Raw genomic sequence first — 56,988 nt, 5'->3', positions numbered from 1 at the left:
GAAGCTTCTTGACCTCGCGCGTGCCGACCTCGGCCATGCTGTCGGCGGTGTCCAGGAGGCTCACCGCTTCCTCGAGGCTGAGGTCCTTGGTGTCGAGCAGGTGCTTCATCCGATGAATCCCTTCTCCACGGCCGGGGCGTGACCGGGATCGAGCAGAACGCAGTCGGCGATGTCGCGGCCGTCGGCCAGGCCGTCGACGGCGTGAGGGTCGTCGGTTTCGCGGAGGAAAACCTTGACGGATTCCTCGTGCGACGTGGGAAGGTTCTTGCCGACGTGATCCGCGCGGATCGGCAGTTGACGGTGCCCCCGGTCCGTCAGGACCGCCAAGCGGACCACGGCGGGGCGACCGAAGTCGGCCAAGGCGTCGAGGGCGGCACGGATCGTGCGACCCGAATACAGGACGTCGTCGACCAACACGACGTTTTTGCCGTCGATGCCCGTGTCCGGAATGTGCGTCGGCTGCGGGGTGCGGGAGGTGCTTCGCCGCAGGTCGTCGCGATACATCGTGACGTCGAGCTGGCCGAGGCAGGCCTGGGCGTCGAAGTTATTTTCCGTCGCGGCGATCTTTTCCGCGAGTCGTTGGGCGAGGGGGTAGCCACGCCGGGGAATTCCCAACAGCACCAGATTCTTCGTGCCCTTATTGGACTCGACGATCTCGTGCGCAATTCGGGTCAGCGCCCGATTGACATCCGCGGTATCCAAGATCACGCGCGCGTTCGACGAAACCCGAGGCTTCGGTTCTGACGCGGAACGAGAGTGAATAGTCATCGCGATTGCCTCCTTCCCCGCCTCACAGGACGGAATTTAAAGGTCAGCAGGATGAATGCATCTCGGCCAAGTTATCACACCGAATGAACGACGCCGCCGGGGAGATCTCCCCGGCGGCGTCATGTCGTTCTTAATCGGTCATCAAGGTGGGCTTGACCTTTTGCAGGCGGCCCAGGACACCGTTGATGAACCTCGGTGAGTCATCGGTCGAATGGGTCCTGGCGAGTCCGGTTGCCTCGGCCACCGCCACGGCGTCCGGGATCTCGTCGTTGTAGAGCAGTTCCCACGCGCCCATGCGCAACACGGCTCGATCGACCGAGGGCATCCGGTCCATGGTCCATCCCTTGGAGTACGTCTCGATGTACTCCCGGATCTCTTCGTCCCGCTCGACGACCCCGAGCACGATGCGCTCGGAGTAGTCGGAGATCAGGGCCGAGGTATGCAGGCGACGGCGGCGGAGCACCTCGAGGGTGTCCTCGTGGCGCTCTTCCGCCTCAAACAGTACTTCCAGGGCGCGAACGCGCGCCTTTGTCCGCGAATTCACTCGTTGACGCGCCCCAGGTAATCGCCGGAGCGGGTGTCGACCTTGACCTTGGTTCCCTGCTCGACGAACAGCGGAACCTGAATGGTCGCGCCGGTTTCGAGGGTCGCCGGCTTGTTGCCACCGGTCGAGCGGTCCCCCTGGAGACCGGGCTCGGTGTAGGTGATCTCGAGGACCACCGACGGGGGCATTTCGATGTACAGCGGGGCGCCTTCGTGCATCGCGAGCGTCACGTTCTGGTTCTCCAGCATGAAGTTCGCGGCGTCTCCGACCACGGCCTCGGGGACATTGATCTGGTCGTAGGTCTTGTTGTCCATGAAGACGTAGTCGGCGCCGTCCTGGTACAGGTACTGGTACTCGGAACGATCCACGGTGGTCAGCTCGACCTTGGAACCCGCGTTGAACGTTTTGTCGACGACCTTGCCGGTGTTGACGTTGCGCAACTTGGTGCGGACGAAGGCGCCGCCCTTACCCGGCTTGACGTGCTGGAATTCGATGACACCCCAGAGATTTCCGTCGAGCTTGAGGATGGTCCCGTTCTTGATGTCGTTGGTCGTTGCCACGAACACTCCTTTGGCGGATCGTCGATCGGCACGCTCAGTCCGCGTGCACGGTTAATCGGTAGCTATTGTAACGCCCTTGTGGGGCGGGGGTTCAGGCGGCGATCTCCTGGTAGGTCGCAAACAGGATGGATTCGTCCGGTACTTCCATGATGCGCGGCGCCGCGACCTTATCCAGAACCACGAAACGCAGCAGATTTCCGCGAGCCTTCTTGTCGAGATGCATCGCGTCCAGGAGCTTCTTCCATTGGTCCGAGCGGTAGGTCGTGGGCAACCCCACGCTTTCCAGGATGGCACGCGTGCGGTCCACGACGGCGCCGTCCAGGTTCCCCGCGGCGGCGGACAGCTCCGCCGCGAAGACCATTCCCACGGAGACGGCCGCCCCGTGGCGCCACTGGTATCTCTCGTTGACCTCGATCGCGTGCGCCAGCGTGTGCCCGTAGTTCAGGAACTCGCGGCGGCCCGATTCCTTCAGGTCCGAGGAGACGATGTCGGCCTTGACCTTGACCGACCGTTCGATGAGCTCGCGAATCACCGCGGACTGCGAATCCCGGATCTTCTCGGGCTCCGCCTCGATCAGGTCGAGAATTGCCGGATCGGCGATGAACCCACACTTGATGACCTCGGCCAGCCCGGTGACCAGCTCGTTGACGGGAAGGGTCCGAAGAGTTCCCAGATCGCAGAGCACCGCGGCCGGCGGATGGAAGGACCCGACCAGGTTCTTTCCCTCGGCCGTGTTGATGCCGGTCTTGCCTCCCACGGCGGCGTCGACCATGCCGAGCAACGTCGTGGGGATGTGGATGACGCGCACGCCGCGCAACCAGGTCGCCGCGACGAATCCGGCGACGTCGGAGACCGCGCCGCCACCCACCGAGATGATCGCGTCCGACCGGGTGAAGTCGTTTTGTCCCAGAACCTGCCAGCAGAACGCCGCAACCTGAACGTGCTTTCCTTCTTCCGCGTCCGGGATCTCGGCGCTGAACGACTCGAAGCCCGCGGACTTGAGATCGTTCATGACCAGCTCCCCCGTGGACCGAAGCGCTCGGGGGTGCACCACCAGGATCCGACGCACGCGGGGGCCCAAGATCTCGGGCAGCTTCACCAGGAGATCGTGCCCAATATGGACGTCGTAGTTGTCCGCCGGCTGCTCTCCCGTCACGGAGATGCGTGTCGAGGCGGTCTGGTCCTGGGTCATGTATTCCTCCTGTCGGCGTCGCCCCACGGCAACGTCCTGCGGGTCAGCCGGCCTCCGCGGCCGCCGACCCCGAGTTCTGTGTCGAGTGTTGGATGGCGTCGTGGATTTCTCCGACGAGTTCCGCGACATCCCGAGGGCCGCTCGCGTCGACGACGACGTCGGCGAGGGCCTCATATGTGCTCCGGCGTTGCTCAAACATCTGATTCCACCGGGAGACGGGATCGGGTTGGAGCAACGGTCGGGTCGAATTTCCCACGATACGCGGGCGCACCGTCTCGGCGTCCACCCGAAGGTAGATCACGGTGTGGTCCGAGATGAGTTCGCGCACCCGAGCGGACATGGGTGCTCCCCCGCCCAGAGAGACCACCGATCCGGCATGCTCGGGATCGCTGAGGATGGCCTCGATGGAGGCGACCTCGAGGTCACGGAAATAGGCCTCGCCGTGTTCGGCGAAGATGGTGGGGATTTCCCCGTGCCGGGCGACGATGTACTCGTCGGCGTCCACGAAGGTATAGCCGTGCGTGGTGGACAACCCGCGTCCAAGCCAAGACTTTCCCGCGGCCATGGGCCCGATCAGCACGATCGCGCCGCCGGTGTGCTTGCTCATTGATCCCAGCCCTGCGAGTTGGACGTCCACCCCAGCTCCTCCGGGATGTTCTCCAGGTAGGACGTCACGTTGCGTCGGGTCTCGTGGATCGAGTCGCCACCGAATTTTTCGAGGTACGCATCGGCGAGGACCAGCGCCACCATGGCTTCGGCGACGACGCCCGCGGCTGGCACCGCGCACACGTCGGACCGCTGGTGATGCGCCGTGGTGACCTCCCCGGTCGAGGTGTCCACGGTCTTCAACGCGCGGGGCACCGTCGCGATGGGTTTCATCCCGGCCCGCACCCGGAGGGTATCCCCGATGCTCATGCCGCCTTCGATGCCTCCGGCGCGGTTGGTCTCCCGGAATACGCGGCCGTCCTCGTCCAAGGAAATCTCGTCATGGGCCTCGGTGCCGCGCCGGGCGGCGGTCAGGAATCCGTCTCCGACCTCGACGCCCTTAATGGCCTGGATACCCATCAGGGCCCCGGCCAGACGCGAATCGAGACGACGGTCCCAGTGAACGTACGATCCGAGCCCCGGGACGAGTCCGTAGGCGAGGACCTCGACGACGCCGCCGAGGGTTTCGCCGTCCTTATGGGCCTCGTCGACCTCGCGCACCATGGCCGCCGAGGTCTCCGGGTCGAAGCACCGCAACGGATCCGCATCGAGGGCGTCGACGTTGCGGGGCAAGGGCCGCGGCGCGTTCGTGGGCGCGGCGGCCGAACCGATCGCGGTCGTGTGGCTCACGAGCTGAGCCCCCAGGGCCTTGAGAATCTTGGCGGCCACGACGCCCAGGGCAACCCGCGTGGCGGTTTCGCGCGCGCTGGCCCGCTCCAAGACGGGCCGGGACTCCGAAAAGCCGAATTTCTGCATTCCGGTAAAGTCTGCGTGCCCCGGCCGCGGACGGGTCAAGGGCTCATTGCGGGCACGGCCTTCGAGCACCGAAGGATCCACGGGATCCGAGGCCATGACGTCGGTCCATTTCGGCCATTCGGAATTGGCAATTTCGATGGATACCGGGCCGCCCTGGGTCAGGCCGTGGCGGACGCCGCCGAGAATCCGGACGCGGTCCTCTTCGAACTTCATGCGGGCGCCCCGGCCGTAACCGAGCCGGCGTCGAGCCAAAGCGTCGCGAATATCCGCCGACTCCAGCTCGACGCCGGCCGGCACGCCCTCGATGATTCCGACCAGTGCCTCGCCGTGGGACTCCCCGGCAGTCAGCCAACGCAATGTCACGGTGTTACCTCAATCTTTAGTCTGAATTGCGAGTACGTCCCACCTCGGGTGGGTCGTCTCGCGCGTACGAGTGGGCTCAGCCCCGAGGCCGAAGGTCCCGGCCATCGTAGATCTTTCGGGGAGGAGACGTCCGGGGTGGTAGTCCGATGGCCTCGGACATCGCGGTCAGCACCTCGTCTTGACGAGGCAGATCCTCCGACAGATCACGTCCCGTGAACATTTTGATCTGGTCGATCGCCTGATACAACAACATTTCACGTCCCGAGACCGCAACCGCCCCGTGTCGTCCCAGAGATACCGCGAGCTCTGACGGCCACGGCTCGTAGGAGACGTCCAAGAGCGCGAGGCCACTCAGGTCGCCGTCGATGCGTTCGGCCTGGTCGTCGAAGGCATGGGCCGGCAGCGTCGAGACCACGACGTCGAATTCACCCATGCGAGTCGGGGACTCGTTCAGGGGCGACAGCTCGAGGCGGGTACCGAGCCGTTCGGCAATCTGGACCACCCGGCCCGCTCGCTCGGGGTCGCGGACAAAAGCGGTCACCTCCGACGCTCCGAGGATATGGAGGGCCGCCGCCGCGGCCGTGGCCGTCCCTCCCCCGCCGATGATCGCCGCACGGGGAGAAGCCGGCATGTCCGGATGCGCGAAGGACAGCGCGTTGACGATTCCCGAGACATCGGTGTTGTGCCCCACGACCTCGCGCCGATCGCCGGGACCCAGAGGCGCGAGGGTATTGATCACACCGACCAGGGACGCGAAGTCCGTCAGCCGGTCGGCGGCACCACGAGCCACCGACTTCAGCGGCATGGTCACGGAGAATCCGGACCAGCCGGGATCGGTCAGCGCTGGGCCAACCGCCTCGCGGAATTCCGCTTCCTGGATGTCCGCGGAGGTGTAGGCGATGTCTTCGTGCAGGACGCGATACGCCGCGCGATGCATGACCGGCGAGAGGCTGTGCCCCACCGGATGACCAAGCACCGCGGCCCAGGGCCCCGCGGGAGGGTCGATTAGGAGCATTTGCCCTCGTGCTCCGAGCACCACTGATCGTATTGGGCCACGTTTTTCTGATGCTCTTCGTAGGTCTTGGCGAATTTGGTTTCGCCGGTATCCAGATTCACGGTGACCCAGTAGTAGTAGTCGTTGTGCTCGGGCTTCGCGGCCGCCTTGATGGCGTCGGCCGCGGGCGAACCGATCGGTCCCACCGGCAACCCCTTATTCGCAAAGGTGTTGTACCCGTTCGACGCGTCCTGCTTCTGTTCGTCGGTGATCTGGTAGGTCTTCTTGCCCAGCCCATACGCGACGGTGGCATCAGACTGCAGGAACCCTTGGGTTTCTCCGTCGGGGTTATCGACGCGGTTGTCGATGGCACCGGCGACCGACTTGTAGTCCTGGGGCGTGGCCTCGAACTCGAGGATCGAGGCGACCGTGACCGTGTGGAAGATGTCGTCGTCACCGCTGACGCCGGCATCCTTGAGGTCCTTCTTGGTCTTGTCGACCATCTCCTGGATGACGTCCTTGGCCGACGCGTCGGATTTGAAACGGTATTCGCCCGGATGCAGGAAACCTTCCAGAGAGGTGAACTTGCTCGGTATGCCGAATTGTCCGGGGTCCTGGTCCAGGGCCTTGAATTTGTCGACGCTGATGCCGGTCCCCTTGGACAGGGCATCGAAGGCCTCATCCTTCCGAAGATTCTGGTTGATCGCCACGTAGTGCTTGGCGCTGCCCGATCCCGTCAACGATTTCATGGCCGATTCGGAGCTCATGTGCTCCTGGAGCTCGAAGGTGCCCGGCTGAATGTACTTGCCGTTGGCCTTTTCTTCCATCGTCGAGACGAACTTCTGCGAATTGGCGATGACGCCCTTCTGCTCGAGCTGCTGGCCGATCGTGGCGTTGGTGTCGCCCTGCCCGACCTCGACGCTCACGCTCTTACCGTTGCCGTCGCCGTGGTAATCCTTGGCCTCGAACAGGCCCATGCGCGGGCCCACGATCGCGAGCGTGGTCACGAGGCCAATCACGAAGATGATGGTCGCGGAGACCAACGCTTGACGACGCCGCGCCTCACGCCGGCGAGCCTGCGCGGGAGTCAGGTTTTCCTGCTCGATCCGCAGGCCTTGGATTCCGGCGCGCTTTTCGGCGTCTGTCGGGGAGAAAAGCCCGTGGAAGGACTCGTTGTCATCACCCGAAGACTCGCCACGGTTCGTTCGTGAAGAATCCTCGCTCACGAAGGTGCTCCATTCTGTTCGGTGTCATCGGGTAACGGCTCGCACTCGACGCCGCGTGGCTCCGGGTTAATACAATATCCCGCGACAGACCGATCCGCTTTCAGCGCGTCGAGCGACTGCTGAAGAATATTGACCGCGGCCATCTGGTCAACCATGGTTTTGAAGTCTCGCGACGAGACGCCGGCCTCGTGCAGGGACCGTTGCGCCGAGACCGTCGTGAGACGCTCGTCGACCAACCACACCGGAATTTCGGGCCTGCCCTCGTCGGCAAGCTCGGCGACGAGGCCTTCCGCGTATTCCTCCGCCATCCGGGTGGAAGGGCTCGAACCTCCGCGCATGGTGCGCGGGTGGCCGACAAATACCTCGGTCACCTCGTGAACGTCGATCAACTTGCGCAGGACGCGCCGATCGGAATTGGTGTTCACGTTTCTCTTCAGGGTCTTCAACGGTGTGGCCAAGATCCCATCGGGGTCGCTGAGGGCCAGGCCGACGCGGGCATTGCCCACGTCGACCCCCATTCGTACACCCCTCGTGAACACGATACGGACTACTTGCTCGCGGCGATGTGGTGCTTGACGGCCTCGAAGGCCTCGCCGATCTTCGAGGCGTCCTGGCCGCCGCCCTGCGCGAGGTCGTCCTTGCCGCCACCGCCGCCGCCGAGAACACCGGCGGCGGTGCGCACGAGGACACCGGCCTTGACGCCCAGGTCACGGGCGGCCTGGTTGGTCGCGACGACGACCACGGGGCGCTCGTTGTTGACCCCGGAGACGATCACGGTCGCGGCCTCTTCACCGAGGCGATGCCGCAGGTCCGTGGCCAGGTTCCGGACATCGTCTCCGGCGAGCTGGCCGGCATCGTGGGCAAGAACCCGGACGCCACCCAACAGCTCCGCCTTCTCGACGAGGCGCCCGGCCTCGGCCTGGAGCTTCTCCTTGCGGAGCTTCTCCAGTTCCTTCTCCGCCTGCTTGAGGCGCCCCAGGGTCGAGGACACCTTTTCGGGCAGGTCCGCCGAATTCTGGACCTTGAGCAGGTCCGTGAGTTGCTGAACCAGGGTTCGCTCCGCGGCCAGGTGGTTGAAGGAGTCCAACCCCACCAGGGCCTCGACGCGTCGGTTACCCGAGCCGACCGACTGCTCCGACAGCAGGGACAACGAACCGATCTCGGCCGAACTGGACACGTGGGTGCCGCCGCACAGCTCGCGGGAGAAGTCGCCGTTCATCTCGACCACACGCACGACGTCGCCGTACTTCTCGCCGAAGAGCCCGATGGCGCCCATGGCCTTGGCCTCGTCCAGCGGCATCTCGCGGGTCACGACCTCGTAGTTATCGCGGATCGCCGTATTGGACAGACCCTCGACCTCTTCCCGCGCGCCGTCGGAGAGCGCATCGGTCCAGGCGAAGTCGAACCGCAGGTAGCCCTCCTTGTTGAAGGAACCGCGCTGAACGGCCTCTGGACCCAGCACGCGTCGCAACGCGGCGTGCACGATGTGCGTGCCGGAGTGCGCCTTCTCGGCATCCTTGCGGCGCTGGACGTCGACCTGGGCCACGGCGTCCGCGCCCGCCACAACCTGGCCTTCGGTCACCTCACCCTTGTGGACGCTGAGGCCCCTGACGGGCTGCTGAACGTCGTGAATCCGGATCGAGAAGCCGTTTCCGGTGATCATGCCCGTGTCCGCGGCCTGTCCGCCGGCCTCCGCGTAGAACGGAGTCTCGTCCAGGACAATCTCCACGGTCTCCCCCTGCGAAGCGGCCGGAACGGAAACGCCGTTCTGAAGGATTGCCCGGATCGGGCTCTCCCCGCGCAGCTGCGTGTAACCGGTAAAGACCGAGCCGCGTTCGTCCACGAGCTCTCGGAATGCGCTGAGGTCGGTGTGGGACCCCTTCTTGGCCTTGGCGTCGGCCTGGGCGCGGTGACGCTGTTCTTCCATCAGCGAGCGGAAGGCTTGCTCGTCGACCGCGACCCCGGCCTCGGAGGCCATCTCGAGGGTCAGGTCGATGGGGAATCCGTACGTGTCGTGCAGGGCGAAAGCCTCTTCGCCCGTGACGGAAGCGCCGGAGGACTTGGCGTGAGTGACAGCCTCGTTGAGCCGGGTCGTCCCCGACTCAATCGTGTGAAGGAATGCTCGCTCTTCGGCGTAGGCGATCCGAGAGATGCGGTCGAAGTCGGTGCCGACTTCCGGGTAGGCCCCCTGCATCGCGTCCTTGGACACCGGCAGAAGGACCGGCAGGCAGGGCTCGGTGACTCCCAGCAGACGCATGGCCCGGATGGCGCGGCGCAGAAGACGACGCAGAATATAGCCGCGTCCCTCATTGGACGGGCTCACGCCGTCGGCGATGAGCATCAACGACGAGCGGATGTGGTCGGCGACCACGCGCAGGCGCACGTCGTCCTCGTAGCCCTCATCCGCCGAGGATTCCGAGCCGAAGTACTTTTTGCCGGACAGCTCTGCCGCGGCGTCGAGCACGGGGCGAACCTGATCCGTCTCGTAGAAGTTTTCGACGCCCTGCAACAGCATGGCCAGACGCTCCAGCCCCAGGCCGGTATCGATGTTCTTCTTAGGCAGCTCGCCGAGGATCTCGAAGTCGTCCTTGCCGATGCCCTCGCCACGCTGGAACTGCATGAACACGAGGTTCCAGATCTCGATGTAGCGGTCCTCGTCGGCGGCGGGGCCACCATCGCGGCCGTAGGCGGGGCCACGGTCGTAGAAGATTTCGGAATCCGGGCCGGCGGGACCGGGCTGGCCGGTGGACCAGTAGTTCTCCTTCATGTTCATGCGCTGAACACGTTCCTCGGGGAAGCCCACCTCCCTCGTCCAGATGTCGAAGGCTTCCTGATCGCCCTCGTAGACCGTGACCCACAGGCGCTCGGGGTCCAGTCCAAATCCACCCTCGGACTGGGGCGTGGTCAACAGCGTGTAGGCGAAAGGAATCGCCTGGTCCTTGAAGTAATCACCGAAAGAGAAGTTGCCGGCCATTTGGAAGAACGTGCCGTGGCGCGCCGTCTTTCCGACCTCGTCGATATCCAGCGTACGAATGCACTTCTGCACCGAGGTCGCGCGGTTATAGGGAGCCGTCTCACGGCCGAGGAAGTACGGGATGAACGGCACCATGCCCGCGATCGTGAACATCGCGCCGGGTTCGTTGGAGACCAGGGATGCGGACGGGACCACGGTGTGCCCACGTTCGGCAAAGAATTCGATCCAACGCTTCTTGATTTCCTGAGAGAGCATTTCGGCTATATGTCCTTCGTCCTGGGTGTCTTTCGTGACGACAAAAATGTGCTGAGGTCCGGCGAGTGGCCGGGGCTACTCCTGCGGGCGGTGCGCGTCCTGCCCCGTGAAGAATTCCGGGGGAAGATCCGCGTCGCGCTGAGACCGCGCCGACGCTCGCCCGTCGATGACCTCGGGCTGGGTTTGATCGGAGGCCGAGACCGCGTTGTGCGAGGGCCGCGGTGGGACCGAGGCGTCCTCGTGATCCCACGTGTCGAGCGATCCGGGGCGGATATCGGTCTTCTGCCGGGCGTACTGACGATTGAGCTGTTCTTCACGCTCGGTCATGCCCTGTTTGACGGTTGCGGCAAACTTGACCGCGCGGAGGGCGCCTCGACGCACCGGCGCCATGGCCGTGGAAGAGAAGAACTTCTCGACCGATCCGCGACCGTTCTCACGCTTGTCGACCTGCATCGGATCCCTCACGACTAGTTCCTGGGCGGCGTGGATGACGTCGCCCCCGCGTTTCGAGGCCAGATAGCCCGCGGCGGCACCGGCTACCAGGAGTCCTGCTTTGGACCAGAAACTCATCGATCGCCCCCTGCCGAGCCCGTGGTGTCACCCGGGGTGCCCCGACCGGCGTCGTCGTTGCGGTCGCCGGGGGCATCTTCCGAGCGGAAGGCCTTGCGGACGCCGTAGGAAAAGGCGGCCATCTTGATCAGAGGCTGGCCCACCGTCGATGCGACCAGGCTCGAGAGCGCGGAAACGTTGGCGGAGGCGTCCGAGACGTTATCGGTGATCCCTTCGACCTTGGCGAGCTGGGAATTAGTGGTGGTCACGGTGCGGGTGACCTCGTCGATCAGGGGGCCGGTGCCCTCGTTGATCTGACGCACCGCGATGCGCACCTCGTCGAAGACCTTGCCCAGTTTGATGATGGGCACCGCGAGCAGGGCCACCAAGATGGCGAACACCCCTGCGGCGATCAGGCCGGCAATTGCTCCGCCCGTCATATATGCACCCGTCTCCTTTGTTGTCCTCTGTGGCCGGCGACAGACACATAACGCATCACCGGAACGTGTGACAGTTTACGGCATCACCACCGTTAAGTACGTGATGGCCCGGGCTCATGCCCGGGCCATCACATCGAGGCCGAAAGAGTTACGCCATGCGGGCGTAGTACTCGACCACGAGCTGTTCCTCGCAGGTCACGGGGATTTCGCTGCGCTTGGGGGCGCGCTCCAGCTTGGCGTGGAGCTTGTCGATCTCGACATTCAAGTACCCCGGAGTGTCCGGCAGGACGTCCTGGTTGGCGCCAGTGGCGGCAACCTGGAACGGGTCCATCTTTTCCGAACGCGGGTGAACGTGAATGAGCTGACCGGGCTTCACCTGGAAGGACGGACGGTCGACGCGGACGCCATCCACCATGATGTGGCGGTGAACGACCATCTGACGGGCCTGGGAGATCGTGCGAGCGAAGCCCGAACGAAGCACCAGGGCGTCCAGACGCGACTCGAGCAGCTCGACCAGCTTTTCACCGGTCTGCCCCTCGACGCGCTTGGCCTCGGCGTAGGCGCGACGCATCTGAGCCTCGCGAATGTTGTACTGGGCCCGCAGACGCTGCTTCTCGCGCAGACGGACGGCGTAGTCCGAGTCGGCCTTCTTGCGGGCACGGCCGTGCTGGCCGGGGCCGTACGGACGACGCTCGAAGTACTTCTCGGCCTTCGGAGTCAGCGGGATTCCGAGGGCACGGGACTTGCGCACCAAGTTACGGGCGCGCTTGCTCTTAGTGGTAGCAGCCACAATTTACCTTTCATGCGGTTGACCGAATTCCGCGGAGGTCCTCGGTCATTGTTCTGGTGTAACTGGCCTCCAGAATTCCGCGCACGTTTCGCGCGGTGGAGAGCTCGGGTCAGCCGCAACCCTTGCTACAACTACCCCGGTGATCACCGTTCGGTGCGTTTTGGGGAGCTTGCCAGCCAACGATCCATCCTACCTCACGCCGTCTCCGCCAACCAGGGGCCACTCCGTTCGCGTACGTCACAACCGCGGGTGCGAGAACCGCAGATAGCCCCTGGCACATCACATGATTTCGAAATGCGGGTTAACCATCGGCTTGAGCACCCCTGAAAAACCGCTGGACATTTCGTAAACCATTTTCAATTGGCAACTCTTCAAGGATCCATTCGGCGCCGTGTAATGCAAAAGCATTGGGAGATGAACGGTGGCCCCTTGCCAGTCTTTTTTGGCGGACCATTTTGAATTTTCCCACTGAATGGTCACCGAGAAAATAAACCCGACTCGAGCGCCTCCGCCCTGGTCGGATCCCAGGGTGGCGACACCGCTGTACGCGGTGCCGTCGCGCAGGAACAGCTGCGCCGTGGGCAAGCCGCGGTGCGCCGTGCGGTTGTGCAACTTCCAGTTGACGAGACCGCGATTGAAACATGGCGACCGCGTCCCGAAGTTCATGGTCGTCGACGCCAGAAGCAATCTGCCGCCGGCGGACATGACCCGCTTGCCCCCGATGACCTCCCAGGCATCGGCGATCCTCCTATCGCACACGCCGGCGTTGAGATCCACGTCCGGCGGGCAAATGCTCGAGGCCGTGGCCGCGCGCACGGGTGCCGCGGCGACCATGGTCGGCAAGGACCAGGCCGCCCCCTTAGCCAGGGTTCGTCGAGAAAACTGAGTGTCCATTATTCCCCCAAGTCAGAACGGAGCGTGAGCAATGCTCCGTTAATTCACTACGTAACCACCGACAGATAACCCATGACAATGAAATGCCAATGGTCGGCGATCACACACATGGTATCCGATTTCTCCTCAAAATTTGAAGTGGACACGTGAGAAGTGTGGAACGAGATAGTGATCCATAAATGGCTCGTCAGTCGAGAATTCCTCGACACCGATCCACGTCGACGGTCCAGGGGCTCATCCGTCGGCGCGTCGCAGGATCCGCCGGATAATTCCCAGCCGTTGCCGCAAGCCCCGTTCTGCCCCGTACTGCGTGGGGCGGTAGTACTCGCGATGCGCGAGCTCCGCGGGGGCGTACTGTTGCGCCGCGACGGCGTTCTCGACGTCGTGGGGGTAGATGTACCCCTTGCCGTGCCCGTGTTCCGCGGCCCCAGGGTAGTGGGCATCGCGCACGTGAGCAGGGACGGCCCCGGCCTTCCCCGCCCGCACGTCCGCGATCGCCTGGTCGATCGCGGTGACCACGGCGTTGGACTTCGGGGCGGTGGCCAAGTGAATCACGGCCTGGGCGAGGTTGATGCGCGCTTCCGGCATGCCGATGAGCTGAACCGCGTGCGCGGCCGCCACGGCCGACTGTAGCGCCGTGGGATCGGCCATGCCGACATCTTCGCTCGCGTGCACCACGATCCGGCGCGCGATGAAACGAGGGTCCTCCCCCGCCTCGATCATCCGGGCCAGGTAGTGCAGCGCCGCGTCGACATCGGACCCGCGGATGGACTTGATGAAGGCCGAGATGATGTCGTAGTGCTGATCGCCCTGCCGGTCGTACCGCAGGGCGGCCCGGTCCAGCGCCTCCTCGGTGTGCTTCTCGGTGATGTCGATGGGACCCTCGGCGCCGTCCGACTCGCCATAGGCCACCGCGGCGGCGGCTTCCAGGGCGGTCAGGGCGCGCCGCGCATCGCCGCCGCACAGCTCGACCAGGTGCGTGCGGGCGGTCTCGCCTAGGGTCACCTTCCCCTGCAGACCGCGTTCGTCGGTCACCGCCCGGTCCAGCAGGCTACCGATGTCCGCCGCGTCCAAGCTGTGCAGGGTCACCAGGATCGACCGCGAGAGCAACGGGGAGATGACGGAAAAGGATGGATTTTCCGTCGTGGCCGCGACGAGCACGACCCACCGATTCTCGACGCCCGGCAGGAGGGCATCTTGCTGGGCCTTCGTAAAACGGTGGATTTCGTCCAGGAAAAGCACGGTGGTCACGCCACGCAGGTCGCGGTCGTTCAGCGCTTGGTCCATGACCGCGCGGACGTCTTTGACCCCCGCGGTCACCGCCGAGAGCTCCACAAATTTTCGGGAGGAACCGCGCGCGATGACGTGCGCGATGGTGGTCTTGCCGGTGCCGGGCGGGCCCCAAAGGATGACGGAGGAGGGGCCCGCCGGCCCGGCGTCCTCCCCGGCCAAGACCCGCAACGGCGAGCCCGGCTTCAGGGCGTGCTGCTGCCCGACGATCTCGTCCACGGTGCGCGGTCGCATGCGCACGGCCAGCGGGCTGGCCGGACCGCGCCGACCGGTGGCGGCACCGTCCGCACCGTCGTCGTCGGGTGCGTCGAAGAGAGATTGGGTCACCTGCTCAGCCTATCCGGCCCGGAACCGAGCCTCACAACAAATCCGCGGAGTCCAGGATCAGCGTCACCGGACCGTCGTTGACCAATTCGACACTCATGTCCGCGCCGAAGCGACCCGTTTCGACCGTGGCCCCCAACTCGCGGAGCCGGTCGACGTAGCGGTCATATACCGGTTCGGACACCTGAGACGGAGCGGCCCCGGCCCAGGATGGCCTGCGGCCCTTTTTGGCGTCGCCGTACAGCGTGAACTGGCTGACCGCCAGGATGGGCGCGCCGGCCTCCAGGCAGGATTTCTCGTCCTCCAGGATTCTCAGGTTGCAGGTTTTGTCGGCGAGCTTCTGAATCTCCGGATCGCCGTCCTGATGCGTCACGCCCACGAGGGCGAGCAATCCGGGCCGCTCGATGTGCCCGACGATCTCTCGGTCCACCGTAACGCTGGCTCGAAGGACTCTCTGTAAAACGATGCGCATCGGTCCATCGTAGCGGCCCCGCCCACGGCTCTTTAACCCTCGAAACCCCGGCCGGGGCCGGGGTTTCGAGGATCGGAAACGCGAGAGTCTACTTCTCCGGGCCCTTCGGCTCGGGCTTGGCGTCCACTCCGGTCTCCTTGCGTTGCTGATCCGTGATCGGCGCCGGGGCGGCGGTCAGCGGGTCGTAGCCGTTACCCGTCTTGGGGAAGGCGATGACCTCACGGATCGAGTCGGTGCCGGCGAGCAGGGCCATCATGCGATCCCACCCAAAGGCGATTCCGCCGTGAGGCGGCGCGCCGTACTTGAAGGCTTCCAGGAGGAACCCGAACTTCTCCTGGGCTTCTTCCTCGCTGATGCCCATGACGCCAAAGACTCGCTCCTGCACGTCCCGGCGGTGGATACGGATCGAGCCGCCGCCGATCTCGTTGCCGTTGCACACGATGTCGTAGGCATAGGCCAGCGCGGACCCGGGGTCCTCGTCGAAGGTGTCCATAAATTCGGGCTTCGGCGAGGTGAAGGCGTGGTGGACCGCGGTCCACGCCGAGTTCCCCAGGGCGACGTCGCCGGAGTCGACGGCGTCTTGAGCCGACTCAAACATCGGCGCATCAACGATCCAGACGAAGGCCCACTCGTCGTCCTTGATCAGCCCGGTGCGATGCCCGATTTCCACGCGGGCCGCACCCAGCAGCGCGCGAGAGGTTTTGGCCTCGCCCGCCGCGAAGAAGATGCAGTCGCCCGGCTGCGCGCCGACCTCGGCCGCGATGCCCTCGCGCTCCGCCTCGGTGATGTTCTTCGCCACGGGCCCCGTCAGGGTGCCGTCTTCCTGAACCAAGACGTAGGCGAGTCCCTTGGCGCCGCGTTGCTTGGCCCATTCCTGCCACGCGTCGAGCGTGCGGCGCGGCTGCGACGCGCCGCCGGGCATCACCACGGCACCGACGTACGGCGCCTTGAACACGCGGAAGGTCGTGTCCTTGAAGTAGTCGGTCAATTCGGTCAGCTCGAGGCCAAAACGGAGATCCGGCTTATCGGAGCCGTACTTCTCCATGGCCTCCCAGTAGGTCATGCGCCGGATCGGGCGCGGGACCTGGACGTCGATCAAGCCCCACAGGGTCTCGACCACTCGCTCACCGAGCTCGATGATGTCGTCCTGCTCCACGAAGGAGGCTTCGATGTCCAGCTGGGTGAACTCGGGCTGGCGATCCGCACGGAAATCTTCGTCCCGATAGCAGCGGGCGATCTGGAAGTACTTCTCGATGCCGCCGACCTGAAGGAGCTGCTTGAACAGCTGAGGCGACTGCGGCAGGGCGTACCAGGATCCCGGGGCCAGGCGCGCGGGAATCACGAAGTCACGGGCGCCCTCGGGGGTGGACCGCGTCATGGTGGGGGTTTCGACCTCAAGGAACTCGTCGCCGTGCAACAACTCGCGCACGGCTCGGCTGGCGTCGGAGCGAAGCCGCATGGCCGCGGCGGGCGCCGGACGGCGCAGGTCAAGATACCGGTGGCGCAACCGGGCTTCCTCGCCGACCTCGACGTGTTCGTCGATCTGGAAGGGCAACGGAGCGGACGTGTTGAGCACCTCGACGCCCTGGACCTCCACCTCGATCTGGCCCGTCACGAGGTTGGGGTTATCGTTGCCGTCGGGACGGCGCGTGACCTTGCCGGTGACCTGGAGGACGTACTCGTTGCGCAAGGCATCGAAGTCCGCCTCATCATGGAATACGCACTGGGTCACGCCCTGACGATCGCGCAGATCGACGAAGGCGACGCCGCCGTGGTCGCGACGGCGGGCAACCCACCCGGCCAGGGTGACGGTTTCTCCGATGTTCTCGGCGGTGAGCTCACCGAGGGTATGGGTGCGTAACACTCACGGTCCTTTCGACGTGGTCGGCGGGTTGTCCGCCGGGATGTGTGATGCCGAGTCTACCGATCGCGATGTTGACCGCGGACAGCGTGCGACTCGCTGGGCTGGTGGTTAGTTCGCGTCCTCGCGTGCGAGGACGCGCGGGGAGAGGTCCTCTTCTGGGGGCATCCACGAGGTGGGATCGGCGGGGACCTGCTCTCCCGAGCGAATATCCTTGACCTCGTGGACGAGGTCTCCGGCCTCGTCGGTCGAGAGGAACCACACAAAGGGAATCCCCCGCCGGTCGGCGTACTTAATCTGTTTGCCGAATTTGGCTGCGCTGGCGGAGACCTCGCAGGATACGCCACGGCGACGCAGCTGGTCCGCGACGTCCTGGGCCTGGGACCAGGCCTCGTCGTTGGTCAGGGCGATCAGCACCGCGGAGGGGACCTTACGGGTCACGCTGGCCAGGTTCTGGGAGAGCATCCTGGCCACGAGCCGGGTCACTCCAATGGAAAGGCCGACCCCCGGATAGGTCTTCTTGCCGCTGCTGGCGAGCGACTCGTACCGCCCGCCCGAGCAGATGGACCCGAGCTTCTCGTGGCCGACCAGGAACGTCTCGTAGACCGTCCCGGTGTAGTAGTCGAGCCCTCGGGCAATCGAGAGATCGACGATCACGGTGCCCGGCGCCCTCTTGGACGCCTCGGCCATGACCTCGGACAACTCCCGCAGACCTTGTTCCAAGAGTTCGTCTTCGACGCCGAAGGCCCGGACCTTGTCCACGAAATCCATGCTCTCGCTCTTGACCGACGCGAGTTCCAAGGCGGCCTGGGCCTGACGATCCGTGGCCCCGACCTCCTCGCGCAGGATGGTTGCAACCGCCTCGGGACCGATCTTTTCCAATTTATCGATGGCCCGCAGAACGCCGGCGGTGTCGCTCAGGCCGATGCCCCGGTAGAAGCCCTCCGAAAGCTTGCGGTTGTTGAGCCTCAGCTTGAAATCCGGGATGGGAAGCTGGGACAGCCCCTCGACGACGATCAGGGCAAGCTCGACGTCATAGCGGAACGGAAGAGTCTCCTCCCCGACCACGTCGATATCCGCCTGCGTGAATTCTCGCGCGCGGCCTTCCTGGGGGCGTTCTCCCCGCCACGACTTTTGAATCTGATACCTCATGAACGGGAAATTCAGGTATCCGGCGTTTTCCACGACGTAGCGCGCGAACGGCACGGTGAGGTCGAAGTGTAGCGCGAGCTTTTCCCCGGAGGAGGTACCAGGATCTTCCTGCAACCGCGAGACCGCGTAGACCTCTTTGTCGATCTCGCCCTTCTGGAGAAGCTGATCCACGGTTTCGACCGAACGGGTTTCTATCGAGGAAAATCCATGCAGCTCGAAGGTCCGGCGCAAAACGTCCAGTACGTGGTTTTCCACGACCCTTTCTTCGGGTAGCAATTCGGAAAAGCCTGACAGGGACGCTTTTCGGGCCATGAATCTCTCCTCGGTTTGCCGCACTGGACCTGCTGTGTCGAGCGCATATTCGCCCTTAAGACTAAACCTTGCGCGGCCCGCCGAGCGAACCGATGTCACGGTTCCGTGCCGGGCGGCAATCGTCTCCTCGCGAAACCCTGAGGCTCAGTGACCGATGTCCCATATATATTGGTACCCAGCGTCCGTCAGACAGTGGATGCCGTCGCACATCGAATTATCTAGGGCCAAGGCCCTCCCACGAAAAGAGTTTCAGCGGTGACCGATCAGAAGCCCGACGACCAGCCCACGCCGGCCAAGCTCCCCGGCGCCCCTGCCACGCCCAAGCCCGTGGCCCCTCCGGCCGCGTCCCGTTCCTTAGATGAGGCCAAACGGCACGGCACCGTTGCCGAGGACGGCCATGTGTACGTGACCTATCAGGGGGAACAGCTTCCGGTCGGCGCCTTTCCCGAGGCTTCGGCCGACGAGGCCCTGACGTACTTTGCGCGAAAGTTTACCGAGGTCGAGACCCAGGTCTCCCTCCTGGAGAATCGCATCGCCCAGGGAGCCGACGCCGATGCCGCCCGCAAGAACCTGGACCACGTCCGGGAGCAGCTCGCGGCCCGAACCATGGTCGGGGACATCGCGGATCTGGAACGCCGCGTCCACCAGTTGGAGGAGAAGATCGCCGACCGGGCGGAAGCCCAACAGGTCGAGGCCGAAGAGGCCAAGCGCCGCGCCGAGACCGAGCGAGAGGCCATCGTGAAAGCCGCCGAAGAGGTCGCCGCCCAGGACCCCTCACAAACCCACTGGAAGAATTCCAGCGCCAGGATGTCGGACCTCTTCGACACCTGGAAGGTCGCCCAAAAGCAGACCCGCCTTCCCAAACAGGTCGAAGACGCTCTCTGGAAACGGTTCCGCACGGCGCGCACCGTCTTCGATAAGAATCGACGGGCGTACTTCTCGCAGTTGGATCAGGACAACGCGAAGGCCAAAAAGGTCAAGGAAGGCCTCATCGCCGAGGCCGAAGCCCTGTCAGGCTCGACGGATTGGGGTGCCACCTCGGGTAAGTACCGGGACCTCATGGACCGCTGGAAGCAGGCCCCGAGGGCCTCGCGCAAGGAAGACGATGCCCTCTGGGCGCGTTTCCGCGCGGCCCAGGACGTCTTCTTCGACGCCCGTGCCGCCGCGAACGAGGAAACCGAGCAGGAGTTCCGAGAGAACCTGAAGGTCAAGGAGGCGCTCCTCGAGCGTGCCCGGGCGATTCTTCCGGTGACCAAGCCGGAAGAAGCCAAAGCGCGGCTCGCGCCGATTCTTGACGAATGGGACCAGGCCGGAATGGTTCCCCGAGGGGATCTCCGCCGCGTTGAAAACGAACTCAAGAAGGTCCAGCAGGCCATCGCCGACGCGGAACAGGCAGAGTGGGAGCGGTCCAACCCGGAGACCCAGGCCCGGGCCTCGTCCATGGAGATCCAGCTCCGGGAAGCCATCGCGGGTCTCGAGGCGGACCTCGAGAAGGCCGAGGCGGCCGGTGATCAGAAGGCAGCCGCCCAGGCCCGTGAGGCCCTGGAGGCACGTCGTCAGTGGTTGAGCCAGGTTTCTTCGGCAACGGACTAACACCTGCCGTCGGTTCACGGTGAAGCGCGGATCCGGAAGATTCTCCACAATCTTCCGGATCCGCGCTTTTTTGATCGAGATTCGGGTATGCCCTTCTCATGACTATTCCTCACCGTGACACCGCGTCGACGCCTCACCTCGCCGAAACCCTCAAGGGGCCCGGTCGGTTGATCCTGGCCGGTCGGGACCTCACCCAGGCCGAGGCACACGGGCTGGTCGCGCGGGGATTATTGGCCCACGTCCTGCGCGAGGTCTATTCGACGGTCCCGCCCAATCCGCAGGTGCGTGCCGCCGCCGTGGCGCACTATCTCAAGCCTCATAGCCAACGGGTCGCGATCATCCATCGGCTCACGGCCGCGTGGATCTACGGCTGTGCGGTCGCGCCGTTCTACGTCGAGTGCTCCGTGAATGGTCGTTCTGCCCACCGGTTCGGTGCCGACGAGATCCGCTATATTCGCCACCGATTCATGCGGTACTCGCCCTATGACGATCTGCGAATCGGCGACGTGCGCGTCACGACGCCATTGAGAACCTGCGTGGACCTCGCCGTTCACGACCCTGGCGCGCGAGGCGACGCCGCCCTGGCCACGATGCTGCGGGCGACCGACCTCGGGTGCCCGCCGCAGACGGTGTGCCTTGCCCTGAACGCGCTACCGCGACTGAAATTCCGGCAGCACGCCGTGCAACGCGTCCTGAGGCTCGGGCCTCCCCCGGATTCGGCCGCTACGCCGACGGCTGAGGCGTCGGCCGCGAACCGGTGATGCGGTAGACGTCGTAGACGCCGTCGATCCCGCGCACGGCATTGAGCACGTGGTCGAGATACCGCGGATCCCCCATCTCGAAGGAGAACCTCGAGATCGCCAACCGGGACACGTTCGTGTGGACGTTGGCCGAGAGGATATTCACGTGGCTCTCGGACAGGACCCGGGTCACGTCCGAGAGCAGGGACTTTCTGTCGAGCGCCTCGATCTGGATCTCCACCAGAAATACCGATGATTTGGTCGGGGCCCACCGAACGTCGATCCGCCGCGGGTCGTCCTTCGCGTGCCGCATGTTGGGGCAGTCCGACCGGTGCACCGAGATCCCGTGACCCCGCGTGACGATGCCGATGATGTCGTCCGGGGGCACCGGCGTGCAGCAACGGGCGAGTTTGGTATAGACGCCGTCGGCGCCCTTGACGATCACCCCGGAGTCCGCGAATTTGGGCCGGGCGTGGGTCGTGATCGAGGTTTCCTCTTCGAGGTCCTCTTCGGTGCCGACCTGTCCACCCAGCAGGTCGACAAGGCGATCGATCACCTCCTGGGCTTTGATCTGCCCTTCCCCCACGGCCTCGTAGAGAGCCGCCACGTCGTCCTTGTGGTGCTCCTCGGCGACCGACAGGAGCAGCTTGCTCGTGAGCAGTCGCTGCAGCGGAAGACTGTGCCGACGCATCGAGCGGGTGAGATTATCCTTGCCCTTTTCAATCGCCTCTTCGCGACGTTCCTTGGTCAGGTAGTGCCGAATCTTGGTTCGGGCGCGAGGGCTGGCGACGAATTTCAGCCAGTCCTCGCTGGGTCCGGCGTCCTCGGCCTTGGTGGTCAGGATCTCGATGCGATCACCGTGGTTGAGCTTCGAGGACAACGGAACCAGTTTTCCGTTGACCCGGGCGCCGATGGTGTGCTCGCCGATCTGCGTGTGGATCGAGTAGGCGAAATCCACCGGGGTCGAGCCGCTGGGAAGAGACAACACGTCCCCGGCCGGGGTGAAGACGAAGACTTCCTGCGCATTGACCTCGTAGCGCAGGGAGTCGAGGAATTCCGAGGAGTCCTTGGTCTCGGACTGCCAGGACATGAGCGATTGCAGCCACTTCATCGTGTCCGCGGAGTCTTCGGTGCGCCGACCGTTGGCCTGGGCCTCTCCCCTGGCGGCGGCCTTGTACTTCCAGTGCGCCGCGATGCCGTATTCGGCCTTCTGGTGCATCTCATGGGTGCGGATCTGCACCTCGACCGGACGGCCCGAGGGACCGATGACGGCCGTGTGCAGGGATTGGTACGTATTGAATTTCGGGACGGCGATGTAATCCTTGAAACGACCGGGCAGAGGCTTCCAGACCTCGTGGATCGCGCCCAATGCCGCGTAGCAATCGCGGACGGAGTCGACGAGGATCCGGATGGCCAGCAGGTCATAGATCTCGTCGAATTCTTTGTCTCGAAGAATCATCTTCTGATAAATCGAGTAATAGTGCTTGGGTCGTCCGGTGACCTCGCAGGTGATGTTCGACCTCGCCAGCTCGTCCCTGACCCCGGTGCGGATCTCTTGGAGTTGCCGCTCTCGCTCGGGCGTGCGATCGCCGACCATGCGCACGATCTCGTCGTAGATTCGCGGTTCGAGGGCCGCGAACGAGAGGTCCTCGAGCTCCCACTTGATGGTGTTGATCCCCAGACGATGGGCCAGGGGCGCAAAGATCTCCAAGGTCTCCTTGGCTTTGCGCGCGCTCGACTCCGGAGAGACAAATCGCCAGGTTCGGGCGTTATGCAGCCGGTCCGCGAGCTTGATCACGAGGACCCGGATGTCCTTGGCCATGGCGATGACCATCTTGCGGACGGTCTCCGCCTGGGCGTGCTCGCCGTAGGTCACCTTGTCGAGCTTGGTGACGCCGTCCACGAGGTCGGCGACCTCCTGGCCGAACTCTTCCGTGAGCTCCGCCAGGCTGTATTCGGTGTCTTCGACGGTGTCGTGCAGGAGCCCCGCGATGAGCGTCGCACCCGAGGCCCCCAGCTCGGCCAGAATCGTCGTCACCGCGACCGGGTGGGTGATGTACGGGTCCCCGCTCTTTCGCTTTTGGCCCGTGTGGTATTTATCCGCGACCGCGAAGGCGCGCTCGATGGCGGAAAAGTCCTCTTGCGGATTATTGGCCTTGACCGTCCTCAGCAAAGGGACAAGTACCGGTGAGACCGGTTTGGTGCGGTTCACGGCGGCGCTCGGATTCGACTCCGAACCGTGACCGTCCCCGTGGTCCGCCGACGCGGAGGCGCGCGGGAAGGCCCGGCGTTCCGGTGTCCTGGTGGACGCGGAAATGACTCTGTGGGTTCCGTGCCCGTCGTGCTGATCGGATCCTGCCAAAGTAAACTCCTACCCCTGTGATGGACCCAGTGTAGACCCAGGGCACGCGCGGTGAGACCACGGCACGGAAACCACCGGGTCGGCGCCCCGGCGTGCGGGACGGCGATCGTCCTTTCGGGACCTCAGCCCGTTCGATACCGCCGCCGACGCTCCGGTCTTCGTCAGACCACGGCCCCGCTGTCCGGCCCCTGGCGGCCGAACCGCCTCGAGCCGGTCTCCCGCGACTCGTCCCCACGAGCCGACGCCTCGGCGCCCGACCGACCGGCCGCGCTCGAGCCGGAACGCCCGGAACCGGATTCCTCCCGCTCCTGGCCCTTCTCGGGGCCGAACGCCTCCGGCAGGTCCTCCGGATCCGTTCCTTCGGTCCCGGTCTCGTGGCCGTCCCTGATCCGCCGGGCGTGTTCCTTGATCGGCTTCTCCCCTTGCCGCAGCGTCGCGTACAGCGGCGCTGACACGAAGAGGGTGCCGAGGGTGCCCATGATGATCCCGATGAACAACGCGAGGGAGAGATCCTGCAGGGTACCGGCGCCGAGCATGAAGGCCCCGATGAACAGGATCGAGCCGACCGGCAGGATCCCGACGACCGAGGTATTGATGGACCGAACCAAGGTCTGGTTGGTCGCCAAGTTGACCTCGTCCGCAAACGTCATCCTGGTATTGCGTTGATAGTCCTTGGTGTTTTCGCGGATCTTGTCGAAAACCACGACGGAGTCATACAACGAATAGGACAGGATCGTCAGGAAACCGATGATCGCCGACGGGGTCACCTCGAACCCCACGAGGGCGTACACCCCGGCGGTCGTGATCACGGTGAACAGGAGCCCCGCGATCGCGGACAGGGACATCTTGACGGTTCTGAAGTACAGCGCCATGCCGACGGTCGCGAGCACCACGAAAGCGATGAGGCCCCAGGTCGCCTGGCGCGTCACGCCCTGGCCCCAGGTCGGCCCCACGTAGGAAGAGGTCACGTCGTCGGAGCTCACCTTGTAGGCCTCCTGAAGGGCCTTCTTGACGGACAAGGTTTGGTCGTCGTTGAGCTGTTCCGTCTGGACGCGGATCGTGCCCGCGGCGATCTTGGTGACCTCGGTCTGCTTGGCACCCGCGTTCTGCGAGACGGCCTTCTCGCCGACCGCGATATCCGTGTTTTGCGTGTCGGAGACCGTGAATTCCGAGCCGCCCCGGAAGTCGATGCCCATTTTGAAGCCGCCAGTGAAGACCGGAATCAAGATGGCTATCACCACCAAGACCGCCGAAATGCCCAGCCAGAGCTTCTTCTTCGGGATGAAGGGGACGGAGGTCTTGCCGGTATAGAGGTTGCTACCGAGCTGTGCGAACTTAGGCATGATCGGATCCTTCGGGGTTCTCGCCGGTTGCGTCGTCGGTCGTGGTCTTCCGGTCGACGGAATCACCCTGCGCTTTCAGAGCCTCCGCACGACGCCGTTCGGCGATCGTCATCGGGCGAACCGCTTCTTCGCTTTCGGCGCCTCGACGCCGCCGCGAGGCCTTCGGGGCGTCTTCGGGATCCCTGAGCCGACCGGCACCGCGGTACAGCGGCACGTAGCCGAGGGCCTTGGCATCGAGGCCGGAATGCCGGTGGCCTTCACCGAAGAACCTGGTCCGCGACAGCAGAACCATCATCGGATGGGTAAACCAGAAGATCACCATGAGGTCCGCGATGGCCGTCAGGCCGAGGGTGAAGGCGAAGCCACGCACGTTGCCGACCGCCACGAAATACAGCACCACGGCGGCCAGGAGATTGACGCCCTTCGAGGCCCAGATGGTTCGACGCGCGCGAAGCCAGCCGTGGTCGATGGCCGATGGAACGCTTCGCCCGTCCCTGAGCCCATCCCTGATGCGTTCGAAGTAGACGATGAACGAGTCGGCGGTCTGGCCGATGGCCACGATCAGGCCGGCGACTCCGGCCAGGGACAAGCGATAATTCACGGCCCAGCCCAGGAGCGTGATCGCCTCGTAGGTGACCACGCCCGCGACCAACAGGGACGCGATCGTCACGAAACCGAGGAGTCGGTATTGGAAGAGGGAATAGATGCAGACCAGTAGCAGGCCGATGATGCCCGCGATGATGCCCATCTTCAGCTGGTCGGTGCCCAACGTTGCCGAGATCTGTTGCTCCGACTCGATGTGGAAGCTGATGGGCAGGGCGCCGTACTTGAGCTGTTCGGACAGGCCCTTGGCATCGTCCTCGGTGAAGTTGCCGGTGATTTGGGCCTTGCCATCGGAAATCACGGCCTGCGAACGAGGTGCCTGCAATACGCTGCCGTCGAGCATGATCGCGAAGGAGGCCTTGGGATCGTTTTGATTCTTGCCGTAGAAACCGTAGAGGCGCTCGGTGACGGTCTTGAAGACCTTCTTGGCGTGATCGTTGAAGGAGATATTCACGCCCCACTGGCCCGTGCTGACCCCGTTACCGGAGTCCACCTGGGAATAGCTGGCGTCGGAGATATCGGAGCCGTTCAGCTCGACGGGCCCCAACATGTATTTCTGCTGGCCGTCATCGGAACAGGCGACCACGGCCTTGTGGGGGTCCAGCTCGTCGTCCTTGCCCGGATGGGCCGCGCAGTCCCTGAGCTCGTATTGCTTTTGCAATTCCGGGGTGATCCACGCCGAGTCCGAGCCGTCCTTGGGCTCGCCCGAGGGCTTGGGCATCTTCGCGTAATCGGTGCGGCTCTCCTGGGGAACCGGCTTACCGTCGCTCTGCGCCAAAACGGAGCGGAAGGACATCTGGGCCGAGGCCTGGATCAGGTCACGCGTCTCTTGGCTGGGGACACCCGGCATCGAGACGACGACGTTGCGCCCTGACTGGGTGCTGACCTCGGCCTCGGAGACGCCCGTTCCGTCGACGCGCTGGCGGATGATGTCGACCGCCTGGTCGAGCTGGTCCTTGCTGATGTCCCCGCCGCCGTTGGTGGCCTTGGGCGAAAGGATCATCTCGGTTCCGCCGGACAGGTCGAGAGCCAATTTGGGGGTGGACTCACCACCGAGCTTTGCCGCCGACAGGCCGATGACCCCGCCGAGGACCACCACGATGGCGGTCAGCAGGATCAGGGCCTTTTTCGCACCCGACATTCTTGTATTCCGAGCCATGACGATTCCTGTGGATCACGACTCGAGGTGCCCGCCTGAGCGGGCACCTCGAGTTGGGTTGATGAGATTTCTAGCGGGAGGACCCATGGGGGAAGTCGTCGCCGCGATCATCGCGGAACCCCTCCGAGCCGTCCTGGCGGTATCCCGTGGGGCCGTCCTCGTCGACGACCTCACCGTTGATGCGCGGCGCGCGTCCCTCGGCGGAGGTGGAACCGGCGTCGTACCGGGGGTCCGTGGGGTTCTGAGCGGGGCGCTCCTGGGCGTCGGCCGCAGGTTCGGTCACGCCGTGTTCGGCGGCGGCGCGGGCTGCTTCCGGGGTGCCCGGGATCTGGCCGTTCTCGTCGAGAACCGTGGTCACGGCGCCCAAGTGGACGGTGATCTCGGTCTTGGGGGCGACCTCGATGACGGCGCGGTTGCTGGCGCGGTCCACCGAGACGATGGTGCCGAAGACACCGAACTGCGTCATGACACGGGTTCCGGGGACCATGGCCTCTTGGCGCTCGGCCATCTGTTGCCGCGCCTTCTTTTGACGGCGCATCGGAAGCACGAGGAAGACCACGACAACCACCAACATCAGTCCCAGAAGCAGGAAGTTCGAGCCTCCGCCGCCGCCTTCGGCGGCCTGGAGGCTCCCGGTGGAGTTGATGGTGGAAAGTAGCATGTGTTCCTCACGTCTTGAAGCTGGGCTGCCGGTCTTCCGGTCCGCTGTGGGACAGGATGGGCAGACCTTTCCAGTCTAGGGGAAGAGTCTGAATGCCGCGTGTTAGTTCGGGACGCTCACTCCGGCGCCTCGAGACCGAGGTGTTCCCACGCCGCGGGCAGCGCGACGCGCCCTCGGGGCGTGCGCCCCATGAGCCCTTCGCGGACGAGGTAGGGTTCGGCGACGGTCTCGACCGTCTCGGTCTCTTCTCCCACCGCGATCGCCAGCGTGGACAGACCCACCGGTCCCCCGCCGAATTTGTGAATCAGGGACTCCAGCACCGAGCGGTCCAATCTGTCGAGGCCGCGTGAATCCACCTCGTACATGTCCAAGGCCGCCGACGCCGCCCTAGCATCGATGTGGTCGATCTCGTTGACCAGCGCCCAGTCGCGAACGCGCCGGAGCAGGCGATTGGAGATACGCGGTGTTCCGCGGGACCGGGAGGCGATCTCGTGGAACCCTTCCGTGGTGATACTCAGGTCGAGCAGGCCGGCGGATCGGCGGAGCACGAGTTCCAGCTCGGCGACCTCATAGAACTCCAGATGGCCGGTGAATCCGAAGCGATCCCGCAGGGGGCCCGGGAGGAGCCCGGCGCGCGTCGTCGCCCCGACCAGCGTGAAGCTGGGCAGCTCCAACGGGATCGAGGTCGCGCCCGCGCCCTTGCCGACCACGATGTCCACGCGGAAATCCTCCATGGCCATGTACAGCATTTCCTCGGCCGGTCGCGACATCCGGTGGATCTCGTCGAGGAACAACACCTCGCCGGGAGTCAGGGAGGAAAGAATCGCCGCGAGATCTCCCGAATGCTGGATCGCCGGCCCCGAGCTGATGCGTAGCGGCGCGCCCATTTCCTCGGCGATGATCATCGCCAAGGTGGTTTTTCCCAGGCCGGGAGGGCCGGACAGCAACACGTGGTCGGCGCTTCGCCCCCGCAGACGCGATGCTTCCAGGACCAGGGACAGTTGCTGACGGACCCGCTTCTGCCCCACGAAATCGTCCAGGGCCTTGGGGCGCAACGCGGCTTCGATCGCTTTGTCCTCGGGCTCGACCTCCGCGTCCACGAGCCGGTCTTGCCCCTGTCGCTGCTGGCCCGGCAGGTGTTGGGCGTCGTTCTCGGGGAATTGCTGAGTCATCTTTTCCTCTCCGGCAGACTATTTGGCCCGGTGGCCCATGGCGTTCGCGCGGCCCAGCCCGGCCAGGACGTTGCGCAGGGCCTCGGCCACGGTCAGGGACGCGGCCTCGGGAGAAGAATCCACGAAGGCGTCGACGGCGCTCACGGCGTCCTTTTCGGTCCACCCGAGGCCGACCAACGCGTCCAGGACCTGCCCCCTCCACGTGGGCCCCTGAGAGGCCGTGCCGGAATCCGACGCCGGTTCCGATTCGGATTCCGGGTCGGGCAGCACGAGCTTTCCCGCCAGCTCCAGGACGATGCGTCGGGCGCCCTTGGGTCCGATGCCGGGCACCTTGCTGAAGGCTTTGTCGTCCCCGGCGGCGACCGCACGGGATACCTCGACCGGCGAATAGACGGACAGAACGGCCAGCGCGATGCGCGGCCCGATGCCCGAGACGGAGAGCATGGTCGTGAAGACTTCGCGCTCCTCATTGTCCCGGAATCCGAACAGCGTGAGGGAGTCTTCCTTCACGATCAGGGAGGTTTCGACTCGAGCGTGCTCGCCGAGCCGGAGCGTAGCCAGGGTTCCCGGCGTTGCGTGGAAGAGCATGCCGACACCGCCGACCTCGACGACGGCCTCGTGAAGACCCACGTGGGTCACGGTCCCAGACAAAGAAGAAATCATGGATCCACCCTATTCGAACACAGATACGAATGACACTTCATCACGCCCCTGTGGACGATTCGTGTCCTGGCGGAATCTCACCGACCGCGGCGTGACTTCTCTTCGGCGACCTTCCAGGCGCGTTGCGCAGGGGTCATGCCGCCGGAGGCTCGCGACCGCGGCACGGATCCCTGATGGGTTTGGACCCCGTTGCTCATGTTGAGGCCCGTCCCGATGATTCCTGAGCGCCACCCGTGGCAGATCGCCAGGGCGAGGGCGTCGGCGGCATCGGCGGGTTTGGGTACCGTCTTCAGGTCCAAGATACGGGTGACCATGCGGCCGACGGAACCCTTGTCGGCTCGCCCGCTCCCGGTCACCGCGGCCTTAACCTCCGAGGGGGTATGCCAGGCCACCGGAATCCCGGCGGCCGCGGCGGCGGCGATGACCACCCCGGACGCGTGAGCCGTTCCGATCACGGTGTTCACGGATTCTTGCGCGAAGACGCGCTCGATGGCCATGACATCGGGCGAGTAGGTCTCGATCCACCCTTGCATGGCCCGCTGGATGTGCAGGACCCGCGCGTCGAGGGGATCCGCGGCCTGCGTGCCCGCGACGCCCGCATCGACGTACCGGGCCTTGCGGTTTCCGGTCATGTCGACCACGCCGAAACCGCAACGGGTCAGACCGGGGTCAACGCCCAGAATGCGCAGGGGCCCGCTCGAGGCCGTCGAAGAGACGGCCCCGAGCGGGGCCGAAGAGGCGGGGGTCATGCGAAGGTCCCGTGCGTGCTAGTCGTCGGCTTCGAGCTCGGCCAAGACCTCGGGGGAAATATCCGCATTCGAGTAAACGCTCTGGACGTCGTCGAGGGCCTCCACGGCATCGGCCAAGCGCAGGAATTTCCGGGCGCCGTCGGCGTCCAGATCGACGGTCATGGTAGGACGCCACTGGGGGTCGTCGTTGTTGTACTCGAGTTCGGCCTCGTCCAGGGCCTTGCGAATCGCGTTAAGATCCGAGGCCTCCGAAATCACCTCGAAGACCTCGTCTTCTTCCTTGACCTCGTCCGCCCCGGCGTCGAGAACGGCCATGAGGAGATCGTCCTCGGTCAGGCCGTCCTTCTTGGCGACCTCGACCACGCCCTTACGCTCGAACATGAATGAGACGGATCCGGGATCGGCCATGGTGCCACCGCTGCGGGTCACGGCCGTGCGCACCTCGGCGGCCGCGCGGTTCTTATTGTCCGTCAAGCACTCGATGTAGAGCGCCGATCCCTGAGGCCCACGGGCTTCATAGAGGATTTCCGCGTAGTCGATGACCTCGCCGGTCAGCCCCGCGCCGCGCTTGACGGCCCGGTCGATGTTGTCGTTCGGCACCGAGTTCTTCTTGGCCTTGGAGATCGCCAGATCCAGGGCAGGGTTTCCGGAGATGTCGGCACCGCCCATGCGGGCAGCGACCTCGATGCCCTTAATGTACTTGGCGAAGGCCTTGGCGCGCTTGGCGTCGATCGCGGCCTTCTTGTGTTTGGTGGTGGCCCATTTGGAGTGACCCGACATGAATGTGCTCCTCGATATAGACGTTGACGTGACGCGGAACTGCCTCGTGATGACCGACGCTACCGAATCGGCGCACCGTCTTAACCGACGGCGCTGGGGCGATCGATGGGCCAGTCCGCGATGAACTCCGGGGTCCATTGTAACGGTGGGGCACCTTCACCCCCGCACCGAGCGGGTCCCCCGGGGTCCAGAAGACCGCTAACGAGGGCGGGATGCGGCGACCCCGCGGGCCCTGGTGGGCAGGGTGTCGTCGATATCTGCCGGTTGGAATTGCCCGTACTTTTTCTCGGCGGCGTGCCTGATCAGGTAATCGGAGATCACCGGGTTCTTCGGCAACAGGGACCCGTGCAGGTAGCTGCCGATGACGTGGTGCACGCGCGCGCCCTCGCCGTCATCGTCGAGATTATTTCCGTCACCCTTGGTCACGGTCCCGAGGCGTTGGACGTCGCCGTCCAGATACGTGAGCCCCGAGTGGTTCTCGTAACCGACGATCGTGCCAAACTCCTCGGACTCGAGCACGATGTTGCCGATCAGCCGTTGCTCTCCGCCGATGGTGTGCGCATTGAACAGACCGATGCCTTCCAGCGACTCGCCCCCAACGGTCCGGAATTCCTTCCCGAACAGTTGGTACAGGCCGCAGATCACCAGCATCGGGGTTCCGGCCTCGGCGTCCTCCCGCAGTTTCGGGGCGATGCGGTGCAAATCATCCTGGATCACGGTCTGCCCGGAGTCTTGGCCTCCGCCGCCGACCAGAATGTCGTACTCCTCCGGGAAGACGTCGCCCGGGTTGTAGTCGATGATCTCGACGTCGAATCCGTGCTGACGGGCGCGGCGGGAGAGCGAGAGCACGTTGCCCCAGTCGCCATAGATGTTCATGTCCCGCGGGTACAGCTGGAGAATGGTGAGCTTCTGAGTCGTCATCCGATGTCGTCCACCTTCGTGATCTTGGCGAGTTCGCGGCGCAGGGCCAGCATCGAGGTATAGGTGCAAAAGACGCGCATCGGCTGATCCCCGGACCCCCGGATGAACTCGTCGAGAGCGCTGCGGAGTTCGGTGTTCACGGCACCAACGGGCACGTCGTCGTGCTCGAGACGCAAGGCCATGTCGTAGGCGCGCGTGCCCGAGACGACGTCGACTCCCCCGTGGCGCAACGAGTCAAAGTCCACGTCCCAGAGCCAGGAGACGTCGCGGCCGTCGGCGTATTCGTCGTTGATGGTGATCATGGTCGCGTAATCTTGCCCGGTGGCCGAGGCCAGCGAGAGACGGAACCCCGCGGGGTTTTTAACCAGCAACAATTGCAGGCTGCGACCGCCGATCGTCACGGATTCCCCTCGACCGAAGGCCGGCGTGACCTCGCCGAGTTCCCGGAGAAGGGCGGGCTCGTCGACCTCGTCGCCCAGGATCTCCCTGGCCACGGCCACGGCGCCGGCCGCGTTGTAGATGTTGTACATCCCGTAGAGATTGATCGTCGCGGAGACCTCGCGGTCGCCGAGGAGGAGGTTCGTCGTGGTGCCCTCGAAGGACGAGAGGGTGACCGCCGCCTCGGGAAGGTCCTCGGCCTGCTTGGCCTGGCGTTTGTCGCGCATCTCGTCGTCGGAAGGGAACTTGGAACGCAACTGCGGCGAGAGGCCGTAGTAGGCGACCTGTGTGCCGGCCGACAGGTCCTGAGAGATACCGCGGATCCGAGGGTCTTCCCGGTTGAGGACGACGGTTCCCGTGGTGGCCTGGGCGACCTTGGTCAGCATCTTGCGGGTCGTGTCGATTTCGCCGAACCTGTCCAGCTGATCTCGCATGACGTTCAGCAACAAGGCGTACCTCGGTTGCACCAACTTCACGAAGTGCACCGCGTGCGCCTCGTCGAGTTCCAGAACCGCGATGTCGGCGTCGAGCTCTCCCTTGAGGTTCATCTCCGCCAACAGCGCCGCGGCCACCCCGCGCACGAAATTGGATCCGGTGCGGTTGGTAAACACCTTGAGGCCCTGAGCCTCCAGCAGCTGAACCGTCATCTTGGTGGTGGTGGTCTTGCCGTTGGTTCCGGAAACCACCACGACCCCGCGCGGGAGCTTCTTCAAGACGCGGGGCACGAAGTCCGGATCCAGCTTTTCCATCACCAGCCCGGGGAAGGCCGAGCCGCCGCCGCGTAGCGATGACGCATACCGAATACCCTGGCCGATCAGTCGCGTCGCAGGTCTGAAGATCACTGGTCTTGGCATGGGATCAATCCTAACCCGCATGCCCCGTGGATGTTTGCCATGATGATGGGATGAATCACCTGCACGAGGCGACAAGGGTCGAGTTGCCCGAAGAACCGTTCATCTGGCGCGACGTGTCCTGGCACGAGCGCCACCCTCTGATCCGGTACGAGACCATCCGCGACGGCCTGCCCACCGGAGAACGTCACACCGCGAGCCTCGGACCGGGTGACCTCTTTCCCTTCCTCCGGACGGGAGACGGGCCCGCGTCGGGAATGTGGTGCAACGGCTTCGCCCACGCGGAGTTCGACGAGGACGGTGCGGCGCGATTCCGACAGGTTCCGTGTCCCAAATCCAACCGCATCGCCAAGGGGCAACAGTGTCCACTGTGCCTGCATCTGGATCGATTCCTCCCGATTCACCGGGCCCACCGTGGGGCCCAGCTGACCGAGGCCGCCCGGGCCTATGTGGATCGTCCGCATTGGCTCTACGTGGCCACCTTCCCGGATGGATCCTCCAAGGTGGGCACGGCTCACGAGCGCTCCAAGACGTCTCGCCTCGATCAGCAGGCGGTGGCGTGCGCCCGCTACGTCGCGTTGGCCCGCGACGGCCGGACGGTTCGCGACCTGGAAGACGCCGTATCCCGCGCCCTGAAGCTGACCCAGGTCAAACGGGTCGCGGCGAAATTGGCCGGCTGGTTAAGCCCCCTGGCCGAGGAATCCATCGTGCGGAACCACGAACGGGTCGTCTCGCAGGTGCGAGACTTCCTGGACGAACTCGACGTCGAGGAATTCTCCGCGGTGGATGAACCCTGGCGACCGGGCGAATTCTCCGAGCCTTTCATGGCGCATGTGTCGAACGGGACGATGTGGGAGGCCGGCTCGCTCGGCGAGGATCGCGGCGGCGACCGCCGCATCGCCTCCGGTTCCGGGCCGTTCCTCCTGACCGGGCCGTCCAGGTCCGATCCGGGCGGCCCGCCCGCGGGTCCCGAGGTTCCGTCCCTGATGAATATGTCTTCTGTGAAGAACAGGGCGTGTCGCGTGCTCCCCGCCCCGAATTCCCGGGCGGAGGAGCAGATCCGACTCTTCTGAGAACGGACCCGACCGAATCCCCGGGCATATCCTGGACGACATGCCTTCAGACAACGCGTTCGCTTCCGCCCCCGCCGCCTCGAATCCCCTTCGCCGAGTCACCGCCTACACCGGTTCGGCCGCCGGGGTGGACCCCGTCTATTCCGAGGCAGTGCGACGACTGGGTGTCGCCCTGGCCGGCCGCGGTGTCGGCGTCGTCTACGGTGGCGGCAAGGTGGGGCTCATGGGCATTCTCGCCGATTCGGTCATGGCCGTCGGAGGGAAGGTCTCCGGCGTGATGCCCCGTGCCCTGGCCGATGCGGAGATCGCCCACGAGGGGCTCACGGACTTGGAGATCGTGCAGGACATGCACCAACGCAAGAATCGAATGGCCGAACTCGGGAACGCTTTCATCGCCCTCCCGGGAGGAGCCGGCACCCTGGAAGAGCTGTTCGAGACCTGGACGTGGCAGCATCTCGGCCTGCATGCCAAACCGGTTGCCCTATACAACGTCAAGGGCTTTTGGAACCCCCTCCTGGACCTCCTGGATCACATGGTCGAGGAGGGCTTCCTGCGTCAGGAACTGCGAGACTCGCTCATCGTCGAGTCCGAACCCGCTCCCCTGCTGGAAGCGTTGGCGCAGTGGCATCCCGCGACGCCCAAGTGGGACCGTCAGGGCTGACCGGTCGGCTTTCCACAGCAAGGCTCGCCGCAGCCCGTGGCCGCGCTCAGCTCGCGGGCCCGGCGTTCTCCGTCGGCCAGGAGCCGGCGACCAGACTACGGATCTGGTCCAGTGTCTGCGTGACGGCCTTGGTCCCGGCGACGATCGGCAGGAAGTTGGTGTCCCCGTTCCATCGGGGCACGACGTGCTCGTGGAGGTGGGCCGCGATGCCCGCGCCGCCGACCTTGCCCTGGTTCATCCCGATATTGAAGCCCGCGGCGTTGGAGGTCTGGCGGAGAACCCTCATCGCGGTTTGGACGCAGGCCGACATTTCCGCCGTCTCCTCCGGGTCGATCTCGTCGAATTGCGCGACGTGCCGGTACGGACAGACCAAAAGATGCCCCGGGTTATAGGGGTACAGGTTCAACACGACGAAGACCTTCTCGCCGCGGTGGACGATCAGGGATTCTTCATCGGTCCGCTCGGGCGCGGCGCAGAATGGACAGGATTTTTCCGTGTAGTCCTTCTGCCCTCCCGCGACGTACGCGCGACGATGCGGCGTCCACATGCGTTGGAACGCATCGGGGACGCCGGGAAGCACAAAGTCGTCGGTCGAATAGTCAGGATTGTCCGTCATGTCCCCAGCTTAGGCGGTTCGCGGGCCGGAGTGAGGTCTTCGCCGCACGCATCGCGCGCCCACGTCGTGTCGCCCTTCTGTCCCGGGGTATATGTTGGGTGACATGCGCGCTCTTTCCGAATCCGAGATCAGGAACAGCTTCGAGAACTGCAGTCACGGTGAAGCGCAACGCCTTCACCTGCCGGCGCACTGGGACCGGTCGGATTGGCAGTCCATGGCGTTTTTGGGGTGGATCGATCCGAAGTCTCCGCATCGCGGCTACGTGGTCGTGGACTCCCCTTCTGGCGCACGCGGCATCGTTCTTCACCGGGTCCAGCATCGGGGGCGACCGACCGCCCAGATGTGCCAGTTCTGCCTGACCCTGCACGGCGGAACGGGCGTGTCCATGTATTCCGCGGCCCGACCGGCCACCAAGAAGGAACGCTACTCGTCCCTGGGCACTTACCTCTGTTCGGACCTGGGATGCTCGGAGTACACCGTGGGCTCCAAACGCCCCGAGGGAATCCGCCAGATGGAAGAGACCATGACCATCGAGGATCGCAAGGAGCGGACCACCGACAACGTCCGGCGTTTCATCCAGCGCCTGAGCGATCGTCGGGGTCGGTAACGCTCAAACCCGCAGGAAACACGAAAGGCCGCGGAACCCGAGGGTTCCGCGGCCTTTCTCCTCGCGCGCGGTGAGTTACTCCGCGTCGGCGGTGACGGCCGTGGGGTCGAGGTTCACCCGTTCGGTCACGTGCTCGACGATCCGGGCCACGGCCTGATCGACGGGGACCCCGTTGTCCTGCGATCCATCGCGGAACCGGAAGGAAACGGCGCCGTTGTCGGCGTCTTCCCCGCCGGCGATCAGCACAAAGGGAGCCTTCTCCTTCGAGGCGTTGCGGATCTTCTTGGGGAAACGGTCCGTACCGTAATCGACCTCGACGCGGATTCCCTGCGCGGTGAGCTTTGCGGCGATCTCCCCCATGTAGTCGTTGAAGGCCTCGGCCACCGGAATCCCGATGACCTGGACCGGCGACAACCATGCCGGAAAGGCGCCGGCGTAGTGCTCGGTCAGCACGCCCATGAAGCGTTCGATCGAACCGAACTTGGCCGAGTGGATCATCACCGGTTCTTGTCGGCTACCATCGGCCGCTTGGTACTCGAGCCCGAAACGCGACGGCTGGTTGAAATCGTACTGGACCGTGGACATCTGCCACGTGCGCCCGATCGCGTCCTTGGCCTGGACCGAGATCTTGGGGCCGTAGAACGCGGCCCCGCCCGGATCGGGAACGAGCTCCAGCCCGGTCTCACGGGCCACGTTTTCCAGGATCTCGGTGGCCTCGTCCCACTGCTCATCCGTGCCGATGAATTTGTCCTTCTTGTCCCCCTCGGTCGCCCGCGTGGAGAGCTCAAGGTAGAAGTCGGTCAGGCCGAAGTCCGTCAGCAACGACAGCATGAAGTTCAGCAGGTGCCGCACCTCATCCGGTGCCTGTTCCTTGGTGACGTAGCTGTGCGAGTCGTCCTGGGTGATCATCCGGACGCGGGTCAGGCCTTGAAGCACGCCGGACTTCTCGTCGCGATACACGGTGCCGAATTCGAAGAAGCGCAGCGGCAATTCGCGATAGGACCGGCCGCGAGCGCGGAAGATCTCGTTGTGCATCGGGCAGTTCATGGCCTTCAGCCGGTAGTCGCCGTTGTCCAGCTCCATGGCCGGGAACATGCCTTCGGAATAGTACGGAAGGTGTCCCGAGGTGTAGAAGAGGTCTTCCTTCGCGATGTGAGGGGTTCCGACGTACTGGAAACCCTCGGCGATGTGGCGGTCTCGGACGTAGTTTTCCATCTCCCGTTTGATGACCCCGCCCTTGGGGTGGAAGACCGGCAGGCCCGGCCCGATGGTCTTGGGGAACGAGAAGAGATCGAGCTCTTCTCCGAGCCGGCGGTGATCGCGGCGCTCGGCTTCGGCGATGCGTTCCTTGTAGGCCACCAGCTCGTCTTTGGTCGGCCAGGCGGTTCCGTAGATGCGCTGAAGCATCGGGTTCTTCTCGGAGCCCCGCCAGTATGCTCCGCCGGAGCGCGTGAGGGCGTATCCGTTGGCGATGAGCTTGGTATTGGGCAGGTGGGGGCCGCGGCAGAGGTCCTTCCAGACCGTCTCCCCCTTGCGATCGACGTTGTCGTAGATCGTGATCTCGCCTTCGCCGACCTCGACGCCAGCTCCTTCGGCAGCGTCCGCCCCCGAGCCGGGTCCTTGGCTCAGGCCGAGGAGTTCCAGCTTGTAGGGCTCGGCGCTCATTTCCTCGAGGGCTTCCTCGTGGGTGACCGTGCGTCGCCGGAAGGTTTGGCCGGACTTGACGATCTTCATCATCGATTTTTCGAGCTTCTTGAGGTCTTCCGGGGTGAAGGTCTCCTCGACGTCGAAGTCGAAGTAGAAGCCGTCGGTGATGTAGGGCCCGATGCCGAGTTTCGCGTCGGGTCGCATGGCCTGTACGGCTTGGGCCATGACGTGCGCGGTCGAGTGGCGGAGGACCTCGAGGCCTTCCGGCTGGTCGATCGTGACGGGAATGACGACGTCGCCGTCGACGAGCTCGGTGGACAAGTCCTTGAGGGCGTCATTGATGCGGGCCACGACGATGGTGGGCTCGTCCTGGAAGAGGTCCGCGGCGGTGGTGCCCGTGGTCACCTGCTGGGGCTCGCCGTGGACGGTGATCTGCAGGGATTCGGCCGGATTCTCGGCCATGGACACTCACTCCTAGAGTCGTTTGGGCGCACGCCGATACCTGGGGCGTGCGGTTGAGAGTAGTCCCCGTTCTCCGGGGACGTGGCGATTCTACCTGTTCTACGCCTGCGTCGGCCGCCGGTATCCTCGTGCTCAGCTACGTCAGTGAGGAGTGCCATGAATTCGTCGTCCGCCACCAATGCCCACGATCCGCTGAAGTTTTACTTGGATAAGTCTCATCCGGAGGCGTGGAAGGCTATCGGTGCGTTGAGCGTTGCGTCCGCGAAGGCGGCCCGCCAGGCGGGTTTGGATCGCGAGATTGTCGAGTTGATTTGTCTCCGCGTCTCGCAAATCAACGGGTGCGCGTATTGCCTGAATGTTCACACGCAACGGGCGCTGCGGGCCGGCGTGAGCGATCAACGCCTCGCCCTCCTGCCGGCTTGGGAAGACAGCGATGTCTATTCGGAGGTGGAGAGGGCGGCGTTGTTCTTGGCGGAGGCGGTGACCCGGTTGCCGTCTTCGGAAGATCGGGACTTTGCGCAGCAGGTCAGCGCAGGGGTTTTGACGGACGACCAATTCGGGGCGGTCCAGTGGCTCGCGATTACGATGAATGCAACGAATCGCATTTCGATCATGTCCCATCACCCCGTTCCCCGAGCCGATTGGTGAGGTCGCCTTGAGCAATCTGGAATCCAGCCCCCGAGAGGCCGTCTGCGCCAGCGACCCGAAGTATGGTTCTTTCGCGGACGGCCTGAGAGACGGCGTGACGATGCATGAGTGCGGCAGCGGTGTCGTGGAGATTTTGGAGCCTCGCGCGGTGCCCCTCGGTGGGCCACGCGCGATGACGGTTCAACGCTCGCTCCCGCAACGCTCCCGTTCCCTCATCGGTGCCTGGTGCTTTGTGGATTCTTTCGGACCGGACGACGTCGCGGTGACCGGCGGGATGAAGGTTTCGCGGCATCCTCACACGGGCTTGGCCACGGTGTCGTGGCTCTTCGACGGGGCGATAGACCACGTGGATTCCGCGGGGAACTCCGCGGCCGTACTGCCCGGGGAGGTCAACCTCATGAATGCCGGGCGCGGCATCACGCACTCCGAGTTCTCCACCGCGGAGACCACCGACCTGCACGGCGTGCAGCTGTGGTATGCGTTCCCCGACGCGGCACGGTTCTCCGAGCCGGGGCTGGAGTCCTTCCACCCGGAGCCGGTCGAGGGCGACGGTTTTCGGGCCAGGGTCTTCTTGGGATCGCTCTTGGGTCGCACCTCCCCGGTATCGACGTTTATCCCTCTGACCGGCGCGGAGATTCGGCTCGAACCATACGCTCGGGTGCGGATCCCCGTGCCCGCCGATCACGAGCACGGGGTGTTGCAGGTCGTCGGCCCTCCCCTGGTCGACGGCGTGGAGATTCCGCACGGAGGCATCGGGTATGTGGCGGCCGGGAGGTCGTCCGTGGAGGTCTCGGCGGGTGCCTCGCCGGCGACGATCCTTTTTCTCGGCGGTGAGCCCCTTCGCGAGCAGATCGTGATGTGGTGGAACTTTGTGGGTCGCAGCCACGAGGAGATCGCCGAATGGCGGGCTCGGTACATGGCGGAGATGGGCTTCGACTCCGTGGAGGAGACCGATGCGGGCCCTCGTGTCGATCGCGAGGAGCGTCAGTTCGGTTCTTTCCCGCCGGACACGCCCGCTCCCATTCCGGCCCCGGCCCTTCCCCATGCGCGGTTGAAGCTCAGGGGGTGAGTCAACCCCCGACGCGCGGTGGGGCCTGGGCTTTCCGGTGAGGGAAGGCCCAGGCCCCGTGCGTCGGTCTCGCCGCCTGGCGTCCCGTGTGTATCAGTACGGCAGGTCGTACATGGCACTGTCCCCTGCCTCGGGCGTCCGGTTCGGGTCTCCGACCATCATGTAGAAGTTCATCTCGGTTCCTTCCCGGTCAGTGAAGCTCAAGGTGTACCGCCCGGAGGGCAACTGCGGCAGGACTCCACCCTGAAGCTGGAGTTCGCCGGCCTGGTTCTTTCCGAAGGTGGCCTCCGTAGGAACGGTAACGGGCTTTTGGGTCGCCGCATCCTTATACGTCACGTTGACTTCAGGATGGTCCCCCTCGGGAATCACATAGGTGCTCTCCGGATTGAATGTAATAGCGTCATTTCCCTCATTCTCGGTGTAGACACCGTGCGGCCCCGAGTTATTCATGGATTCTTCATCCGGTAAAGCGGCCATTGCGGTTTCCGCACTGTAAATGCTTCCCGCATGGATTTGAGGCAAGGTACTGGGCTTTCCGTCGCTCCCGAGGAAGCGGGGTTCGTCGGGGTTCTCTCCCGAGGCCCCCTTGAGGAGGGGCCCTTGGAACTGGACCATCTCTGATCCCTTGGCGGCCTTCAGGGTCGCGTTCTCACCCAGATCGGCCACTCCGTCGCGGACCTCCACGAAGTCCTTCTGTCCGGTGCTACCGTCGCCGACGTCAACCTGATAGGTTCCGTCCGGCGCAGCCACCGGCAGGTGGTTCTCGGGGTCGGGGACCCGCAACTGGAAGCTCGTTGCCCCCAGCCCCTGCTGGATCACGGGGGACCACGTCGGTCCGGTTCCGCGGCCCGAGGTGTATCCGAGAGGGGCCGTACCGTGCTGTTCCAACCATGCGGTGCGGTTCTCGCTGTTTGCGGTCGTGTCCTGTCCGGCCACTTGGGCCGACGGTGCGGGTTCCTGAGCGTTGGCGGGCAGAGCCCCTAGGCCGGCCACACTGCCGAGGCCTAGCGCGAGCGCCGCGAGACCTGCGGCGGCGGGTCGTGCGAATGATGTCCGGTTGGTCGTGTGGTTCTGCATGGGTTCTTTCCTCTTTCCGAGGCCGTTGCGGCCTCTTCCGTGATGAGTTCCCCTGGCGGCGCCTTTTCCGCAACCAGCTGTTTCCACCGTATCGACGCAGCCCACGGATCAGGTTAAGAATCCATCACGATCCTCAAATTTTCATATTCATTTTTCATATACTCCCAGAACGCCCGTTTAGCGACGGTCCTGCGCTTTTTATAGATACAAATGAGCCCATTGTTGAGGATTTTTCGATACGTCAATCATTTCGAGACACTATCGTGATGGTTTCGTTATGCAATCCTTCGGGTATGGCGACGGATTTCTTCGGGCACCGGGGTCTCACCCTCCACCATCTTGGTCAGGTCCCAGGCCCTCTCCGCGGTCAGCGATATCCCCCGCGGACCGGTTCGCCGGGTCTTTCCCTTGATCAGGAGCATGGCCGTGCCGAACAGATCGGGCCCGGAAAGAGCCTGGGCCTCGTCGAAGAATGCCGCGTCCACGCATCCCGTTCCGTCATCGACCGAGATGAAGACCACCCGTTTCCCGTTTTTCATCGGCGGGGTCATCGTCGAGACGCGGACCCCCACGACCCAGACTTCGGAAGAGTTCCGGCAGCGGATCAGATCAACCGCCCTCGTCAGCGGCCATCCCTCCAGTCGATGGCGGTACCCTGCCATCAGATGCGCGGAGACATCCAGGCTCAACAGATCCAGCTCGGTGCGCAGGGTCGCGGGGAGATCGCTCGTGTCCCGGTCCCGGTACGGTGTTTCGTGGCAGGCCCCCAGCGGAAGGGCGAGCTGAAGCGGAACGCCCGCCGCTTGGCCGACCTCCCCAGCGGCACCGCGCTCCTCCCGTCGTCCCGCGAGCGCCGCGGGTGCCTTCTGTATCAGCTCGACGCCGCGGAATACGGAGGCGTCGAGGGCTCCGACCTTCGCGAGGCGGTCGAGGGTAGGTCGATGGGGACGCGCGCGAGCGGTGAGGTCGGCCACCGAGGTGTAGGGGGCATGGGCGATCATGCGGTCGACTTCCGCCCGGTTGATTCCCGCAAGTTGCGTCAACGGTAGGCGGATCCCCCAGCGGGATCCGTTCGGCAGGGGTTCGACCCGGTAGCTTTTGTCCGATCGGTTGACGTCGATCGGGAGGAGCTCGATGCCCAAGCGGCGCGCCTCCCCCAGAAGGAGTCGCTGAGGGTACATGCCGGGGTCGTGTTCGAGGATTCCGGTCATGAAGTGCGCCGGGTAGTGGGTTTTGAGCCAGGCCGACTGGTATGTGGGAATGGCGAAGGCCGCCCCGTGGGCCTTACAGAATCCAAAGGATCCGAAGGACGCGAGCGCGGACCAGGTTTTGTCGATGACCTCTGGCGCGTACCCGTTACTTTTCGCGCGGTCGCGGAAATACGATTCAACCTCGTGTTCAGCGTGGCTGCCGAGTTTTCGGCGGAGTTCATCCGCTGAGGCCAGGCCGCAGCCCGTCATGGTGCTCAGGACGTTGAGGACCTGTTCGTGGAAGACCATGACCCCGCCGGTTTCCTCGAGGTATGGGACGAGGTCTTCTTCGATGTAGTGGGGGCTCGCGAAACCGTGTCGGGACTCGAGGTAGGGGCGCACCATGTCCGACTGCATGGGGCCGGGACGGAAGAGGGAGATGTCGATGATGAGGTCTCCGACGCTGCCCGGTTGCATTTTTCCGATCAGTTCCCGTTGGCCGGGGGATTCGATCTGGAAGCACCCCAGGGTCTGGGTCGATCGGATGAGGTCGAAGGTGGGCTCGTCGTGAGTGTCGATGGCGTCTAGGTCAGGGGCGCTGCCTTCGGTGCGCTCGATCTCCTGGAGGGTGTAGGCCATCGAGGACTGCATGCGGACGCCCAGGATGTCGAGTTTGAGCAGGCCCATGGGGTCCATGTCGTGTTTGTCGAATTGGCTCATGGGCAGGCCCATTCCTGATGCCTGTACCGGGGTGCGTCGCAGCAGGGAGGAATTGGAGAGGATCACGCCGCAGGGATGCATCGAGAGATGGCGGGGAAGCCGGTCGAGTCGTTCCGTGAGGTCGATCAGCAGGTTGACCGCGGGGTCTCGTTGGGTTTCGCGTTTGAGCTCCGCGAGTTCGGGTTTCACGTCGAGGAGTTCGCGCAGTTGCCCGGCCGGTATCCGCCAGATGGTTTTGGCGATGCGGTCGGTCTTGTCCGGGGAGAGCCCAATGGCGCGCGCCGCGTCACGCACGGCTCCCCGGGCGCGGTAGGCGTTGTGCATGGACATGAGGCTGACACGGTGATCCCCGTAGTGGTCGAAGACGGCGCGGTAAATCTCGTGCCGCCGGGCCGATTCCACGTCGATATCGATGTCGGGCAGGGTGGAGCGTTGGTCCGAGAGGAAACGTTCGAAGACCAGGCCGTATTCGAGGGGGTCCACCACGGAGATATTCAGGAGGTAGTTGACGAGGGAGGAGACCCCCGACCCTCGGGCCGCGTGACGGATGCCGAGGGACTCGATCAGCCGTGAGACGTGCGCGACCGTCAGGAAATACGAGCAGAACCCGAGGTTTTCAATGGTGCGGAGCTCGCGATCGAGTCGTTGCCGGGGCGTTTCCCGGTCGGTCGCGGCCAGTCCCGGGCCCTGGACCACTCGGTTCACGGAGGGGCCATAGATTCGATGGAGCGCGGCCTCGCAACGCCCCCTGAGTTCCTCCGAGGGGGAACTGGTCACGCCGGCAAGGTGGGCCTCGGGGACGGTGGGCGTTCCGTAGCCCATGTCTGTGGCGGGGTTCAGGGCACACCGGTGGGCCAGTTCGGAGGTGGCGGCGAGCAGGTCAGCCGCGGTGATGCCGGTGTCCGCCGCGCGGGCGATGTCTGTGGCAATTCGGCGCATCTCCCCCGGAGATTTGAGCCATCCTTGCCCGTTGGCCTGCTGGTTCCTCGCCCCGAGTTCGGTCAGTCCCCGGGCGGCGTCGAGGATATCCGCGGTCACGGCTTGGTCTTCGGTGGCGTATCGGGCGGCGTTGCTGACGACGGCCCGGATCCCGCATTCTCGGGCGAGGCCCAGCATGCGGGCGGCGTGGGCGGTGCTTCTGGGTGCGCCGGGGCGGGTCAGGTGACTCACGAGGTGCACGCGCAGGCGCGAGGCGCCCACGAGGCGTTTCCAGTCTTTCATCGCGGATCGGGCCGACCGATAGTGACGGGCCGCCGCGAGCCGTCCGACATCGGATTCCGGGCCCAGCAGGATGACGAAATGGCCTTCCCCCATCGCGACGGCGCGACCCAGATCGGCTGCCGTGAGATAGGGCCGGTCATCGAGGCCGCGCCCTTGGGGGTGCTCTTGCAGGGCATGGGCCCGCGTCACGAGGTGGCAGAGGTCCCCGTAGCCGGCGCCGGCGTCGTGCCCCTCCGCGAGGACGCCGATGCGCCCGGTGATCTTTTCCCGTGAGGGATTCGCGAGCGCGAAGTCCACCCCGACCACGGGCTCCAGCCCGTGGTCCAGGCAGGCTCCGACGTGTTTGACGGCGCCGTAGAGGCCGTCGCGATCGGTGATTCCCAGGTGTGTGGCCCCGTGGGAGGCGGCGGTCGCAGCGAACTCCGAGGGTTCGGAGACCCCGTAGTGCGAGCTGAAGGCGCTGTAGGCGACCAGGTGAGGGAAATTCACCCCTTAATCGAACACATGTTCGAATATTAAGTCAACCAACAGGGGCGTCTCTACTAGCTAGAGGCTGTTGATCCCCGGCCCGGTCCGCGACTCAGCTGGCGACCGGCCCCCACCAGGATTTTCCGGCGAAGTGCCCCTCCGTTTCCGCCTCGGGTCTGCAGGTATTGGCCATCTCCCCCACGCCCTCGATGCGCACCGTGACCTCGTGCCCGGGCTTCAGCCAGAAGCGTCGGGGCTTCTTGGACATGCCGACGCCCGCGGGGGTGCCGCACGCAATGACGTCACCCGGTTCGAGGGTCATGAAGGTGCTGAGGTAGGAGACGATCTGCGCCGGGGTGAAGATCATGTTCGAGGTGGTACCCGACTGCATGACCTCTCCGTCGACGAGGCATTCGATGGCGAGCCCCTCGACGGGGTCCACCTCGCTCCGCGCCACGATGTGCGGTCCAAGCGGGGTGCTGTAGTCCCAGTTTTTCCCCTGGAACCATTCGCTCGTGCGCCCCTGCCAGTCGCGCACCGAGATGTCGTTGAAAAGCGTGTATCCGGCGATGGCGGCAAGGGCCTGCTCCTCGCTGGCACGCCGCACCCGCTGCCCAATCACGACGCACAACTCCGCCTCGTAGTCGATCTTGGTCGACTCCTGGGGCATCGCGATCGGATCGTCGGGGCCCACCAGCGAATTGGCGAATTTCGTAAAGATCGTGGGATAGGTGGGGACTTCGGCGCCGACCTCTTCCGCGTGGTCGTGATAATTCAGGCCCACGCAGAGGATCTTCCCCGGCTCCAAGGGGAGGACGTCGGTCACCGACCGGGTGTGTGGGATTTCCTCGCGCCCGATGCTCGAGTAAAACTCCGCGCGCTCTTCCTCCGAACCCTCACGGAAGAGCGCGCTATCCACCACGCTTGCGGGCCCCACGTCCTTCAGGTAGTAGCGCTTCCCCGCCACCTCAACCCAGGTATACAGGCCGCTTTCCTGCTCAAACAGGCTCTCGACATACGAGCGTCCCAGCTTCATTCTTGGCACCCTTCATGTGACGGAAAACTCCGTACCTCAGGCTACAGGCTCCCCCTCACATTCCATCCACCGGTGGCGCGGTCTCTTTCCAACTGAAACGTCCTCAGCTCCCCGTCCGATACCGGCCCTCGGCGCCGCCAAACCTCGCCGGGGCGATCCACCACGACCTGCACCTGCCACACCTCCTGGTCCACCAGGTGCGGACACTGGTTTTTGGGCGCGCGATCCACCTCGGTCCACCACGCCCGCCGCTCATACCAGCGAACGGGGTCCGCCGCGACGCGGTACCGGTGGCCGTCGATCATGACCCTGACGGGCTGGCCGGAGGTTGTGGTCATCACCTGAGTGTTCGACATGGGGCTCTCCTCTATGATTCGAATATATATTCGAATCATAGAAAGAGCGACTGACAATTTAAGCGGGCTCCCCCTCCGTGAGACCCCGCCGCCCCACCGCCTCGATGACTTCTTCCTCCGAGGAGAAGCTCACGGCCTCGTCGCCCGCACGGCGGGACATCGCGCGCCGCATCGCTTCGACGACGACCACCACGACGACGTTGACGGCGAGCCCGATGATCCCCTCGCTGATGGCCCAGGGAAGGGTCCACCAGAACGTATAGCCGATGACGACGGCCAACCCCGCGAGCATCCCCGCCACAACAGACACGGACCCGACCTTCCGCCGGAGCAGAAGCGCCGCGGCGATCGCAGGGGCCAGCTGGTCCAAACCGGAGAAGGTCAGCAACAACAGATTTGCCAGCAGGTTCGGCATCGCGATGGACAGGAACAGGGCCAACGCGGTCGCGACAACCACGGTGACCTGCGTGACCGTGAACTGCGCCTTCGCCGATCGCGTGCGCACGAGATTTCGCGAGACCAAGGTGCTCACCGCGATCAGCAGCGAGGCCGCCGGGACCATCGCCGTTGAGATGCCCGCGACGGCCACGAGACCCATGACCCACTCCGGGAACATGCCGGAGGCCAGGGATAACAGGGCGCTGTCCGGGTCGGCATTGGCGCCGAGAACCACCAGCGCCACGTACCCCACGACCAGCGGCATCACGATCAGCGTGTTGTAGAACGGCAACCACAGATAGTTGCGGCGCAAAACGGTCGAGTTCCGGGCGGACATGATCGGCGGCCAGTTGTGCGGCATGGTCGCAAAGGCCACACCGATCGCGCTGATGGCCATGTTGGAGATGTACCACGGTATTCCGTAGGCCTCGGTGCCGTGCACCGAAAGCATCTCCGGCATCTTCTCCTGCACCACCTGGAAGACATGCGTGAAGCCGCCCGTGTAATGGATCGGCACGGCGATGCAGACCACGAACAGCATCACGATCATCAGGACGTCTTTGAAGTAGGCGGTCGTCGCGACTCCGCGCAGCCCGGACCACAGGACAAACGCCACGACCAGCACGAAAGCGATCACCATGGACCAGGCGCCCATCGAGTGGTTGCCGGTGACCAGCTCGACGATCAGGCCGAGGCCCGTGATCTGGAGCTGAAGGTACGGCAGGAGGAACAGGACCCCGGCGATCGCGACGACGATCCCGACCGTTCGCGACGAGTACGCATCCTCCAAGAAGTCGGCCTGGGTCAGGTGACCGCGAGCGCGGGCGATGCGCCAGATCCGGGGCGCGATGAAATATAAGGCCAGGTACCCGAGAGGGACGTAAGGCATCGAATAGAACGACGCCGCCCCGCCCGAGACCACGAGCCCTGCCGTCCCGAGGAAGGTGAAAGTTGTGAAGACCTCGCCGGCCTGGAGAAGCCAGGTGGTCGCGACGCCGAATTTATGCCCGCCCACGGTCCATTCGGCAAGGTCGAGGTCGGGTTTGCGGCGCCCCAAAAAGCCCAACAGGGCAATGACGACGATCCCGGCGAGGGCGACCCACGCAATCGTGCTCATGATCGGCCTCCCCGGTTCTCTCGGCGTTCCGCGGCCCGCACCGCGGCGGCGTCGAGACGGTCCTGCTCGGCCGAGTCGGTGCGGGTCCATTCCACGATGCCGAGCATCAGGCTGACCAGGAGGCTGCCGGGCAGACAGGTCCACCACATGATCGTGGGAAGCCCGAGGAAGAGGTGCGGACCGTTGAAGATCGGCAGCCACTGCAGCCCGAAGGCCGCGACGAGGGGCACCAGGCACACGGTCCACCACAGGGCCCGCCTCGCCGCGGAGGGCCTGCGCGCCGGGCGACGACGCGTCGGGGTGGGTTCGTGGGTGCTCATGCGTTCTCGCCTCCCGCGTTGATCAGGCGGGCGCGTTGTGTGGGGTCCGTGGCCATGTCGATCGCGGTCCAGCACATCGCCAGGCCGCCGTCGAGGACCGCACGATCCGCGCTGGGGCTGACGCAGTACTTCGCGAACTCGGGCTGGTGGCAGGTCGCCCCGTGGGCGTCGACGATAATGCTCGGGTGAATCGCCGGGATCCGCAGGGACACGTTGGCCATGTCGGTCGACCCGGCCTGGCGCGCACGCTCGGTCATGGGGGTTTCGGTAAATCGGCGCCCCAAGGCCTCGGCGTTGCGTCGGTAGGCCTCAACCATCGGCTCGTCGTTGCGGAACTCCGAGAAAGCCGGCCATTCGTCCTTGACCTGAAGCTCGCATCCGGTCGCCACGGCACCGGCCTCGAAGCACCGGATCAGCCGTTCCTTCACCCCGCTGGGGCCTTCGAGGTCGGCGATCGTGTTCGCGCGCGCATCGTAGAGAAGCGTGGCTCGGTGAGGAACGACATTGGGCGCATCCCCGGCGGAGGTCACGATCCCGTGCACCAGTTCCCCGGGCCTCAAGTGCTGACGGAGCAGGCCGATCGACACCTGGGCGATGGTCGCGGCGTCCCCGGCGTTGATGCCCTCATGGGGCGCCATGGCCGAATGCGCCGGGTGTCCGGTGTACTCGACCTCGAGGTCGACGACGGAACGGGTCAGGTGGTCGGCGTATTCCTGGTCTCCGGGGTGGACCATCATGGCCAAGTGGGTTCCGTCGAAGACCCCGGCGTTCAGCATGAAAATCTTGCCTCCGCCGTATTCCTCGGCCGGGGTACCGAAGACCTTGACGGTCACCCCGAGCTCGTCGGCGACCGACGCCAGGGCCAGGCCCGCCAGGACTCCCGCAGAGGCGATGATGTTGTGGCCGCATGCGTGGCCGACGCCGGGCAACGCGTCCAGCTCCGCGCACACGCCGACCACGAGATCCCCGTGACCGTACGTGGCGACGAAGGCCGTCGGCATCTCGGCCACTCCGCTCTGAACCGTGAACCCCTGAGATTCGAGAAGTTCCCTCGCCTTGCGCGAAGTTTCGACCTCTTCGAAAGCGGTCTCCGGTTCGGCATGAATGCTGTGGCTCAGCCGCAGGACCGCATCGGCGATCTCGTCGGCGGCGGTGCGCGACCGCTTCTTGAATTCATCGCCTGTCACGACGGCGGGTGTCTGCGGCACGGTGCCCTCCTGGGTAGTGAGCTATAACATAGTCACACTAAACAGGTGGCGCCGTGCCGCAGAAATTTCCCGCCCCGATTCTCACCAGATGATCATGCCCGGAGACGGCAACCCGGTGCTATGCCCCGAGATGCTCCTCGTGCCGGCCGTGGGCACGGTCCAGCAGATCGCGGAAACGGCTTTCCGAGTCGATCAGCGAGTCCTTGCGCTTCTGGGGCAGCGCCCGCAATTTCTGTTGGTACTCCACGAGCTCCTCGTGCTTGGCCGACCGCTCGTCCTCCGAGGCGTCCTCCGGCAGTTCGAGGTAGTCGGTCGCGGCCTTCTCGGTCCCGGTCACGATGCGCAGGGCACGCCCCTTGGGGCTGAACAGGGAAATCAGCACGGTCAGGATCAGGACACCAATGATCACGGTCAGGGACATCCCGATGCTGACCTCGATCACCGGAACCGGGTTGCCGTCGTTGATGAAGGGCAGGTTATTTTCGTGCAGGGCGTGGAGGATCAGCTTGACGCCGATGAACGCCAAGATAATCGACAGTCCCCAGGACAGGTAGATCAGGCGGTCCAACAGGCCGTCGATGAGGAAGTACAGCTGACGCAGACCCATCAGGGAGAAAGCCGTCGCCGTGAAGACGATGTAGGACTCTTGGGTCAGGCCGAAGATCGCGGGGATGGAGTCGAGAGCGAACAGCACATCCGTGCCGCCGATGGCCACCATGACCAGCAGCATCGGGGTCATGACCTTCTTGCCGTTTTCCCAGGTGAACAGCTTGTCACCGTCGTATTCATCGCTCGTGTGCATGAAGCGTTTGGCGATCCGGACGACGATGTTATTCGCCTCGTCCTTCTCCTGAGAATCGGCGACCTCGCCCTTAATGAGGTTTCCTGCGGTCAGCAGGAGGATCAGGCCGAAGATGTAGAAGACCCACGCCCACGCGTTGATCGCGGCGGCGCCGACAAAGATGAACACGGTGCGCGCCACCAGGGCGAAAATGATGCCGAAAAGGAGCACCTTCTGCTGGTCGGCCCGCGGCACCTTGAAGGAGGCCATGATGATCAGGAAGACGAAGAGGTTGTCTACCGACAAGGCCTTCTCGGTGATGTATCCGCCGTAGTACTCGGCGGCGTATTGTCCCCCGTCGAATCCCAGGATCACCAGGCCGAACAAGAGCGCGATGCCCACGTACACGCCCGACCACACGGCGGCCTCTTTGATCGACGGCTCGTGCGCCTTACGGACGTGGAAGAAAAAGTCGTAGGCCAACAGGGCCAGAATAACCGCGAGGGTCACGACCCATTGGATCAGAGGAATGTCCATGACAAGGCTCCTTGTGAGTTGCTAAACCGCACAAGTCTCTCCCCCACGCGCCCGGGCGACGCAGCCGCCCCGCAAGCGTGGATCGTGCCCGGCCAGGCGTCGGAGCCTGACGTATTGACGTACACGAAGTTCGAGGGATACTCCCTTGCTTGATGCACAAGCCTACGTGAAGGGGCAGGCTTCGTCCACGTCAGCCGCCGACGCCGGGGGCCCGCGGGACCTACCGGTTGACCGCCTCGTCCTCCCGCAGCTTCTTCCCGCGTGGGCTGTAGAGGGAGGCCACCACGGTCACCACGAGCACGCCCACGATGACGACCAAGGACAGCAGGGTCGAAACCTCGAAGACCGGCACGGGGTTCCCGCCGTTGATGAAGGGCAGGTTATTTTCGTGCAGGGCGTGCAGCATCAGCTTGACGCCGATGAAGCCCAGAATCACGGCCAACCCCCAGGACAGGTAAATCAGGCGATCCAACAGGCCGTCGATGAGGAAGTACAGCTGACGCAGACCCATCAGGGAGAAAGCGGTCGCCGTGAAGACGATGTACGTCTCCTGCGTCAGGCCGAAGATCGCCGGTATCGAGTCGAGGGCGAACATGATGTCGGTCAGACCGATCGCGACCATGACCAGCAGCATCGGCGTCATGACCTTCTTGCCGTTCTCCCACGTGAACAGCTTGTCGCCGTCGTAGGAATCGGTGGTCTTGAGGAACCTCTTAGCCAAACGAACCATCACGTTGTTGGCCTCATCGTCGTCGCCGCCGTCTTGGACCTCGTCCTTGATCAACTTGGCGGCGGTATAGATAAGAAACAGCCCGAAGACGTAGAACAACGCCGCCCAGCGGTTGATCGCCGCGGCACCAATGACGATGAAAAGCGTTCGCGCGATCAGGGCTACCACGATGCCGAAGAGCAGGACCTTCTGCTGATCGGCCCGCGGCACCTTGAACGAGGCCATGATGATCAGGAAGACGAAGAGGTTGTCCACGGAAAGCGCCTGCTCCGTGACGAAACCGGCGTAGTACTGCACCGCGATGTCCCCGCCATCCCAGAAGAAGATGAACAGGCCGAAGAGCAACGCGATGGCCACGTAGAACGAGGTCCACAGCCCCGCTTCCTTGATCGTCGGCTCGTGCGGCTTGCGGACGTGGAAAACGAAATCATAGGCGAGCAACGCGAGGATGATCACGATCGTGACGATCCACTGAGTGATGGAGACCTCCAAGGGCCCCTCCTTGTGGGTAGGGAGAACCGCACAAGTCTCTCCCATCGCGTCGCTTCACGGCGCGACCCCGTGCCCGGCCAGGCTCCGGCGCCTGACGTGTTGACGTGCACGAGTCGACGGGGATACTCCCTTGCTCAGGCAGACACTGTACAGCCCTCGGCTCGCGAGGATCTTCCGCCACGTGAGGCGACTGCGCGGAATTCTTTCGGTAAACTCTTCGGAAGAGGCCATTTTCCGACGCCGAAAGAAGGACGATCACCCATGACCACCGCCTGGACCAGAGCCCGGTCTTATATTTTCGGAGCCATCTTCATGGTCGGCGCCGCGTTCTTCATCTGGAGCATTCCCTCCGACGGCCGCGTCGGCGAATTCGTCAACTGGGCCATCGGCTTCTGCCTCCTCGGCGCGGTTCTCTTGGTCATCGCCGGAATTTTTGCCGCGTCCAAGCGCTCCGAGCGGGAGATCCAGGAGATGGGTGAAATGCAGGCGCTCGAGGGATCGCACTCCTCGGATCGTGCCCAGCTGACCCACTAGTCCATGACGCGACGTGGTGCCCCGGACCGACCGGTCCGGGGCACCACGCGTTTAAAGCCTCGACACGCCGGGACGGGCCCGCCCGATCCTCACGACCGGGCAGACCACCCCAGCTCCGGGGCGATCGCGGTGGCCCACTGATGCAGAATGTGCCTCCAGTCGGCGGGCTCCAGCTCGAAGGGGAGCTCGACGACGAATTCATCGGCCTCGCGGAACGACGGATCGTTCACCAACTGATCCACGATCTCTGCCGTGCTCCCCGTCCGGTCCGGGGCGATGATGGTCTTCTCCCCCAGCACCTGACGCGTGCGGGGCATCCGCTTCCGCACGTAGTCGCCGTAGCGGGCGGCCTGATCGGAACTCGCACCATCCGTCGGAACCACGACCCGAGCCTGGGTCACCCGACCTGAGTTACCCTCCGGGAGGCTGTCCCGGTAGCGCGTGATCAAGGCAGCCTGGGCCTCGTCGAAGTCGCGGATCCCGTTCTCGGTCGCCCCGATATTGCTCACCAAGAGTCCGAGGCCCGTCGCGCCGGCCCACTCGGCCGATCGCAAGGAACCCGAGCCGTAGGAGATCCGCTCGCTCAATCCCGGGCTCAGCGGCTGGATCGTTTCCGAGTCCATATCTCCCCCAAAGCCCTCGTACCGCCGGAGACTACGGATCTTCCGTCCCCGCAGCAGATCCAGCAGCCGTTCGATCCGCTCGTAGCCGTAGTTTTCGAGCTTCCACCCCGGCCCGAAGACGGCGTCGTTGACCTCGTCATCGAATCGCGGCGGATGCACGCTGACCCCGGGGCGGAGCCGACCGCCCGAGAGGAGGTCGGCCACCCCCAGATCTTCGGCCAGGCTGAAAGGATTCTCGAATTCCAGCGGGATGACGGCGTTGCCGAGCTCGATGCGTTCGGTCGCTTGAGACAACGCCCCCAGCATGACCCCGGGCGCGGTGACCCCGTATTGCATGTGGCGGGTTCTCAACCACCCCGAGTCGAACCCGAGGGACTCCGCGTAGCGGAACAATTCGACCGCTTCCTTCAGGCCGCGCCCCGGGTCCTCGGGCGCGAAAGGGGCGATGTGCAGAAACCCTAAGTGTTTTAGGGCGATATTCTCGGCGGTCATGGCACTCCTCGAATGAACCTGTCGGGACACGGCTCACGCGGCCGTCGGACTCAACGCTAGCCCTCCCGGGTGAACCCCCGTCACGCGGTGTAATCGGCGCGGAGCTTCTTCTTATTGAGCTTCCCCACCGAGGTGCGGGGCAACTCGTCGACCAGCACGACCCGATCGGGCAATTGCCACGACGCGAAGCGCGCGGACAACAGCGAAATCACCTCGTCCTCTCGCACGGGGCTTCCCTCTCGGGCCACCACGTAGGCCACGGGACGCTCATCCCATTTCTCGTCCGGAACGCCGATCACCGCGGCCTCGGCGACCCTCGGGTCGTCCAGGATGGCGTTCTCCATGTCGATCGACGAGATCCACTCGCCGCCCGACTTGATCACATCCTTCAACCTGTCCGTGAGCTTGAGGTATCCGTGGGGGTCGATGACCCCGACGTCGCCGGATTTCCACCACCCATCATCGAACGCGTCGGCCGATTCCGGGCGATCGAAGTACTCCTGCGTGATGAATGGACCTTTGTAGTAGATTTCCCCGGCGGATTCCCCGTCATGAGGCTGCTCCACCCCATCGGCCGAAACGACCTTAACGTCCACCCCGGGGCTCGGCAGGCCCTGAGATCTCTTGAGGTCCCATCGCTCATCCTCGCTCATATCCTTCAATGTGGACTTAAGGTTCCAGTTGATGGCGACGATCGGCGAGGTTTCGGAGGCGCCGTACCCGTGAACGATATCCACCTGCGCCACGTCTTTGAATCCCTTCATGAGGGACAGCGCCGGCTCCGAACCGGCCACGACCACCCGCAATCCCGCGAGGTTGGCCGCGGCGCTTCGGTTCCGAAAGTGCTCGAGGATGGGGGTCCAGATCGCGGGGGCGCCATTGGAGATGCTCACGCCTTCATCGACCAGGCACTCCGCGAGGTCGCCAACGTCGCCGGCCGCATAGTGGCCGGGCATGACGACCTTGGACCCGGCCAGCACCGCCGCATGAAGGAAGCCCCACGTCATCACGTGGAACATGGGTGTCACCGGCATCAGGCAATCCCGGTGCGTGAAGCTTAAAGACGTGTGCAAGGCCCACGCGTGCAGGTACACCGAACGGTGCGAGTAAAAGATTCCCTTGGGACGCCCCGTGGTTCCGGTGGTATACCCGGCATACGCGGCGGTCTTCTCGTCGATGTCCTGCCATTCGTACTCCCCGTCCGGGGCCCGGGACAGCTCCTCCTCGAGGAAGACGGGATGAGGCAAGGAGGTGGCCACCTCCCCGGCCGGGTGGTCCGAGAGGATGATCCACCCGTCGATGCCCTCCACGTCCTGCAACGACTCGGCGATGGGAAGCAAGGACTCGTCCACCACGATCCACCGAGCCCCCGAATGGCGAACCACGTAACCGAGGTCTTCGCGCGACAGCTTGAGGTTCAGCTGCAGATGGGTGGCCGCCAACCCGGGTAAGGCGAAATACAGTTCCAGGTGCCGGCGGGAATTCCAGTCCATGACCCCCACGACGTCTCCGGCGCCAATGCCCAGCGCCTCCAGGGCGTGGGCCATGCGATTGACCCGCGCCCATTCGGTGCCGTAGTCGGAACGGCGTCGCCGACCCGACTCGTCTCGATAAACCACCGGCGTATCGGGGAAGGTCCGGGCCGCATGCCTCAGCATGGTCGTGACGTTCAAGGGGTACGTATCACCCGTGGTCGAGGCGTGGCCGGTCAGCATGCAGGACTCCTTCGAAGACGTCGTCGAAACGCACAGTGGTGTGTTCCAGATCTCATCCTACGAAGAAGAGGCGCACCGCCGAAACAGCCGTTCCTCACGTTGCGCGTCATGCCTCAGCCGGCGGACGCCTCATCGTGGCGATCCCTGGAGGACAAGACTTCGGCAGCGTGGGATTCGGCCCAGGTCCGCAGGGCCCCCAGCGGCTCCCCCAGCGATGCCCCGAGTTCCGTCAGCTCGTAATCCACCCGCGGCGGAACGCCTCCGCCGGTCGTCCTCGTGACGAGCCCATCGCGCTCCATGGACCGCAGGGTCTGGGTGAGAACCTTCGGGGTCACGCCACCCACCCGCTTCCGAAGGGAGGAAAACCGCAACGGGCCATCGCCCAGGCTCGCCACGATCAGGGGCGTCCACCGGTCGGTGGCGTGGCGCAACACGGTGCGCGAGGGGCACCGGGGATCCAAAACATCGAATTCCGTCGGCACGTCATGATTCACCGATTCGACGGTCATGACCACATGTCCTTCCTTAGTTTCCTTGAGGTACCTAGTATCTAATAGATACTATAACGATGAAGGGTTCGACACCCCGAACCACAGCACGAGGAACACCGAGGAGCACACCATGAAGATTGCCGTCATCGGAGGAACCGGAATGGTCGGATCCCGCACCGTAGCGGAGGCATCCGACCGAGGACACGAGGTCGATTCGTACTCGCGGAGCGGAAAGAACCCCGGATCGGCTCGGGCGGCCTACGCCCTGGACACGGCGGACACCGCCGCGACGGTCGAGGTCATCGATCAGCACGATGTCACCGTGATCGCGACCGTCAACGGACGTACCGGAGACTACGCGCAGGACATCGAGAATCACCGCGCGCTGATCGCCGCACGCCCCCAGGGTCGTTTTGTGGTCGTGGGAGGTGCCGGCGCCCTCTCGGCGGACGAAAACACCATGCTGAAGGACACCGAGGCATTCCCCGCCGAGTACAAGAAAGAAGCCGATGCCTTCGCCCTGGTCTTCCGCGACTACGTCGATTCCGAGGGCCTGAACTGGTCCATGCTGGCACCGGCCCCTGTGATCGCCCCGGGCGAGCGAACGGGTACGTACAAGGAGGCCCTCGACGTTCCCGCCGGAGACTCCATCTCGGCGGAGGACTTCGCCGTGGCCCTGGTCGACGAGGCGGAGAACGCCCGCCACACCGGCGAGCGCTTCACGGTCGCCAACTAGCTTGATGGCGGACGGGGGCCTTGAAAGGTAAAAACACCCCGTCCGCCAGCAGCTCCTACAATTACGCACAGTGACGGGTCTGCGAAACTTTCAGAAGACCAATTATCGCTTCAATACGCAGAGCATCTAATCCAATTAGCTTATCGAGTTCATAGACCCACCACAGGATTTATTAACGTCTCCCCACTCTGACTGCACTATGGACTGTGACTTAATATCATACTTATATATCGGTTTACTAAAGTCCGGAGCGGCAAGAACGTAGGGTCCAAATTTTTGCACTTTTGGCTTAGATGTACTCTTCTCGAGGTAGCTAACTTCAACCGAGAATTTTCGAGGTTCTTTACAAGACTGCACAGGAACCTCTACAGTTAGATTATTACTCGATGTAACGTCGATCGGGTTCATGCCGACATCTCTCGACGAAGTGGGAGACCCCACGCTACTCTGGATCACCCGACGAGCCTTTTGAGAAATATCCAGATTAAATTCCGCTCGTGCAATCGTTCCTCCAGTCGCGTCTCCGCATCCGGATAGGTCAACATCTGCAAATTCGGTGAATTTTCCTCCCTCGGCCTTTTCAACATCTACCAACTTTATATCAGTTACGGTAAAAGTCGCATTATCACGTGCACTAAAGGTCGCTGAAAAATTTCCGACTCCCCAAATCCTGTCACCGTGCTCCAGATCAACCACGTGGTCAAGCTGGTCAAAGGACAGGCCGTCCAAGTTCTGTTTATTTTTCAAAGCAAAATTTGAGTAGCAATGATTCGGAGGACCAAACCCTTTATTGGACACCTGAATCGGAGATTCTTCCTTTTCTGATTGATGCAAACTATCGCGATGCGCAGTGTAAAAGCCAATGCAAGTGGCAACAAGCATCAGAACCGCAACAAATTCGCCAAGGATTTTCACCTTGGCGCCTATCCCACCCGTCTTTGTTGCATCTTTTTCAGTTTTTGATTCAGAATTTCTATATTTTGTAGAACTCATTGAAATCTCTTATACCCCATAGATCGTGCTACGTTGACACGTTAGATATAGATCACAATAAGACAATAAATGAGTTAAGCAAATAACAGACGAATAACTTAACTCATACGAACGGCTAACTACCTGTTGTTTTAAGGTTAACGATCTATCCCAGCCAATCAGGCGTGCCCCGCCTGTTGCATCTGGCGGAGCTCCTTCTTCAGGTCCGAGACCTCGTCCCGCAGGCGCGCCGCGAGCTCGAATTGCAGCTCCGCGGCCGCATTGCGCATCTGTTCGTTCATCTGCTCGATGAGTTCGCGCAGGTCCTCCGCGGGGGCCGCCGCCAGGCCGTCCTCACGAATCTTGGCCGCCGCCGCGAGGGTCGCGTCGTCTTGGGCCGCGGCCTGCCCCTTCTTCTTGCCCTTGCCCGAGACCGGGGCCGTGTGGTTATTGGCCGCCGATCGTTGGGCCAGGAGATCCTTGGTGTCCTCTTCT

The 56,988-nt window shown here is 64.2% G+C and carries 53 protein-coding genes and 1 pseudogene (2 of these 54 only partly in view); 9 read left to right on the top strand and 45 right to left on the bottom strand.

The window, feature by feature from the left end; genetic code table 11:
* The 19 genes from CURSPS6_RS03540 to hisS form a co-directional block, all read right to left on the bottom strand.
* On the bottom strand, positions 1-109 hold the 5' portion of the coding sequence (locus tag CURSPS6_RS03540; RefSeq protein WP_030014182.1) for an aspartate carbamoyltransferase catalytic subunit. Its footprint begins 887 nt before the window's first position; only the first 109 of its 996 coding nucleotides appear in the window; it begins with the start codon at positions 107-109; its stop codon lies off the left edge, out of view.
* Positions 106-768: a bifunctional pyr operon transcriptional regulator/uracil phosphoribosyltransferase PyrR gene (pyrR, locus tag CURSPS6_RS03535; protein ID WP_035810161.1), complete on the bottom strand. Its 663-nt coding sequence runs from the start codon at positions 766-768 to the stop codon at positions 106-108. Before pyrR ends, CURSPS6_RS03540 begins: the two co-directional genes overlap by 4 nt.
* Positions 769-898: 130 nt before the next feature.
* Complete coding sequence (nusB, locus tag CURSPS6_RS03530) at positions 899-1,312, bottom strand: transcription antitermination factor NusB (RefSeq protein ID WP_030014179.1); 414 nt, start codon at positions 1,310-1,312, stop codon at positions 899-901.
* Positions 1,309-1,872, bottom strand: coding sequence for an elongation factor P (gene efp, locus CURSPS6_RS03525; protein WP_030014178.1), 564 nt, complete (start codon positions 1,870-1,872; stop codon positions 1,309-1,311). Before efp ends, nusB begins: the two co-directional genes overlap by 4 nt.
* Before the next feature lie 91 nt (positions 1,873-1,963).
* Complete coding sequence (gene aroB / locus CURSPS6_RS03520) at positions 1,964-3,064, bottom strand: 3-dehydroquinate synthase (protein WP_030014176.1); 1,101 nt, start codon at positions 3,062-3,064, stop codon at positions 1,964-1,966.
* 43 nt (positions 3,065-3,107) lie between these two features.
* The gene (locus tag CURSPS6_RS03515; protein ID WP_030014174.1) at positions 3,108-3,671 is read right to left on the bottom strand and encodes a shikimate kinase; all 564 of its coding nucleotides are present in this window, start codon (positions 3,669-3,671) and stop codon (positions 3,108-3,110) included.
* Entirely contained in the window at positions 3,668-4,888 is a 1,221-nt protein-coding gene (gene aroC / locus CURSPS6_RS03510) for a chorismate synthase (protein ID WP_030014173.1), read from the bottom strand. The genes CURSPS6_RS03515 and aroC overlap by 4 nt, the downstream gene beginning before the upstream one ends.
* 76 nt (positions 4,889-4,964) lie before the next feature.
* On the bottom strand, positions 4,965-5,903 hold the full coding sequence (locus tag CURSPS6_RS03505; RefSeq protein ID WP_030014172.1) for a shikimate dehydrogenase family protein: 939 nt from the start codon (positions 5,901-5,903) through the stop codon (positions 4,965-4,967).
* Entirely contained in the window at positions 5,894-7,108 is a 1,215-nt protein-coding gene (gene mltG / locus CURSPS6_RS03500) for an endolytic transglycosylase MltG (protein ID WP_030014171.1), read from the bottom strand. The genes CURSPS6_RS03505 and mltG overlap by 10 nt, the downstream gene beginning before the upstream one ends.
* A complete protein-coding gene (ruvX, locus tag CURSPS6_RS03495; RefSeq protein WP_051687590.1) occupies positions 7,105-7,626 on the bottom strand; it encodes a Holliday junction resolvase RuvX in 522 nt (173 codons plus the stop codon). Before ruvX ends, mltG begins: the two co-directional genes overlap by 4 nt.
* A gap of 29 nt (positions 7,627-7,655) precedes the next feature.
* Positions 7,656-10,337 carry an alanine--tRNA ligase gene (gene alaS, locus CURSPS6_RS03490; protein ID WP_030014169.1) on the bottom strand — a complete coding sequence of 894 codons (2,682 nt, stop codon included), beginning with the start codon at positions 10,335-10,337 and terminating at the stop codon, positions 7,656-7,658.
* 75 nt (positions 10,338-10,412) lie between these two features.
* A complete protein-coding gene (locus CURSPS6_RS03485) occupies positions 10,413-10,907 on the bottom strand; it encodes a hypothetical protein (RefSeq protein ID WP_051687589.1) in 495 nt (164 codons plus the stop codon).
* A complete protein-coding gene (locus CURSPS6_RS03480; protein ID WP_030014166.1) occupies positions 10,904-11,326 on the bottom strand; it encodes a DUF948 domain-containing protein in 423 nt (140 codons plus the stop codon). Before CURSPS6_RS03480 ends, CURSPS6_RS03485 begins: the two co-directional genes overlap by 4 nt.
* A gap of 148 nt (positions 11,327-11,474) precedes the next feature.
* The gene (rpsD, locus tag CURSPS6_RS03475; RefSeq protein ID WP_035810157.1) at positions 11,475-12,116 is read right to left on the bottom strand and encodes a 30S ribosomal protein S4; all 642 of its coding nucleotides are present in this window, start codon (positions 12,114-12,116) and stop codon (positions 11,475-11,477) included.
* Between the two features lie 279 nt (positions 12,117-12,395).
* Complete coding sequence (locus CURSPS6_RS03470; protein ID WP_152978047.1) at positions 12,396-12,893, bottom strand: hypothetical protein; 498 nt, start codon at positions 12,891-12,893, stop codon at positions 12,396-12,398.
* A gap of 351 nt (positions 12,894-13,244) precedes the next feature.
* The gene (locus CURSPS6_RS03465) at positions 13,245-14,627 is read right to left on the bottom strand and encodes a replication-associated recombination protein A (protein ID WP_035810155.1); all 1,383 of its coding nucleotides are present in this window, start codon (positions 14,625-14,627) and stop codon (positions 13,245-13,247) included.
* A 31-nt stretch (positions 14,628-14,658) separates the two neighbouring features.
* Positions 14,659-15,096: a D-aminoacyl-tRNA deacylase gene (gene dtd / locus CURSPS6_RS03460; RefSeq protein ID WP_030014161.1), complete on the bottom strand. Its 438-nt coding sequence runs from the start codon at positions 15,094-15,096 to the stop codon at positions 14,659-14,661.
* Positions 15,097-15,184: 88 nt separating this feature from the next.
* Positions 15,185-16,960, bottom strand: a complete 1,776-nt coding sequence (gene aspS / locus CURSPS6_RS03455; protein WP_030014160.1) for an aspartate--tRNA ligase — start codon at positions 16,958-16,960, stop codon at positions 15,185-15,187.
* A gap of 108 nt (positions 16,961-17,068) precedes the next feature.
* Positions 17,069-18,421 carry a histidine--tRNA ligase gene (hisS, locus tag CURSPS6_RS03450; protein ID WP_030014158.1) on the bottom strand — a complete coding sequence of 451 codons (1,353 nt, stop codon included), beginning with the start codon at positions 18,419-18,421 and terminating at the stop codon, positions 17,069-17,071.
* 255 nt (positions 18,422-18,676) lie between these two features.
* Between hisS and CURSPS6_RS03445 the strand changes: the two genes are divergently transcribed.
* Both CURSPS6_RS03445 and CURSPS6_RS03440 read left to right on the top strand, forming a co-directional pair.
* Positions 18,677-20,014 carry a DUF349 domain-containing protein gene (locus CURSPS6_RS03445; RefSeq protein WP_051687588.1) on the top strand — a complete coding sequence of 446 codons (1,338 nt, stop codon included), beginning with the start codon at positions 18,677-18,679 and terminating at the stop codon, positions 20,012-20,014.
* A gap of 98 nt (positions 20,015-20,112) precedes the next feature.
* Positions 20,113-20,775: a hypothetical protein gene (locus CURSPS6_RS03440; protein WP_030014155.1), complete on the top strand. Its 663-nt coding sequence runs from the start codon at positions 20,113-20,115 to the stop codon at positions 20,773-20,775.
* Here the strand turns inward: CURSPS6_RS03440 and CURSPS6_RS03435 are convergent.
* The 10 genes from CURSPS6_RS03435 to CURSPS6_RS03390 all read right to left on the bottom strand — a co-directional run bounded on the left by CURSPS6_RS03435 (position 20,738) and on the right by CURSPS6_RS03390 (position 32,459).
* Positions 20,738-22,966 (bottom strand): RelA/SpoT family protein, encoded by a 2,229-nt coding sequence (locus CURSPS6_RS03435; RefSeq protein WP_035810503.1) that lies wholly within the window; start codon positions 22,964-22,966, stop codon positions 20,738-20,740. The two genes, CURSPS6_RS03440 and CURSPS6_RS03435, sit on opposite strands and share 38 nt — an antisense overlap.
* Positions 22,967-23,277: 311 nt before the next feature.
* Positions 23,278-24,459: a protein translocase subunit SecF gene (gene secF / locus CURSPS6_RS03430; RefSeq protein WP_082470016.1), complete on the bottom strand. Its 1,182-nt coding sequence runs from the start codon at positions 24,457-24,459 to the stop codon at positions 23,278-23,280.
* Positions 24,452-26,221 carry a protein translocase subunit SecD gene (secD, locus tag CURSPS6_RS03425; RefSeq protein ID WP_051687587.1) on the bottom strand — a complete coding sequence of 590 codons (1,770 nt, stop codon included), beginning with the start codon at positions 26,219-26,221 and terminating at the stop codon, positions 24,452-24,454. The genes secF and secD overlap by 8 nt, the downstream gene beginning before the upstream one ends.
* 70 nt (positions 26,222-26,291) lie before the next feature.
* Positions 26,292-26,882, bottom strand: a complete 591-nt coding sequence (gene yajC, locus CURSPS6_RS03420; protein WP_051687586.1) for a preprotein translocase subunit YajC — start codon at positions 26,880-26,882, stop codon at positions 26,292-26,294.
* A gap of 116 nt (positions 26,883-26,998) precedes the next feature.
* Positions 26,999-28,054: a Holliday junction branch migration DNA helicase RuvB gene (gene ruvB / locus CURSPS6_RS03415; RefSeq protein ID WP_035810153.1), complete on the bottom strand. Its 1,056-nt coding sequence runs from the start codon at positions 28,052-28,054 to the stop codon at positions 26,999-27,001.
* Between the two features lie 18 nt (positions 28,055-28,072).
* Complete coding sequence (ruvA, locus tag CURSPS6_RS03410; protein WP_030014147.1) at positions 28,073-28,717, bottom strand: Holliday junction branch migration protein RuvA; 645 nt, start codon at positions 28,715-28,717, stop codon at positions 28,073-28,075.
* 77 nt (positions 28,718-28,794) lie between these two features.
* Positions 28,795-29,466: a crossover junction endodeoxyribonuclease RuvC gene (gene ruvC / locus CURSPS6_RS03405; protein ID WP_030014145.1), complete on the bottom strand. Its 672-nt coding sequence runs from the start codon at positions 29,464-29,466 to the stop codon at positions 28,795-28,797.
* An 18-nt stretch (positions 29,467-29,484) separates the two neighbouring features.
* The gene (locus CURSPS6_RS03400) at positions 29,485-30,246 is read right to left on the bottom strand and encodes a YebC/PmpR family DNA-binding transcriptional regulator (RefSeq protein WP_030014144.1); all 762 of its coding nucleotides are present in this window, start codon (positions 30,244-30,246) and stop codon (positions 29,485-29,487) included.
* A 198-nt stretch (positions 30,247-30,444) separates the two neighbouring features.
* Complete coding sequence (locus CURSPS6_RS03395) at positions 30,445-31,167, bottom strand: type 1 glutamine amidotransferase (RefSeq protein ID WP_030014143.1); 723 nt, start codon at positions 31,165-31,167, stop codon at positions 30,445-30,447.
* Positions 31,164-32,459, bottom strand: coding sequence for a Mur ligase family protein (locus CURSPS6_RS03390; protein WP_030014141.1), 1,296 nt, complete (start codon positions 32,457-32,459; stop codon positions 31,164-31,166). Before CURSPS6_RS03390 ends, CURSPS6_RS03395 begins: the two co-directional genes overlap by 4 nt.
* Positions 32,460-32,509: 50 nt before the next feature.
* Between CURSPS6_RS03390 and CURSPS6_RS03385 the strand changes: the two genes are divergently transcribed.
* Positions 32,510-33,529: a hypothetical protein gene (locus tag CURSPS6_RS03385; protein ID WP_051687585.1), complete on the top strand. Its 1,020-nt coding sequence runs from the start codon at positions 32,510-32,512 to the stop codon at positions 33,527-33,529.
* Positions 33,530-33,569: 40 nt separating this feature from the next.
* Complete coding sequence (locus CURSPS6_RS03380) at positions 33,570-34,190, top strand: TIGR00730 family Rossman fold protein (RefSeq protein ID WP_030014138.1); 621 nt, start codon at positions 33,570-33,572, stop codon at positions 34,188-34,190.
* Positions 34,191-34,236: 46 nt separating this feature from the next.
* Here CURSPS6_RS03380 and CURSPS6_RS03375 read toward each other — a convergent pair whose 3' ends face one another.
* Complete coding sequence (locus tag CURSPS6_RS03375) at positions 34,237-34,806, bottom strand: HIT family protein (protein ID WP_030014137.1); 570 nt, start codon at positions 34,804-34,806, stop codon at positions 34,237-34,239.
* A 103-nt stretch (positions 34,807-34,909) separates the two neighbouring features.
* On the opposite strand from CURSPS6_RS03375, the gene CURSPS6_RS03370 reads away from it, so the two are divergent.
* Entirely contained in the window at positions 34,910-35,413 is a 504-nt protein-coding gene (locus CURSPS6_RS03370) for an FBP domain-containing protein (protein ID WP_030014136.1), read from the top strand.
* A gap of 75 nt (positions 35,414-35,488) precedes the next feature.
* Here CURSPS6_RS03370 and thrS read toward each other — a convergent pair whose 3' ends face one another.
* Positions 35,489-37,522, bottom strand: coding sequence for a threonine--tRNA ligase (gene thrS / locus CURSPS6_RS03365; RefSeq protein ID WP_030014135.1), 2,034 nt, complete (start codon positions 37,520-37,522; stop codon positions 35,489-35,491).
* 156 nt (positions 37,523-37,678) lie between these two features.
* Between thrS and CURSPS6_RS03360 the strand changes: the two genes are divergently transcribed.
* Positions 37,679-38,170 carry a carboxymuconolactone decarboxylase family protein gene (locus CURSPS6_RS03360; RefSeq protein WP_030014134.1) on the top strand — a complete coding sequence of 164 codons (492 nt, stop codon included), beginning with the start codon at positions 37,679-37,681 and terminating at the stop codon, positions 38,168-38,170.
* A 7-nt stretch (positions 38,171-38,177) separates the two neighbouring features.
* Positions 38,178-39,239, top strand: coding sequence for a pirin family protein (locus CURSPS6_RS03355; protein WP_030014133.1), 1,062 nt, complete (start codon positions 38,178-38,180; stop codon positions 39,237-39,239).
* 93 nt (positions 39,240-39,332) lie between these two features.
* Here the strand turns inward: CURSPS6_RS03355 and CURSPS6_RS03350 are convergent, their stop codons facing one another.
* The 9 genes and pseudogenes from CURSPS6_RS03350 to CURSPS6_RS03310 all read right to left on the bottom strand — a co-directional run.
* Complete coding sequence (locus tag CURSPS6_RS03350) at positions 39,333-40,316, bottom strand: hypothetical protein (protein WP_030014131.1); 984 nt, start codon at positions 40,314-40,316, stop codon at positions 39,333-39,335.
* Between the two features lie 275 nt (positions 40,317-40,591).
* Positions 40,592-43,936: a DNA polymerase III subunit alpha gene (locus CURSPS6_RS03345; RefSeq protein WP_051687584.1), complete on the bottom strand. Its 3,345-nt coding sequence runs from the start codon at positions 43,934-43,936 to the stop codon at positions 40,592-40,594.
* Between the two features lie 91 nt (positions 43,937-44,027).
* Positions 44,028-44,951, bottom strand: a complete 924-nt coding sequence (locus CURSPS6_RS03340; RefSeq protein ID WP_051687583.1) for a fumarylacetoacetate hydrolase family protein — start codon at positions 44,949-44,951, stop codon at positions 44,028-44,030.
* Between the two features lie 41 nt (positions 44,952-44,992).
* Complete coding sequence (locus CURSPS6_RS03335) at positions 44,993-45,307, bottom strand: hypothetical protein (RefSeq protein WP_051687582.1); 315 nt, start codon at positions 45,305-45,307, stop codon at positions 44,993-44,995.
* A 58-nt stretch (positions 45,308-45,365) separates the two neighbouring features.
* On the bottom strand, positions 45,366-46,862 hold the full coding sequence (locus CURSPS6_RS03330; RefSeq protein WP_051687581.1) for a sodium:solute symporter family protein: 1,497 nt from the start codon (positions 46,860-46,862) through the stop codon (positions 45,366-45,368).
* Positions 46,859-47,182 carry a hypothetical protein gene (locus CURSPS6_RS03325; protein WP_030014124.1) on the bottom strand — a complete coding sequence of 108 codons (324 nt, stop codon included), beginning with the start codon at positions 47,180-47,182 and terminating at the stop codon, positions 46,859-46,861. Before CURSPS6_RS03325 ends, CURSPS6_RS03330 begins: the two co-directional genes overlap by 4 nt.
* Positions 47,179-48,390 (bottom strand): M20 family metallopeptidase, encoded by a 1,212-nt coding sequence (locus tag CURSPS6_RS03320; protein ID WP_200910825.1) that lies wholly within the window; start codon positions 48,388-48,390, stop codon positions 47,179-47,181. Before CURSPS6_RS03320 ends, CURSPS6_RS03325 begins: the two co-directional genes overlap by 4 nt.
* Before the next feature lie 118 nt (positions 48,391-48,508).
* Positions 48,509-49,708 (bottom strand): TerC family protein, encoded by a 1,200-nt coding sequence (locus tag CURSPS6_RS03315; RefSeq protein ID WP_030014121.1) that lies wholly within the window; start codon positions 49,706-49,708, stop codon positions 48,509-48,511.
* A 244-nt stretch (positions 49,709-49,952) separates the two neighbouring features.
* Positions 49,953-50,930: pseudogene (locus tag CURSPS6_RS03310) on the bottom strand (TerC family protein); the annotation flags it as partial.
* Between the two features lie 261 nt (positions 50,931-51,191).
* Here CURSPS6_RS03310 and CURSPS6_RS03305 point away from each other — a divergent pair.
* On the top strand, positions 51,192-51,464 hold the full coding sequence (locus tag CURSPS6_RS03305; RefSeq protein WP_030014119.1) for a hypothetical protein: 273 nt from the start codon (positions 51,192-51,194) through the stop codon (positions 51,462-51,464).
* A gap of 89 nt (positions 51,465-51,553) precedes the next feature.
* On the opposite strand, the gene CURSPS6_RS03300 is transcribed toward CURSPS6_RS03305, so the two are convergent.
* From CURSPS6_RS03300 to CURSPS6_RS03290, 3 genes are all read right to left on the bottom strand, one after another.
* Positions 51,554-52,579: an LLM class flavin-dependent oxidoreductase gene (locus tag CURSPS6_RS03300; RefSeq protein WP_030014117.1), complete on the bottom strand. Its 1,026-nt coding sequence runs from the start codon at positions 52,577-52,579 to the stop codon at positions 51,554-51,556.
* A gap of 80 nt (positions 52,580-52,659) precedes the next feature.
* Positions 52,660-54,294 (bottom strand): long-chain-fatty-acid--CoA ligase, encoded by a 1,635-nt coding sequence (locus CURSPS6_RS03295; RefSeq protein ID WP_030014116.1) that lies wholly within the window; start codon positions 54,292-54,294, stop codon positions 52,660-52,662.
* Positions 54,295-54,407: 113 nt separating this feature from the next.
* The gene (locus CURSPS6_RS03290) at positions 54,408-54,803 is read right to left on the bottom strand and encodes a winged helix-turn-helix transcriptional regulator (protein WP_035810476.1); all 396 of its coding nucleotides are present in this window, start codon (positions 54,801-54,803) and stop codon (positions 54,408-54,410) included.
* Between the two features lie 112 nt (positions 54,804-54,915).
* On the opposite strand from CURSPS6_RS03290, the gene CURSPS6_RS03285 reads away from it, so the two are divergent.
* Positions 54,916-55,521, top strand: coding sequence for an NAD(P)-dependent oxidoreductase (locus CURSPS6_RS03285; protein WP_030014112.1), 606 nt, complete (start codon positions 54,916-54,918; stop codon positions 55,519-55,521).
* Between the two features lie 135 nt (positions 55,522-55,656).
* Here CURSPS6_RS03285 and CURSPS6_RS12480 read toward each other — a convergent pair whose 3' ends face one another.
* Together CURSPS6_RS12480 and uvrB are read right to left on the bottom strand one after the other, a co-directional pair.
* Positions 55,657-56,514: a hypothetical protein gene (locus CURSPS6_RS12480; protein WP_152978046.1), complete on the bottom strand. Its 858-nt coding sequence runs from the start codon at positions 56,512-56,514 to the stop codon at positions 55,657-55,659.
* 158 nt (positions 56,515-56,672) lie between these two features.
* Positions 56,673-56,988, bottom strand: partial view of an excinuclease ABC subunit UvrB gene (uvrB, locus tag CURSPS6_RS03280; protein ID WP_030014111.1) — the end only. 1,829 nt of this gene lie beyond the right edge of the window; only the last 316 of its 2,145 coding nucleotides appear in the window; the start codon falls outside the window, past its right edge; it ends in the stop codon at positions 56,673-56,675.

The organism is Curtobacterium sp. S6 (assembly GCF_000710345.2).
In the GTDB taxonomy this organism is placed as follows: Bacteria; Actinomycetota; Actinomycetes; order Actinomycetales; family Micrococcaceae; genus Rothia.
This window is presented reverse-complemented; position numbering and strand designations above follow the sequence as displayed.

What these genes read in the sequence shown, in the direction of transcription:
- pyrR (WP_035810161.1), bottom strand. Translation starts at nt 768, where the DNA reads ATGACTATTCACTCTCGTTCCGCGTCAGAACCGAAGCCTCGGGTTTCG.
- aroB (WP_030014176.1), bottom strand. Translation starts at nt 3,064, where the DNA reads ATGACCCAGGACCAGACCGCCTCGACACGCATCTCCGTGACGGGAGAG.
- CURSPS6_RS03515 (WP_030014174.1), bottom strand. Translation starts at nt 3,671, where the DNA reads ATGAGCAAGCACACCGGCGGCGCGATCGTGCTGATCGGGCCCATGGCC.
- CURSPS6_RS03505 (WP_030014172.1), bottom strand. Translation starts at nt 5,903, where the DNA reads ATGCTCCTAATCGACCCTCCCGCGGGGCCCTGGGCCGCGGTGCTTGGT.
- ruvX (WP_051687590.1), bottom strand. Translation starts at nt 7,626, where the DNA reads ATGGGGGTCGACGTGGGCAATGCCCGCGTCGGCCTGGCCCTCAGCGAC.
- alaS (WP_030014169.1), bottom strand. Translation starts at nt 10,337, where the DNA reads ATGCTCTCTCAGGAAATCAAGAAGCGTTGGATCGAATTCTTTGCCGAA.
- CURSPS6_RS03485 (WP_051687589.1), bottom strand. Translation starts at nt 10,907, where the DNA reads ATGAGTTTCTGGTCCAAAGCAGGACTCCTGGTAGCCGGTGCCGCCGCG.
- CURSPS6_RS03480 (WP_030014166.1), bottom strand. Translation starts at nt 11,326, where the DNA reads ATGACGGGCGGAGCAATTGCCGGCCTGATCGCCGCAGGGGTGTTCGCC.
- dtd (WP_030014161.1), bottom strand. Translation starts at nt 15,096, where the DNA reads ATGCGCATCGTTTTACAGAGAGTCCTTCGAGCCAGCGTTACGGTGGAC.
- hisS (WP_030014158.1), bottom strand. Translation starts at nt 18,421, where the DNA reads ATGGCCCGAAAAGCGTCCCTGTCAGGCTTTTCCGAATTGCTACCCGAA.
- CURSPS6_RS03440 (WP_030014155.1), top strand. Translation starts at nt 20,113, where the DNA reads ATGACTATTCCTCACCGTGACACCGCGTCGACGCCTCACCTCGCCGAA.
- secF (WP_082470016.1), bottom strand. Translation starts at nt 24,459, where the DNA reads ATGCCTAAGTTCGCACAGCTCGGTAGCAACCTCTATACCGGCAAGACC.
- secD (WP_051687587.1), bottom strand. Translation starts at nt 26,221, where the DNA reads ATGGCTCGGAATACAAGAATGTCGGGTGCGAAAAAGGCCCTGATCCTG.
- yajC (WP_051687586.1), bottom strand. Translation starts at nt 26,882, where the DNA reads ATGCTACTTTCCACCATCAACTCCACCGGGAGCCTCCAGGCCGCCGAA.
- ruvB (WP_035810153.1), bottom strand. Translation starts at nt 28,054, where the DNA reads ATGACTCAGCAATTCCCCGAGAACGACGCCCAACACCTGCCGGGCCAG.
- ruvA (WP_030014147.1), bottom strand. Translation starts at nt 28,717, where the DNA reads ATGATTTCTTCTTTGTCTGGGACCGTGACCCACGTGGGTCTTCACGAG.
- ruvC (WP_030014145.1), bottom strand. Translation starts at nt 29,466, where the DNA reads ATGACCCCCGCCTCTTCGGCCCCGCTCGGGGCCGTCTCTTCGACGGCC.
- CURSPS6_RS03400 (WP_030014144.1), bottom strand. Translation starts at nt 30,246, where the DNA reads ATGTCGGGTCACTCCAAATGGGCCACCACCAAACACAAGAAGGCCGCG.
- CURSPS6_RS03395 (WP_030014143.1), bottom strand. Translation starts at nt 31,167, where the DNA reads ATGACGACTCAGAAGCTCACCATTCTCCAGCTGTACCCGCGGGACATG.
- CURSPS6_RS03390 (WP_030014141.1), bottom strand. Translation starts at nt 32,459, where the DNA reads ATGCCAAGACCAGTGATCTTCAGACCTGCGACGCGACTGATCGGCCAG.
- CURSPS6_RS03385 (WP_051687585.1), top strand. Translation starts at nt 32,510, where the DNA reads ATGAATCACCTGCACGAGGCGACAAGGGTCGAGTTGCCCGAAGAACCG.
- CURSPS6_RS03380 (WP_030014138.1), top strand. Translation starts at nt 33,570, where the DNA reads ATGCCTTCAGACAACGCGTTCGCTTCCGCCCCCGCCGCCTCGAATCCC.
- CURSPS6_RS03375 (WP_030014137.1), bottom strand. Translation starts at nt 34,806, where the DNA reads ATGACGGACAATCCTGACTATTCGACCGACGACTTTGTGCTTCCCGGC.
- CURSPS6_RS03370 (WP_030014136.1), top strand. Translation starts at nt 34,910, where the DNA reads ATGCGCGCTCTTTCCGAATCCGAGATCAGGAACAGCTTCGAGAACTGC.
- thrS (WP_030014135.1), bottom strand. Translation starts at nt 37,522, where the DNA reads ATGGCCGAGAATCCGGCCGAATCCCTGCAGATCACCGTCCACGGCGAG.
- CURSPS6_RS03360 (WP_030014134.1), top strand. Translation starts at nt 37,679, where the DNA reads ATGAATTCGTCGTCCGCCACCAATGCCCACGATCCGCTGAAGTTTTAC.
- CURSPS6_RS03350 (WP_030014131.1), bottom strand. Translation starts at nt 40,316, where the DNA reads ATGCAGAACCACACGACCAACCGGACATCATTCGCACGACCCGCCGCC.
- CURSPS6_RS03340 (WP_051687583.1), bottom strand. Translation starts at nt 44,951, where the DNA reads ATGAAGCTGGGACGCTCGTATGTCGAGAGCCTGTTTGAGCAGGAAAGC.
- CURSPS6_RS03335 (WP_051687582.1), bottom strand. Translation starts at nt 45,307, where the DNA reads ATGTCGAACACTCAGGTGATGACCACAACCTCCGGCCAGCCCGTCAGG.
- CURSPS6_RS03330 (WP_051687581.1), bottom strand. Translation starts at nt 46,862, where the DNA reads ATGAGCACGATTGCGTGGGTCGCCCTCGCCGGGATCGTCGTCATTGCC.
- CURSPS6_RS03325 (WP_030014124.1), bottom strand. Translation starts at nt 47,182, where the DNA reads ATGAGCACCCACGAACCCACCCCGACGCGTCGTCGCCCGGCGCGCAGG.
- CURSPS6_RS03315 (WP_030014121.1), bottom strand. Translation starts at nt 49,708, where the DNA reads ATGGACATTCCTCTGATCCAATGGGTCGTGACCCTCGCGGTTATTCTG.
- CURSPS6_RS03305 (WP_030014119.1), top strand. Translation starts at nt 51,192, where the DNA reads ATGACCACCGCCTGGACCAGAGCCCGGTCTTATATTTTCGGAGCCATC.
- CURSPS6_RS03300 (WP_030014117.1), bottom strand. Translation starts at nt 52,579, where the DNA reads ATGACCGCCGAGAATATCGCCCTAAAACACTTAGGGTTTCTGCACATC.
- CURSPS6_RS03295 (WP_030014116.1), bottom strand. Translation starts at nt 54,294, where the DNA reads ATGCTGACCGGCCACGCCTCGACCACGGGTGATACGTACCCCTTGAAC.
- CURSPS6_RS03290 (WP_035810476.1), bottom strand. Translation starts at nt 54,803, where the DNA reads ATGACCGTCGAATCGGTGAATCATGACGTGCCGACGGAATTCGATGTT.
- CURSPS6_RS03285 (WP_030014112.1), top strand. Translation starts at nt 54,916, where the DNA reads ATGAAGATTGCCGTCATCGGAGGAACCGGAATGGTCGGATCCCGCACC.
- CURSPS6_RS12480 (WP_152978046.1), bottom strand. Translation starts at nt 56,514, where the DNA reads ATGAGTTCTACAAAATATAGAAATTCTGAATCAAAAACTGAAAAAGAT.